This is a genomic window from Nonomuraea sp. PA05 (assembly GCF_008086045.1).
In the GTDB taxonomy this organism is placed as follows: domain Bacteria; phylum Actinomycetota; class Actinomycetes; order Streptosporangiales; family Streptosporangiaceae; genus Nonomuraea; species Nonomuraea monospora.
The window spans coordinates 1-57,671 of the sequence record NZ_VSEY01000039.1; the positions used below are offsets into that span (position 1 = coordinate 1).

At 72.7% G+C, this 57,671-nt stretch carries 46 protein-coding genes and 2 riboswitches (1 of these 48 running past the window's edge); of the genes, 28 read left to right on the top strand and 18 right to left on the bottom strand.

Going from position 1 to position 57,671, the window contains the following annotated elements; genetic code table 11:
* The 3 genes from FXF51_RS44835 to FXF51_RS44845 all read right to left on the bottom strand — a co-directional run.
* The coding region (locus FXF51_RS44835; protein ID WP_222871749.1) for a hypothetical protein at positions 1-399 on the bottom strand (399 nt) is incomplete at its 3' end.
* 440 nt (positions 400-839) lie between these two features.
* Positions 840-1,661 carry a procyclic acidic repetitive family protein gene (locus FXF51_RS63125; protein ID WP_262380253.1) on the bottom strand — a complete coding sequence of 274 codons (822 nt, stop codon included), beginning with the start codon at positions 1,659-1,661 and terminating at the stop codon, positions 840-842.
* A gap of 100 nt (positions 1,662-1,761) precedes the next feature.
* A complete protein-coding gene (locus FXF51_RS44845; protein WP_262380254.1) occupies positions 1,762-3,636 on the bottom strand; it encodes a glycoside hydrolase family 35 protein in 1,875 nt (624 codons plus the stop codon).
* 74 nt (positions 3,637-3,710) lie between these two features.
* Between FXF51_RS44845 and FXF51_RS44850 the strand changes: the two genes are divergently transcribed.
* The 8 genes from FXF51_RS44850 to FXF51_RS44885 all read left to right on the top strand — a co-directional run bounded on the left by FXF51_RS44850 (position 3,711) and on the right by FXF51_RS44885 (position 12,863).
* The gene (locus FXF51_RS44850; protein WP_148440906.1) at positions 3,711-4,730 is read left to right on the top strand and encodes a LacI family DNA-binding transcriptional regulator; all 1,020 of its coding nucleotides are present in this window, start codon (positions 3,711-3,713) and stop codon (positions 4,728-4,730) included.
* A gap of 113 nt (positions 4,731-4,843) precedes the next feature.
* Positions 4,844-6,175, top strand: coding sequence for a carbohydrate ABC transporter substrate-binding protein (locus FXF51_RS44855; RefSeq protein ID WP_148440907.1), 1,332 nt, complete (start codon positions 4,844-4,846; stop codon positions 6,173-6,175).
* 2 nt (positions 6,176-6,177) lie between these two features.
* Positions 6,178-7,083, top strand: a complete 906-nt coding sequence (locus FXF51_RS44860) for a carbohydrate ABC transporter permease (protein ID WP_262380255.1) — start codon at positions 6,178-6,180, stop codon at positions 7,081-7,083.
* A gap of 10 nt (positions 7,084-7,093) precedes the next feature.
* Positions 7,094-7,960, top strand: a complete 867-nt coding sequence (locus FXF51_RS44865; RefSeq protein ID WP_148440908.1) for a carbohydrate ABC transporter permease — start codon at positions 7,094-7,096, stop codon at positions 7,958-7,960.
* Positions 7,961-7,967: 7 nt separating this feature from the next.
* Positions 7,968-8,147, top strand: a complete 180-nt coding sequence (locus FXF51_RS44870; protein ID WP_148440909.1) for a DUF6903 family protein — start codon at positions 7,968-7,970, stop codon at positions 8,145-8,147.
* Entirely contained in the window at positions 8,144-9,487 is a 1,344-nt protein-coding gene (locus FXF51_RS44875; protein ID WP_222871750.1) for an alpha-L-fucosidase, read from the top strand. Before FXF51_RS44870 ends, FXF51_RS44875 begins: the two co-directional genes overlap by 4 nt.
* A complete protein-coding gene (locus tag FXF51_RS44880) occupies positions 9,484-10,560 on the top strand; it encodes a hypothetical protein (protein ID WP_148440910.1) in 1,077 nt (358 codons plus the stop codon). The genes FXF51_RS44875 and FXF51_RS44880 overlap by 4 nt, the downstream gene beginning before the upstream one ends.
* On the top strand, positions 10,557-12,863 hold the full coding sequence (locus FXF51_RS44885) for a discoidin domain-containing protein (RefSeq protein ID WP_148440911.1): 2,307 nt from the start codon (positions 10,557-10,559) through the stop codon (positions 12,861-12,863). The genes FXF51_RS44880 and FXF51_RS44885 overlap by 4 nt, the downstream gene beginning before the upstream one ends.
* Before the next feature lie 81 nt (positions 12,864-12,944).
* Here FXF51_RS44885 and FXF51_RS44890 read toward each other — a convergent pair whose 3' ends face one another.
* The 3 genes from FXF51_RS44890 to FXF51_RS44900 form a co-directional block, all read right to left on the bottom strand.
* Positions 12,945-14,585: a peroxidase family protein gene (locus FXF51_RS44890; protein WP_148440912.1), complete on the bottom strand. Its 1,641-nt coding sequence runs from the start codon at positions 14,583-14,585 to the stop codon at positions 12,945-12,947.
* Between the two features lie 6 nt (positions 14,586-14,591).
* A complete protein-coding gene (locus tag FXF51_RS44895) occupies positions 14,592-17,414 on the bottom strand; it encodes a patatin-like protein (RefSeq protein ID WP_148440913.1) in 2,823 nt (940 codons plus the stop codon).
* 74 nt (positions 17,415-17,488) lie between these two features.
* A complete protein-coding gene (locus FXF51_RS44900; protein WP_187414928.1) occupies positions 17,489-20,185 on the bottom strand; it encodes a CHAT domain-containing protein in 2,697 nt (898 codons plus the stop codon).
* A gap of 103 nt (positions 20,186-20,288) precedes the next feature.
* Between FXF51_RS44900 and FXF51_RS44905 the strand changes: the two genes are divergently transcribed.
* From FXF51_RS44905 to FXF51_RS44915, 3 genes are read left to right on the top strand one after another with little or no spacing between them, the layout of a single operon-like run.
* Positions 20,289-21,623: a S8/S53 family peptidase gene (locus FXF51_RS44905; RefSeq protein ID WP_187414929.1), complete on the top strand. Its 1,335-nt coding sequence runs from the start codon at positions 20,289-20,291 to the stop codon at positions 21,621-21,623.
* Between the two features lie 31 nt (positions 21,624-21,654).
* Positions 21,655-22,251: an RNA polymerase sigma factor gene (locus tag FXF51_RS44910; protein ID WP_148440916.1), complete on the top strand. Its 597-nt coding sequence runs from the start codon at positions 21,655-21,657 to the stop codon at positions 22,249-22,251.
* Positions 22,244-22,711: a hypothetical protein gene (locus tag FXF51_RS44915; protein ID WP_148440917.1), complete on the top strand. Its 468-nt coding sequence runs from the start codon at positions 22,244-22,246 to the stop codon at positions 22,709-22,711. Before FXF51_RS44910 ends, FXF51_RS44915 begins: the two co-directional genes overlap by 8 nt.
* Positions 22,712-22,725: 14 nt before the next feature.
* On the opposite strand, the gene FXF51_RS44920 is transcribed toward FXF51_RS44915, so the two are convergent.
* Entirely contained in the window at positions 22,726-23,334 is a 609-nt protein-coding gene (locus tag FXF51_RS44920) for a TetR/AcrR family transcriptional regulator (RefSeq protein WP_262380256.1), read from the bottom strand.
* A gap of 89 nt (positions 23,335-23,423) precedes the next feature.
* On the opposite strand from FXF51_RS44920, the gene FXF51_RS44925 reads away from it, so the two are divergent.
* Positions 23,424-24,632: a cytochrome P450 gene (locus FXF51_RS44925; RefSeq protein ID WP_148440918.1), complete on the top strand. Its 1,209-nt coding sequence runs from the start codon at positions 23,424-23,426 to the stop codon at positions 24,630-24,632.
* Here the strand turns inward: FXF51_RS44925 and FXF51_RS44930 are convergent.
* On the bottom strand, positions 24,622-25,590 hold the full coding sequence (locus FXF51_RS44930; RefSeq protein WP_148440919.1) for a hypothetical protein: 969 nt from the start codon (positions 25,588-25,590) through the stop codon (positions 24,622-24,624). The two genes, FXF51_RS44925 and FXF51_RS44930, sit on opposite strands and share 11 nt — an antisense overlap.
* A gap of 124 nt (positions 25,591-25,714) precedes the next feature.
* Positions 25,715-25,844, top strand: a riboswitch (cobalamin riboswitch).
* A 33-nt stretch (positions 25,845-25,877) separates the two neighbouring features.
* On the opposite strand from FXF51_RS44930, the gene FXF51_RS44935 reads away from it, so the two are divergent.
* The 6 genes from FXF51_RS44935 to FXF51_RS44960 are packed head-to-tail and all read left to right on the top strand — an operon-like array spanning position 25,878 to position 31,693.
* Positions 25,878-26,069 (top strand): CbtB domain-containing protein, encoded by a 192-nt coding sequence (locus FXF51_RS44935; protein WP_148440920.1) that lies wholly within the window; start codon positions 25,878-25,880, stop codon positions 26,067-26,069.
* Between the two features lie 11 nt (positions 26,070-26,080).
* The gene (locus tag FXF51_RS44940) at positions 26,081-26,857 is read left to right on the top strand and encodes a CbtA family protein (protein WP_148440921.1); all 777 of its coding nucleotides are present in this window, start codon (positions 26,081-26,083) and stop codon (positions 26,855-26,857) included.
* Positions 26,858-26,863: 6 nt separating this feature from the next.
* The gene (locus FXF51_RS44945; RefSeq protein WP_148440922.1) at positions 26,864-27,526 is read left to right on the top strand and encodes a histidine phosphatase family protein; all 663 of its coding nucleotides are present in this window, start codon (positions 26,864-26,866) and stop codon (positions 27,524-27,526) included.
* The gene (locus tag FXF51_RS44950; protein WP_411268428.1) at positions 27,523-29,679 is read left to right on the top strand and encodes a VWA domain-containing protein; all 2,157 of its coding nucleotides are present in this window, start codon (positions 27,523-27,525) and stop codon (positions 29,677-29,679) included. The genes FXF51_RS44945 and FXF51_RS44950 overlap by 4 nt, the downstream gene beginning before the upstream one ends.
* A gap of 2 nt (positions 29,680-29,681) precedes the next feature.
* Positions 29,682-30,284: a cob(I)yrinic acid a,c-diamide adenosyltransferase gene (gene cobO, locus FXF51_RS44955; RefSeq protein WP_148441002.1), complete on the top strand. Its 603-nt coding sequence runs from the start codon at positions 29,682-29,684 to the stop codon at positions 30,282-30,284.
* Positions 30,278-31,693, top strand: coding sequence for a cobyrinate a,c-diamide synthase (locus FXF51_RS44960; RefSeq protein WP_148440924.1), 1,416 nt, complete (start codon positions 30,278-30,280; stop codon positions 31,691-31,693). Before cobO ends, FXF51_RS44960 begins: the two co-directional genes overlap by 7 nt.
* Here FXF51_RS44960 and cobN read toward each other — a convergent pair.
* A complete protein-coding gene (cobN, locus tag FXF51_RS44965) occupies positions 31,648-35,436 on the bottom strand; it encodes a cobaltochelatase subunit CobN (protein ID WP_148440925.1) in 3,789 nt (1,262 codons plus the stop codon). The genes FXF51_RS44960 and cobN overlap by 46 nt on opposite strands.
* Before the next feature lie 30 nt (positions 35,437-35,466).
* A riboswitch (cobalamin riboswitch) is annotated at positions 35,467-35,669 on the bottom strand.
* A 16-nt stretch (positions 35,670-35,685) separates the two neighbouring features.
* On the opposite strand from cobN, the gene cobG reads away from it, so the two are divergent.
* From cobG to cobJ, 3 genes are all read left to right on the top strand, one after another.
* On the top strand, positions 35,686-37,008 hold the full coding sequence (gene cobG, locus FXF51_RS44970) for a precorrin-3B synthase (protein ID WP_148440926.1): 1,323 nt from the start codon (positions 35,686-35,688) through the stop codon (positions 37,006-37,008).
* Between the two features lie 318 nt (positions 37,009-37,326).
* A complete protein-coding gene (locus FXF51_RS44975) occupies positions 37,327-37,947 on the top strand; it encodes a precorrin-8X methylmutase (RefSeq protein ID WP_148440927.1) in 621 nt (206 codons plus the stop codon).
* A 2-nt stretch (positions 37,948-37,949) separates the two neighbouring features.
* Positions 37,950-39,515, top strand: a complete 1,566-nt coding sequence (gene cobJ, locus FXF51_RS44980) for a precorrin-3B C(17)-methyltransferase (protein WP_148440928.1) — start codon at positions 37,950-37,952, stop codon at positions 39,513-39,515.
* Here cobJ and FXF51_RS44985 read toward each other — a convergent pair.
* The 5 genes from FXF51_RS44985 to FXF51_RS45000 form a co-directional block, all read right to left on the bottom strand.
* A complete protein-coding gene (locus FXF51_RS44985) occupies positions 39,506-40,309 on the bottom strand; it encodes a cobalt-precorrin-6A reductase (protein WP_148440929.1) in 804 nt (267 codons plus the stop codon). The two genes, cobJ and FXF51_RS44985, sit on opposite strands and share 10 nt — an antisense overlap.
* Positions 40,310-40,387: 78 nt before the next feature.
* Complete coding sequence (gene cobM, locus FXF51_RS44990) at positions 40,388-41,143, bottom strand: precorrin-4 C(11)-methyltransferase (protein ID WP_148440930.1); 756 nt, start codon at positions 41,141-41,143, stop codon at positions 40,388-40,390.
* Positions 41,140-42,351: a precorrin-6y C5,15-methyltransferase (decarboxylating) subunit CbiE gene (gene cbiE / locus FXF51_RS44995; protein ID WP_187414930.1), complete on the bottom strand. Its 1,212-nt coding sequence runs from the start codon at positions 42,349-42,351 to the stop codon at positions 41,140-41,142. Before cbiE ends, cobM begins: the two co-directional genes overlap by 4 nt.
* Positions 42,348-42,737 carry a TIGR03618 family F420-dependent PPOX class oxidoreductase gene (locus FXF51_RS61305; protein WP_187414931.1) on the bottom strand — a complete coding sequence of 130 codons (390 nt, stop codon included), beginning with the start codon at positions 42,735-42,737 and terminating at the stop codon, positions 42,348-42,350. Before FXF51_RS61305 ends, cbiE begins: the two co-directional genes overlap by 4 nt.
* Positions 42,738-42,840: 103 nt before the next feature.
* Entirely contained in the window at positions 42,841-43,089 is a 249-nt protein-coding gene (locus FXF51_RS45000; protein WP_148440932.1) for a hypothetical protein, read from the bottom strand.
* Positions 43,090-43,207: 118 nt separating this feature from the next.
* On the opposite strand from FXF51_RS45000, the gene FXF51_RS45005 reads away from it, so the two are divergent.
* Positions 43,208-45,451 (top strand): arylsulfatase, encoded by a 2,244-nt coding sequence (locus FXF51_RS45005; protein WP_148440933.1) that lies wholly within the window; start codon positions 43,208-43,210, stop codon positions 45,449-45,451.
* 13 nt (positions 45,452-45,464) lie between these two features.
* On the opposite strand, the gene FXF51_RS45010 is transcribed toward FXF51_RS45005, so the two are convergent.
* A complete protein-coding gene (locus FXF51_RS45010) occupies positions 45,465-46,406 on the bottom strand; it encodes a ThuA domain-containing protein (RefSeq protein WP_148440934.1) in 942 nt (313 codons plus the stop codon).
* 177 nt (positions 46,407-46,583) lie between these two features.
* On the opposite strand from FXF51_RS45010, the gene FXF51_RS45015 reads away from it, so the two are divergent.
* Positions 46,584-48,710, top strand: coding sequence for a PQQ-binding-like beta-propeller repeat protein (locus FXF51_RS45015; protein WP_187414932.1), 2,127 nt, complete (start codon positions 46,584-46,586; stop codon positions 48,708-48,710).
* Between the two features lie 32 nt (positions 48,711-48,742).
* Here FXF51_RS45015 and FXF51_RS45020 read toward each other — a convergent pair whose 3' ends face one another.
* The 3 genes from FXF51_RS45020 to FXF51_RS45030 are packed head-to-tail and all read right to left on the bottom strand — an operon-like array spanning position 48,743 to position 51,429.
* Positions 48,743-49,489 (bottom strand): citryl-CoA lyase, encoded by a 747-nt coding sequence (locus FXF51_RS45020; RefSeq protein ID WP_148440936.1) that lies wholly within the window; start codon positions 49,487-49,489, stop codon positions 48,743-48,745.
* Positions 49,486-50,643 (bottom strand): CaiB/BaiF CoA transferase family protein, encoded by a 1,158-nt coding sequence (locus FXF51_RS45025; protein WP_148440937.1) that lies wholly within the window; start codon positions 50,641-50,643, stop codon positions 49,486-49,488. The genes FXF51_RS45020 and FXF51_RS45025 overlap by 4 nt, the downstream gene beginning before the upstream one ends.
* Before the next feature lie 15 nt (positions 50,644-50,658).
* Complete coding sequence (locus tag FXF51_RS45030) at positions 50,659-51,429, bottom strand: IclR family transcriptional regulator (RefSeq protein WP_148440938.1); 771 nt, start codon at positions 51,427-51,429, stop codon at positions 50,659-50,661.
* A gap of 154 nt (positions 51,430-51,583) precedes the next feature.
* Between FXF51_RS45030 and FXF51_RS45035 the strand changes: the two genes are divergently transcribed.
* From FXF51_RS45035 to FXF51_RS45055, 5 genes are all read left to right on the top strand, one after another.
* Positions 51,584-53,032 carry an aldehyde dehydrogenase family protein gene (locus tag FXF51_RS45035; RefSeq protein WP_148440939.1) on the top strand — a complete coding sequence of 483 codons (1,449 nt, stop codon included), beginning with the start codon at positions 51,584-51,586 and terminating at the stop codon, positions 53,030-53,032.
* The gene (locus FXF51_RS45040) at positions 53,029-54,744 is read left to right on the top strand and encodes a thiamine pyrophosphate-binding protein (protein WP_148440940.1); all 1,716 of its coding nucleotides are present in this window, start codon (positions 53,029-53,031) and stop codon (positions 54,742-54,744) included. Before FXF51_RS45035 ends, FXF51_RS45040 begins: the two co-directional genes overlap by 4 nt.
* Before the next feature lie 110 nt (positions 54,745-54,854).
* Positions 54,855-55,997, top strand: coding sequence for an ABC transporter substrate-binding protein (locus tag FXF51_RS45045; protein WP_148440941.1), 1,143 nt, complete (start codon positions 54,855-54,857; stop codon positions 55,995-55,997).
* Position 55,998: 1 nt separating this feature from the next.
* On the top strand, positions 55,999-56,868 hold the full coding sequence (locus tag FXF51_RS45050; protein ID WP_148440942.1) for a branched-chain amino acid ABC transporter permease: 870 nt from the start codon (positions 55,999-56,001) through the stop codon (positions 56,866-56,868).
* On the top strand, positions 56,865-57,671 hold the 5' end (the start) of the coding sequence (locus FXF51_RS45055) for an ABC transporter permease subunit (RefSeq protein ID WP_148440943.1). Its footprint extends 999 nt past the window's final position; 807 of the gene's 1,806 nt are visible here — the first part of the coding sequence; it begins with the start codon at positions 56,865-56,867; its stop codon lies beyond the right edge, outside the window. Before FXF51_RS45050 ends, FXF51_RS45055 begins: the two co-directional genes overlap by 4 nt.

Below are 57,671 nucleotides of genomic sequence, written 5' to 3' on the forward strand. Positions count from 1 at the left end.
AGGCCTCCCCCCGGCCGCCCCCGCGGCCGGCCGCGGCCCGGCGACCACCCGGGCGCAGGGCCCGGGCCCCAGGGGGGGGGGGGGGGGGGGCTCCCGCCAGCCCGTCCACATGACCGCCCCGATCATGCCCGCCATGCTCGCGCCGGAGACTCCGGGCGCACCGAAGACGACCATGCCCGCGGGCAGGCAGAGCGCCACGATCAGCGTGCCCGTCAGCGGGTACCGGGCCGCGAGCATCAGGCCCGCGCCCATCACCGCCCCCGGCACCCAGGTCGCGGTGGCGGTGGCGGTGGCGCCGAAGAAGTCGTCGAGCCGGACCTCGATCACGGCCAGCACGGCGATCAGAGGTCCGAACACCAGGGGTATGAGGCGTACGTCCCTCAGCCGCGTCCACGTCATGGCCACTGATCGTAAAGGCGGCCCCCACCTGCGCGACTCCGCCCAACGGGGGATCCTGACAGCTCATCGCCTCCCCCTGACAGCGGACCCGGCCGGTTCCCGTCCCGCCCCTCACCCTCGGGACCGGCCGGTTCCTGACCGAGCTGTCGGCGATGCTGCTGCATACGGCTCGGTCGCGGGCGCGGTCGGCCTGCTGCAGGCCGGCAAGGGCCGCGTTCTGGGTGGTGTGCGGGACGCTCGCGACCGCGGTGAGCCTCCTGAACGTGTCCGGCGCGGTGCGGGACGACGGAGGGCGGAGGGCGGAGGGCGGAGGGCGGATGGTCCTGGGGGGCGGCAGCTTCCGAACGACGTCGCGGCCCGGATCTCGACGGTGCTGTTCCCGCCGCTCGGGGTGTCGCAGCGCGAGCGCCTGCGTGCGGGAGGCGACCGGAGCGAGGGGATCAGCTCGTGACGGTGACGTCCCGCAGCAGGAAGTAGCTCATGGCGTCGGCCTGGAGGTACAGGTGGAACTTGGCCGCCTTGGGCTCGGCCGTCCTGTCGGCGGTGACGATGGTGGCGATCACGTACTGCTTGGCGACGTTGGCGCGGATCTGGCCGTACTCGAACCTCGCCAGGGTCATGTCGCTGCGGATGTTCAGCGCGTTCGCGTCGAGCTTGGCCAGCCGGGTCGCGGCGGTCTTGGCCGCCTTGCCGTTCGGGAACGCCATCGTCACCTGCACCGCTTTGAGGTGACCCCGGTAGGCCGAGTAGGCGACCTGGATGGCGCGTTCGCACTTGGTGTCGGCCAGCACGCCCTGGCCGTCCACGGGGTCGCAGGTGTCGTACGACCAGCCGCCGGCCTTGTTCGCGTCGAACCTGACCTTCTCGAAGCGGAAGTCCCAGTCGCCGAACTCGCGGTGCGTGATCGGCGAGCCCGGCGCGGCCTTCGTCGCGTCACCCGGCTCGTCAGCCGGTTCGTCGGCCGGTTCGTCGGCCGGTTCGTCGGCCGGTTCGTCGGCCGGTTCGTCGGCCGGTTCCGCAGGCTCCTGTGTCGAGGGCTCGGGAGCCGCCGTGGCCGGGGCGGGCCCGGCGCGGGAGGCGTTGTAGAAGATCACCGTGCCGGCCGTGCCGCCCAGGAGGAGCATGACGCCGAGGGCGGCGGACAGGCCGATGAGCAGGGTGTGGTTGTTCCTGGGGGGCAGGGCGGCGAACTCGTACTGGCGCGGTGGGGGGCCGTAGGGCGGTGGCGGACCCCACTGATCTTGCCGGGGTGGGTGGGTCATTGGCCCATTGTGGGATGGCTTTCGCCGCTCATCGTGGGTCCACGGGCAAGGGGCATGAGAGTGAACCGGGGGCCCGCGGCCGTACGTACCAGACAAGGCCTCAGGAGAACTCCTCGACGTACTCCTCCGCCGGGCCAAGCTCCGGGCGTTCCCGCAGCTCCAGGACGTCGCCCGCGCGTTCCAGCTCCAGGACGGTCACCGTGTTCGCGCCCGCGCGCAGCAGCGGGGCCGGGCAGTACAGCGTGACCTGCGGGCCTATCGCCCAGTGGCGGCCGAGCAGGAAGCCGTTGACCCAGACGAGGCCGCGGCCCGAGTCCGGGAGGGCGAGGAAGGTGTCGGCGGGCGTCTCGACGTGCACCGTCGCCACAGCGAAACCACCAGGGGCGAGGGCGGGGGCGGCGGTGGCGGTGGCGCGGGTGAGGTCGGCGTCCGTCCATTCCTGCAGCGCGATCGGCGTGCTGTCCCAGCCCTGCACCATGCGCCGGTCGATCAGGACGGGCCCGAGCAGCCCCTTGTGCCGCCCGACGCCGGGCCCGTAGTTGATCCGGCCGAGGCTCTCGACCAGCACCTCCAGCCGTACGATCGCCCCGGTGCCACGCACCGTCAGCTCGGGCCGGCCATCGCCGGCGACGCCGAGGAACGTGCCGTCGGCGAAGACGAGCGCCCGGTCGCGCACGTCGCTGAGGACGAGGCGGTGTTCCCCCGCCGGAATGCGCGGGTGCGCGGTGTGCAGCACCATGCCCGCCTCCAGCCCGAGCCGCTCGAACGAGGCGGGACGCGGCCCGTGCACGGTCGGCGCGGGCACGGCGCGCAGCCCGGGGAGCAGGCCGGCGCGCGGGGTGAGCGGGACGCGGGCGGGCGGCAGCACCGGCAGGCGTTCCGGCACGCGGAGGGGGCCGGACGCGCCGAGCACCTTGCGCATGGCGTGGAACTTGTCGGTCAGGGTGCCGTCCTCGGCGATGGGCGCGTCGGAGTCGTAGCTGGTCACGGTGGGTTGCAGGCGGCCGTCGTGCTCGTTGGCGCCCGCCCAGAGGCCGAAGTTGGTGCCACCGTGCGCCATGTAGAGGCTGACGCTGCCGCCGTCGGCGACGATGCCCTCCAGGGTGCGCACCGCGCTGTCCACCCCGCGCACGTGATGGCGCTCGCCCCAGTGGTCGAACCAGCCGTTCCAGAACTCGGCGACGACGAACGGCTCCTCCGGCCGGCGTGCGGCGAGCAGTTCGCGGGCGGCCTCGGGCTTGGAGCCGAGGGTGACGGCCGTCAGGGTGCCGGGCAGGGTGCCGCCGTCGAGCATCAGCTCGGTGGGGCCGTCGGCGGTGAACAGCAGCTCGGTGATGCCGCGGGAGGTGAGCGCGTCGCGGTTCCAGCGCAGGTAGGCGTGGTCGTCGCCGTAGCTGCCGAACTCGTTCTCCACCTGCACCGCCACGATCGGCCCGCCGTGGGCGGCCTGGAGGGCGGCCAGGCGCGGGACGAGCTCGTCGAACCAGCGGCCGGCCGGGCCGGCGAAGGCGGGGTCGGAGCTGCGGACGGCGACGTCGCGGCCGGTGAGCCAGCTCGGCAGGCCGCCGTTCGACCACTCGGCGCAGATGTACGGGCCCGGCCTGACGATGACGTCGAGCCCCTCCTCGCCCGCGAGGCCGATGAAGCGTTCCAGGTCGTGCCAGCCGTCGAAGCGGGGGGCGGCGTCCTCGCGGGGCTGGTGGAAGTTCCACGCGATGTAGGTGTCGACGGTGTTGAGCCCGAGGTCGGCCAGGCGGCGGATCCGGTCACGCCACAGGTCGGGGTGGACGCGGAAGTAGTGCAGCGCGCCGGACAGGATCTGGTGCGGTACGCCGCGCCGGTACAGGCGGCGTCCGGCCCACGTCAGCGCGGGGGCCGCCGCGCCGGACTCGGGCGCCAAAGGCCCGCCGGACTCGGGCGCATCGGAGCCGCTGGGCTGTGCCGGGGACGCGTCAGGCGCGGGGAGCTCGATCACGGAGGGAGAGCCTATGTTATCGATGCCATGTGTAACAAGCGCGCTATGATCCAGGTCAGAACGAGAGGAGCGCCATGACCAAAGCCACCGAGCGGCCCGCGAGACAGCCGAGCATGGCTGACGTGGCCAGGACCGCCGGGGTGTCGGCGCAGACCGTCTCGCGCGCCCTGCGCGACTCGCCCAACGTCAACCCTGAGACGAAGAAGCGCGTGCTCGCCGCCGTCGAGCAGCTCGGATACCGGTTCAACGCCGCGGCCAAGATGCTCTCCTCAGGCCGCAGCCACACCATCGGGCTCGTGCTGCTGCAGTCAGGCGGCTACTACTCGCGCTCGGCGGTGACCGCCGGCGTCGAGGCCGCCGCGGGCGAGGCGGGGTACGCGGTGAGCATCGCGACGATCGCCAGGCTCGACACGGGCCTGATGGAGCGGTCCCTGTCCAAGCTGGCCGACCAGGGCGTGGACGGCATCGTCATCGCGGTGCCGCTGATCTCCGTGACGCAGAAGATGGAGGACATCACCCGCGACATCCCCACCGTCACGCTCGACGGCTCCCGCACGGCCAGCGCCCGCGTGCTGGGCATCGACCAGAAGGAGGCGGGCAGGCTGGCCACGCAGCACCTGCTCGACCTGGGGCATCGCCAGGTGTGGCACGTCTCGGGCCCGGACGAGTGGATCGAGGCCCGCCAGCGCCGGCAGGGCTGGCAGGAGTGCCTGGCCGCGGCCGGGATCGCGGCTCCGCCGCCGCTGGAGGGCGACTGGTCGCCCGACTCCGGCTACCGGCAGGGCCAGGTCCTGGCGATGATCCCCGACGTCACGGCCGTCTTCGCCGCCAGCGACGAGATGGCCTTCGGGGTGATCCGCGCGCTGCGCGAGCGCGGCAGGTCGGTGCCGGGCGACGTGTCCATCGTGAGCGTGGACGACATCGAGCTGGCCGCCTACTGCAGCCCGCCGCTGACCACCGTCCGCCAGGACTTCTACCGCTCGGGCGCGGCGGCGGTCGCGCTGCTGCTCGAAGGGGCCGACCCCGCCGCCGGGGAGTCCCTGGTCAACGCGTCCCTGTCGGTACGCGACTCCACGGCGCCGCCGCGCCCATAGCTGAGACCCCTGTGACGGCCGTTTGGGAAGAGCCACTTGCGCCGCTCATGTTATCGGTGCCATCGTAACAACGCCCGCATTCAGGTGGGCAGTCGTCGGAAGGACCCAGAACCATGAGGAGATCACTCATCCTCGCGAGCGCCGCCGTGGCGGCCCTCGGACTGCTCACCGCCTGCGGGGCCGAGGGAGGCGACTCCGGCTCCGGCTCCGGCGGCAAGACCACGCTGAGCGTCGCCGCCCTCGAAGGCGGCTACGGCCGCGACATGTACACGCAGGTCATCGCGGCGTACGAGGCCAAGCACCCGAACGTGGACGTGCAGCTGCAGATCTCGAAGAGCATCGAGGACGAGATCACCCCGAACATGAAGGCCGGCCGCTTCCCCGACGTCGTGGTGCTCGGCCAGGGCCGCAAGGCCGCGCTCACCGAGACGCTGATCAAGGACAAGGCCCTGGAGGACCTCACTCCGGTGCTGCAGGCCAAGGTGCCCGGCGAGGACAAGACCGTGGGCGGCAAGCTCATCGACGGCATCGTGGGCAACCTCAACACCAACCCGTACGGCGACGGCAAGACGTACACGATGCCGATGTACTACGCGCCGACCGGCCTGTTCTACAACCAGGGCCTGTTCGACCAGAAGGGCTGGAAGGTCCCCGCGACCTGGGACGAGCTGTTCGAGCTGGGTGAGAAGGCCAAGAAGGACGGCATCTCGCTGTTCACGTACCCGACGGCCGGCTACCTCGACTCGTACTTCTTCGCGCTGCTGGCCGACGTGGGCGGTGAGCAGTTCTACACCGACGTCATGACGTACAAGCAGGGCGTCTGGAAGACGCCGCAGGCCCGGCAGGCGCTCGACCTGACGGCCAAGCTGCTGAAGTACGCCGCGCCGACCACCGTCGGGTACGCCAACGAGCAGGACTTCACCAAGAACCAGCAGTCGATTCTCGACAACAAGACGCTGTTCATGCCGAACGGCACCTGGATCGTCGGCGAGATGAAGGACGCGCCGCGCGCCGACGGCTTCAAGTGGGCCCTGACGCCGCTGCCGGCGGTCACGGCGGGCGGCAAGCGCTACATCACCACCTCGGTCGAGTCGGTCTGGGTGCCGAGCGCCGCCAAGAACAAGGACGCCGCCAAGGAGTTCGTCGCCTACCTGTACTCCGACGAGGCGGCGAAGATCTTCGCCAAGGCGAACGCGGTCCAGCCGATCCAGGGCATCGCGAGCAGCCTGACCGAGGAGAACGCCGAGTTCTACCAGGTCTACGACGACTCCTCGGTGACGGCGCTGGTCGGCGGCTTCGCCAGCACCGCGCCGGTCGAGGGCGTGGACATCAAGGCCGCCCTGTTCGACACCGCCAACAGCATCATCAGCGGCGACAAGACCGAGGACCAGTGGCAGGCCGCGCTCGACGACGCCAGCGAGAAGCTGCGTCAGGCGGGGAGCTGAGCGTGGCCCGACCAGCGGAGCGCGGCAGGCGCGGCAACGGGCTGTTCGTGCTCGCCTGCCTCCTGCCCGCGCTCGTGCTCTTCGTGGTGTTCATGATCGTGCCGACCGTGAACGTGTTCCGGATGTCGTTCTACACCTGGAGCGGCTTCTCCCCCGACATGCGGTTCGTGGGGCTGGACAACTTCACCCGGCTCCTCGACGACGCGCAGTTCGTGCGCGCGTTCCAGAACACGGTGGCGCTGCTCGTCGTCGTCACGGTCGTGACCATGGGCATGGCCCTGTTCCTGGCCGCGATCATGACGCGGCAGCGGATGCGGGGGCGGTCGCTGTACCGGTTCGTCCTGTACGTGCCGAGCGTGCTGTCCGTGGTCGTCATCGCGGCGGTCTTTTCCGCCCTGTACGACCAGGAGAACGGCCTGATCAACGGCACGCTGAAGGCGCTGTCGCTGGACGGCCTGCGGCAGGTGTGGCTGGGCGACCAGCAGCTCGTGCTCTGGTCAGTCGCGATCGCGATGGTCTGGCAGTCGCTCGGCTACTACATGGTGCTCTACATGTCCGGCATGTCGAGCATCCCGGAGTCGCTCTACGAGGCCTCCGCGCTCGACGGAGCCTCCGCCGGGCGGCAGTTCTTCGCCATCACGCTGCCGCTCATCTGGCAGAACCTGCGCACGACGCTGACGTTCTTCGTGATGAGCGCGGTCAACCTCAGCTTCGTCCTCGTCCGCGCGATGACCGGCGGCGGCCCCGACGGCTCCTCCGAGGTGCTGCTCAGCTACATGTACAAGCAGGCGTACACGAACTCGTCGTACGGCTACGGCATGGCCATCGGCGTCGTCATCTTCGCGTTCTCGTTCCTCGTGTCGCTGCTGGTCAGCCGGGCGACGCGGCGCGAGCCACTCCAGTTCTGAAGGCACTGCCATGACCAAGACACCGCGCGCCGGCCGGGCGCTGACCTACGTCCTCGTCACCGCGATCGCGCTGGCCATCGCGGTGCCGGTCGGCTGGGTGCTGCTGGCCTCGCTCAAGCGCAAGGGCGAGTTCTACGGCAGCCCATGGACGCTGCCCGAAGGACTGCACCTGCAGAACTACGTGGACGCCTTCGTCACCGCGCACATGGGGCAGTACTTCTTCACCTCGGTGCTGGTGACGGTGCTCGGGCTGGTGTTCGTGATCGCCGTCTCGGTGCCGGCGGCGTACGTGATCGCCCGGTACGAGTTCCGTGGGCGCGGCCTGGTCGAGGTCGCGCTGCTGGCCGGGCTGTTCGTCAACGTCAACTACATCGTGGTGCCGATCTTCCTGATGCTGGTCGGCTGGGACCGCGCGCTGGTGGACGTCTTCCCCGACGGCTTCTTCATCGACAACCCGGGCGTGCTGTCCCTGGTGTACGCGGCCACCTCGATCCCGTTCACGATCTACCTGCTGGCCGCGTACTTCCGTTCGATCCCCGCCGACTACGAGGAGGCGGCCGCGCTGGACGGCGCGTCCCGCTTCCAGGTGATGACCAGGGTCATGCTGCCGATGGCGCGGCCCGCGCTGACCACCGTGATCCTGTTCAACTTCCTGGCCTACTGGAACGACTTCATCATCGCCCTCACCCTGCTGCCGGGCGAGGGCAAGACGCTGCAGGTGGGCCTGCTCAACCTGATGACGGCGCAGAAGGCGGCGGCCGACTACGGGCGGCTGTACGCCGGCATGGTCATCGTCATCGTCCCCGTCCTGATCTTCTACGCGTTCATCCAGCGCCGGCTCATCGAGGGCATGGCGTCCGGCGGCGTGAAGGGCTGATGCACACATGAAGGACTCGACGCGCGGTGCGCTGGTCGTCACCGCCCGGACGCTGGTCGCGGCCGTCTGCGTGGCGGTCGTGATCTCGGCCCGCACCCCGATCGGGTGGGGCAACCTCGCGATCATGCTGGCCGGCCTGGCCGGGCTGCTGGCCGTGCTGGCCTCCTACAACCGGAGGTGGCGGTGAACGCGGCGGACCTGACGCTGGTACGGCCGAGCGCGCGGCAGCTCGCCTGGCAGGAGATGGAGTTCTACGGGTTCATCCACTTCGGCATGAACACGATGACGAACCGCGAGTGGGGTCCGGGGCACGACGACCCCGCCCTGTTCGACCCGGCCTCGCTCGACGCCGACCAGTGGGTGCGGGCGCTCAAGGCGGCCGGGATGACCGGGGTGATCCTCACCTGCAAGCATCACGACGGGTTCTGCCTGTGGCCGAGCGACGTCACCTCGTACACGGTGGCGGCCTCGCCGTGGCGCGGCGGCCAGGGCGACGTGGTCGCGGAGGTCGCGCGGGCGGCGCGGCGGCACGGGCTGAAGTTCGGCGTCTACCTGTCGCCGTGGGACCGCACCGAGGCCTCGTACGGCAGCGGCACCGGCTACGACGACTTCTACGTCGCCCAGCTCACCGAGCTGCTCACCCGCTACGGGCCGATCTTCTCCGTCTGGCTCGACGGCGCGAACGGCGAGGGCCCGAACGGCAAGCGGCAGACCTACGACTGGGAGCGCTACTACGCGGTGGTCCGCGAGCTGCAGCCGGACGCGGTCATCAGCGTGTGCGGGCCCGACGTGCGGTGGTGCGGCAACGAGGCCGGCGACACCCGGCCCGACGAGTGGAGCGTCGTGCCGCGCGCCCTCCAGGACGCCGAACGCGTCGCCGACCGCTCCCAGCAGGCCGACGACGGCGACTTCGCGCGGCAGGCGATCCGCAGCGACGAGCGCGACCTCGGCAGCCGGGCGGCGCTCGCCGGGCACGAGGACGACCTGGTCTGGTACCCGGCCGAGGTGAACACCTCGATCCGGCCCGGCTGGTTTCACCATCCGGCCGAGGACGGGGCGGTGCGGCCGGTGGAGGAGCTGTTCACCATCTACCTGCGGTCCGTCGGGGGGAACGCGTGTTTCCTGCTCAACGTGCCGCCCGCTCGTGACGGGCTGCTGGCGGACGCCGACGTCGCCGTGCTGGAAGGGCTGGGGCGGCGGATCTCGGACTTCCGGGGGCGGCGGCTGGAGGCCGCCGTGGAGGTCGCCGACGGTTCTCGGGTGACGCTCGAACTCGGGCGGTCGTGCCTGGTCGAGGCGGTGTGCGTCGGTGAGGACATCGCGCAGGGGCAGCGCGTCGAGCGGGTCGTGGTGCGGGGGCGGCTCGGGGACGGGCGGTGGGTGACGCTCGGGGAGGCGCACGCGGTGGGGTACCGGCGCATCCTGACGTTCGCGCCGGTGGAGGTGGACGCGGTGGTGGTGGAGGTGCCCGAGGCCCGGGACACGCCCGTCATCGCGGACGTGGCGGTGATCGAGGCGGCACCGTGAAGGCCGGCGCGCCTGTGCGGGCCGGACGCAAGGGCGCTGGGCGGCGGGGGCCGTCGCGGCGGGTCGTCCTGGTGATCGCGGGCGTGGTGACGGCCCTGGCCGCCCTGATCGGCACCGGCGTGGCACTCGCCGCCCGCCCCGGCCAGGTCGCCACCCTCGCCGGCCACCCCGTCACCCGCGACGAGCTGCTCTTCCACCTGCGCCGACTGGCCCCCACCGTCCAGAACGAGTTACACAACCGGTTCCACCTCCAGACCCCGATCACCTGGGCCGAGAAGACCGGCGACAGGACCGCGCTCCAGCGCCTCACCGAACGCGCCCTCGACGACATCCACCGGGACAAGACCACCCTGCTCCTGGCCCAGGAACAGGGCCTGATCGACTCCCCAGACCACGACGCCTTCCTCGCGGCCCTGGACGCCGAGAACGCCCGCCGCGCCGACGCCGTCACCAAGGGCGAGGTCGTCTACGGCCTGGCCGAGTTCTCCCCCGAGCAGTACTACTCGCACCACCTCACCGAGCTCACCACGGCACTCAAGCAACGCCTGGCCCCCGAGCTGGCCGTCACGGACGCCGAGGTCCGGCGGGCGTTCGACGCCGACCGTGACGCGTGGAGCGCGAACGCCACCACCTACACCTACGCCAAGCTCGTCGTGCCCATCCCCGACGACGCGCCCGCCGGGTACGCGCGGGACCTGCAGCGGCGGGTGGCCGCGGCGGACGACCTGAAGCAGGTCGCCGAGCGTGAGCCGGGCGCCACGCTCACGACCGCCACCCACCAGGGCGGCGGCACGGCGGCCGCCCACGACAGGGACCTCACGGCCGTGCTCGGCGGGCTCGACCCCGGCCAGGTCTCCGCCCCGGTTCCGGGCACCGGACAGATCACCTACTACGAGCTCGACGGCGAGACCGTCGACGCGGAGGCCGCGTTCGCCGCGTACGCGCGGCGGATCCGGCAGTCGCTCATCGAGGAGAAGTTCACCCAGTTCCTCCAGCGCCGCGTGGACAGCACCCCCATGCGGGTCGACGCGGCGGCGGTGGACGCCATCAACGCAGAGGACGCACGACTGTGACACCCACCCCACCCCCCGAACGGCGCCTGGCCATCCTGCTCACCGCCCTGCTCGCGGTGCTGCTCGCCGGCTCGCTCGCCCCGGCCGCCGCGGCGGAGACCCGCACCCCCGCCACCCTCAAGAAGGAGCTGCCGGGCAACGCGCCGAACAGGACCGGCGGCAAGGACTACTACCTCGACGCCACCAACGGCCGTGACGACGCGCCCGGCACCTCGCCGAGGACGGCCTGGCGCACCCTGGCCAAGGCGAACGCGACCACGTTCGCGCCGGGCGACCGCATCCTGCTCAAGGCCGGCGAGCAGTGGCACGACGAGCAGCTCTGGCCGAAGGGCTCGGGCAGCGCGGGCCGCCCGATCACGATCTCGGCGTACGGCGACGCGCGCGCCGGCCTGCCGTACATCGCCACGAACGGCAAGGTGCCGAGCCCGTTCAAGGCGGACGGCACGAAGAACCCCGACACGGTCGGCCTGACCGGCGCGATCGTGCTGCGCAACCAGCAGTACTTCGAGATCGACCACGTCGAGCTGTCCAACGACGACGACTTCGCCACGGACATCACCACGGGCGGCTACGTCCGCGACGGCATCGCCGTCTCCATCAACGCCGACCTCCTGGAGCCGGGCGCGGACAGCGTCATGGACCACTTCCGCATCACCGACGTGCACGTCCACGACCTGGACGGCCCGAGCACCTGGCAGAAGATCCACTACGGCGGCGTGAACTTCCAGGTCTTCGGCGCCAAGAGCTACAAGGAGTACGGCACCGGCGGCCACCACTTCAAGGACGTCAGGATCGAGGACAACACCTTCACGAAGGTGGAGCTGCACGCCGTGCAGTTCGCGTTCAACTGGTTCGCCGCCGACGGCAGGGACGCCGGCGAGTACGACGAGAGCGGCAAGTTCCACGAGGGCTGGGAGCAGCTCTGGGTCCGCACCCGCGACCTGTACAGCCGCGACGTCTACATCGGCCACAACTACGCGCAGAGCATCGGCCAGGGCGCGTTCCAGTTCGCCAACAGCAAGCACATGACGGCCGAGTACAACGAGGTCAACGGCTTCCTGGAGCGGTACGACGCGGTGTCGTGCGGGCTGTACCTGTGGGCGGGCGCCGACTCGGTCATGCAGTACAACGAGGTGTACGGCGGCCCGGACAACGAGTACGACGGCACGCCGTGGGACCTGGAGTACACCAACTTCAACGTCACCTACCAGTTCAACTACTCGCACGACAACGCGGCGGGCTGGATGGCGTACATGGGCAACAGCTCGAACTCGGTCGCCCGCTACAACCTGAGCGTCAACGACAACGGCGTGCTGGTGAAGAACATGTTGTCGACGAACTACTCGCCGACGTACTTCGTCAACAACACCTTCGTCTACGACGGCGCGGACCTGGACTACGTGCACGACGAGACGTTCCTGAGCAGGGTCTACTTCCTGAACAACATCTTCTACAACACCTCCAAGTCGGAGCCGACGCCGTGGTACCGCCGTACCGGGGCGCTGCGGCAGGCGGTGTTCGCCAGCAACGACTACTACGAGGCGGACGGCACGCACTCCGCGCAGGAGCCGGCCGACAAGGCCGGGCTGCGCGTGGACCCGAGGTTCGCCGGCGACCCGGCGGAGTACGTCACGGGCGCGGGCGTCAACCGGATCAGGAAGGCGGCGGCGCACTTCAGGCTGCGCGACGACTCGCCGCTCATCGACGCCGGCCGCTACAACCCCCACCTGGGCACCGAGGACTTCCTCGGCACCCACCTCTACTACGGTGACGCGCCGGACATCGGCATCGCCGAGAGCAAGACCGGCAAGAAGGTCAGGAACCCGGTGGACACCGACCCCATCGAGGAGGAGCAGGGCGACGGCCGGGCCAACCTGGCGCTCGGCAAGCCGGTCACCGCCAGCTCGACCCATCCGGGCGCGAACGGCACGCTCGGTGCGGTCAACCTGACCGACGGCGACCCGGCGACCCGCTGGGCGGCGGCCGACGACGCGGCGTACCCGATCACGCTGGACGTCGACTTCGGCGCGGACACCACGTTCGACGAGGTGTACCTCGACGAGTACACCGACTCGGGCACCAACCCGCGGGTGCGCACGTTCGAGCTGCAGCGGTGGGACGCCGGGGCCGGGGCGTGGGTGACGTTCGCGAGCGGCGCCGACGGCATCGGGCACGACCGGTCGGTGACCGGCTTCGGCACCGTGACGACCGCCAGGCTGCGGGTGGCGCTGACGGGGCAGCAGCCCACGGAGGTGTACACGCCGACGCTGACCGAGGTCGCCGTCCACCGCGCCGGCGCCTGACCGGCTGGAGGCGCGCGCCCCGGGCGCGCGGCTGAGGGCGGGCGTCGTCCCTTCGTGGCGACGCCCGCCCTCACGCCGTTCCTACTGGACGCGGTTCAGCAGGACGGGATCGTTGTCGAACGCGTGCAGCAGCAGATGCGCCATGGTGAACCGGCCCGACGGCGTACGCAGGTCCGGCTTCCACTCGGGCCGGCGCACGATCGAGTACCGGCTGCCCTCCATGCACCGGTGCATGACCTCGGCGACGATCCGCCCGCCGACGCCGGTCAGCAGCCCCTTGTTGACCTCCGCCTCACGCAGGATGTACAGCCACAGCGGCGTGTTCTCCGTGATCGGATGGGCGTCGCCGAGCGCGTTGAGGTCGGCGGCCGTCTTGTCGCCCACGAGGATCTGGTTGGCGTTCAGCTTGGGCAGGTCCATGAAGTCCGCCGCCTGCTGCCCGCTGGCGAGCTGCACCATCTCCGCCCTGACCAGGTTGCGGAAGGCCAGGTTGTGCTCCACCTCGTCGGGGATGCCGGGGGCGAGCCGGCCGCCGAACGTGCCGGGCGGGAGCTGGCCGAGGAAGTGGCCCACCAGCGTGTCGATGCGCTTGGCGCGGTTGAGGCCGGGTGCGGGCGGGGCGAACGCGGCGCCCGCGTCGCCGTCCGTCACCAGGTCGAACAGCCGCCGCCAGTCCGGGATCCAGTTGGACGGCAGCCGGTTGTCGGCGGTCAGCACGCCGGCGGTCCCGGAGAACCTGAACAGCAGGGCCAGGGTCGCCGGGATGGCCTGCGAGTTGAAGACGCTGTTCCACTCGTAGGAGTCGCGCACCATGCTGTGCCCGAGCCGGAACGCCGCGATCGAGAACTCCAGCGGCATCGTGGGCATCTGGCCCGGCACCACGGTGGCGTACCGGTCGCCGTTCTCGTGGCCGTCCTGGTAGGAGTCGCGGTACGGGTCGACCGGGACCTCGAAGTAGCGGCGGCCACGGGTGAAGACGTCCTCGACGATGGCGCGGTCGACGATCCTGGGCAGGAAGTCGTGCCGCAGCACCCACTGGTAGTGCAGGACGACCCGCTCCCTGGCCTTCTCGAACAGCAGCGCGCTGGGCACGCCGTTCGCGGCCAGCTCGTCCACGATGCGGTTGTGGAAGCGGATGAACGCCAGATGGATCTGCGCCACCGCGAGGTTCTCGTCGTTGCGCGGGTCGGGGATCAGCGTCCTGCCGGTCCCCTGCTCCCGCGCCAGGTCGAACCCGTCGAAGTCGCGCAGCTCGCCCACGCGGGCGGTGGAGCCGGTGCGCAGCCGCATGCTGCCCGGCTCGTAGAAGACGGCGCTGTCCGGGTGGTCGGGGCCGAAGCCGTAGAGGGAGTCCAGGTCGAGGGCCGGTGAGCGGCCTTGGATGAGCTGGTCGAGGGTGACCCGTTCGCCCAGCGTGGCGTCCGTCCTGTCCATGGTGAGGTCGTGGTCGACGAACTGCCCGAGGTAGGTGTAGCCGGCGGGGATCAGCGAGTCCGGCTGGTCGGTCTCGTTCGCGGGGACCATGGCCTCGGCGATCCGCTGGGACAGCGTCGTGTCCACGGTGCCGCCGATCGCCAGGGGCGCCTGCCTGGGCACGAGGCGGGAGAAGCGGAAGTGCCGCAGCTCCTCCCAGGTCGAGGGCCGCCGGCAGCCCGGGCCCTGCTCGGGGCAGTAGACGCCCTCGTCGGTGACGTAGTACTCACTGCGCTGGTGGCGGTTCATGTGCGGTCAGCTCTCCTTCTGACGGTCTGAACTGGTGAGCGCGTGAACGTGCTTGCGTCTCGGGGGACGTGCCTTGTCGATGAGGATCTTGATCGGGCGCAGGGGGAGGGCGAGCAGCACCGTCGCGCCCCACACGGGCACGGCGACGGGTCTCGGGAGTGAACGCAGACCGGGGACGGCCAGCAGCGCGTTCGCGACGCCGTACGCGGTGGCGGCGACGTACCTGGCGACGGCCGGCCACGGCCGGGTCCACGGCACGCCGGTGGCGAGGCCGGCGCCGACCGCGCCGACCGTCACCACGCCGGCCTTGGCGATGATCTTCGCGAGCGGCGGCGTCCACTGCCACGACATCCCGCGGACGATGGGCAGCGACGTCAGGTGCCCAGGCCGCTCCTCGCTCGGGGCGGCGCGATACTTGCGCAGCCACTGCGCGCAGGCCGGCTCGATGTACGGCTGTTCCCGCTCCAGCATGGCGGCGACGACGTCGAGCTCCTCGGCCACGATGTGCTCCTGGAGCCTGCTCGCGACCCACATCGACAGGTCGGGCAGGCTGGCGGGCAGCGGCAGGGCCGGGTCGTCGAGGAAGGCCAGCTCGTGCCGCAGGTCCGGTGGTTCGCTCAGGCCGAGCGCATCGTGCAGTCGCCGCAGCAGGGTTTCCGAGGGCCTCCGGCCCCGTTCGGGCGGGTTCGCGCGCATGACGGCGCGCAGGTGGCGTGGGTCGAGCAGCAGGTGCACGAACCAGCCCGCGCCGTCCACCCGGCCCCACATCCAGTCGTTGGCCCGCCACGACGCGCGGTAGAAGGCGGCGAACCTGTGCAGGGCCAGGCCGGTCAGCTTGTCGTCCGCCCTCCCGAGGCGGGGGGCGAGCAGGGTGCGGGTGTCCGCGCTGGTCTGGATGAGCTCGACGGGCTGCTCGACCTCGATGTCGTCGGGGAGGATCGCGCGTTCGGCGACCACCAGGTCCAGCAGGCGTCCTGCGCAGAGCTGGGCGTCGGGGCCGAGGTAGGCCAGGTAGGTGAGCAGGCGCTCGGCGACCGCGGCATCGCGCCCGTCCCGCTCCCCGCTTCCCCGCGCCGCACCTTCCCGCTCGGCCCCTCCCCACCCGGCCCCTTCCCTCTGCGCCGCTTCCCTCTGCGCCGCTTCCCTCTGCACCGCTTCGCCCTGCGCCGCGTCACCCTGCACCGCGTCACCCTGCACCGCGTCACCCTGCGCTGCCGTCCGCGTGGTCCCTGCTCGCTCTGCCTGTCCGGCGAGCGAGGCGAGCGCGGGGAAGGCGTCGGCGATGACCGCCCCCAGCTCGGCCCACGCCGACTCCAGCTCTCCCGGATCCGCGGCGACGTACTCCGCGGCGACCCGCCGTGCCACCTCCCGCAGCCGCTCCTCATCGGCATGGACGGCGGCGGCAGCACGCACGATCTCCGCCAGCTCCCGCCTCTCCCCTCTCCCGGACGCCGCGTGCACCCGATGGACGAGGCCCGGCAGCCCGTGAAGGCCCTCGGGGTCGAGCCCGTCACCGAGGTGAAGCAGCTCCAGCACGGTCGCCTTGGCCGCGTCGAAGGCGTCCCGCCCGAGCGTGGCCGCCTCCCGCGCCGCCCGCTCAGGCCCCGGCGTCGCCCGCGGCCAGTCACGCGTCACGGTCGCGACGGCCTCGTCCCGGACCTCCAGCTCGTGCGCCGTCCCCGGCTTCGGGTACTCGGAGACCCGGGCCGCCTCACCGGCCCGCTGCCGCATGATCTCGGCGACGACCGGCCGGGCCAGCCAGGCGCCCCGGCGGGACCGGTAGCCGGCCCAGGTGGCGGCGTCGGCCAGCGGGCCGGTGTCGCCCCTCCCGCGCAGCCGCAGCGCCAGCCGCATCAGCCGCAGCCGGGTGTCGGAGCCGGCGGCGGCGCGCTGGTTGTGCTCGCGCAGGGCGTTCAGCTCGGCGGCGATCGACTGGCTCAGGACCGCCTCGACGTTGCGCATCAGGGCGGTGTGCAGGCTGAGGGGCTGGTCCGCGCGGTCGTCCTGGCTGTGGGTGACGGCGTTGGTGGGGACGACGTGCAGCAGCACCCTGCGTACGCGCTGGTCGGCCGGGCGGTCGAAGATGACGCGGAGCAGCGGCGCGATGGGCCGGTTGACCAGCAGCCCGCCGTCCGACACCCAGTGTGCCCTGGTCGTGTCGGCGGACGTCTCGGGCAGGAACGCCGGTTCGAAGGCGCCGGGGAAGGAGGCGGTGCTGCGTCCGGCGAGCGCCAGCGCGTCGGCGAGGGGCGCGAGCTCGCCGGTGAGCTGCGCCGCGCCGAACCTGAACAGGGCGCGATGGTCCAGCTCGGTGGTGATGGTGCCGAACGTGTCGGTGAAGTACCGGTACTCGGGCGAGAGCAGCGTCGTGGTGATGAGCACGTCGGTGTCGCGCGGACGGTCCACGGTCGTCGGCAGCGCCCGCACGGCCCGCCGGATCGTGGTGCGGAGCTGCTCGTCCCCCTTGAGCAGCGACACGGGCATCGCGTCGGCGGGGTCGCGGAGCAGGTTGTCGAACCCGCCCTCGTCCATCCACAGCCCGCGCAGGTGCCCGAGGTCGCCGCGCCGCGCGTTCGCCGCGCCGAGCAGGGCCGCGTTGATGCCGCCCGCGCTGGTGCCGGAGACCAGGTCCATGCGGACCGTGACGCCGAGCAGCTCCAGCAGCGACCGGTAGAAGCCGGAGCGCTCCGGCGCGTCGTCCGCGTCCAGCAGCAGATTGAGCTCCCGTGCCAGGCCGCCCATCCAGACGGCGAGGCTCACCCCGCCCGCCAGCACCACCGCGAGACGGATCTCCTGACCGGGCGGGGGCTGCGCGTCGTCGGCACTCATACCGCACCTCTGGTGGTTGCGGGGACTTCTCTAACCCGCACCAGAGGGACCGGGCGCCACCTTGATACCGACGATCATGCGGGCACGGCGGAGTCCGCTCCCATGCAGACGAAGCCGGCGGCCACCGCGTACGCGGCGAGGTCCTCCCCCGCCACCTGCTGCTGCGCCTGCGCGAGCGCGGCGGCCGTGGAGTGGCCGGCGGCCAGCAGCTTGTGCAGGGCGATCATGAGCGTGGTGCTCTCGACGTCCAGGATGGACAGGACGGGGGCCACGATGGTGCGGGTGCCCAGGGCGAGGAAGGTGGCGCTGAGCCCGAGCAGCTCGTCGCCCGGGCGGACGACGAAGCGGCCGCTGTCGCAGGCGGCCAGGATCACGATCTCCGGGGGGTGGCGGAGGCGTTCCAGGTCGTAGACGGTGAGCGGCCCGTCGGCCAGGCGGAGGGAGGAGAACAGCGGGTTGGTGGGGTGGACGTGGCCGTGCGCGGCGATGTGCGCCAGCCCGGCGCCGTCCAGGGCGGCGAGCACCGCCTCGGTGCCGGCCGCCGCGTCCACCAGGGCGGGCACGGCGTGGATGGACGCGACCCCCTCGGCCTCCGCCCGCGCCCCGGGCAGCCCCGGCCCGGCCGCCGCCAGCACCCGCCCCACCCCCGGCATGTCTCCCGCCCCCAACGCGCCCCGAACCTCCGGCGTGCCTCCCGCCCCCGACGCGCCCGCCTGGTTCCCGGTGTGCCACAGGGTGGCCGACGGCGACAGACACACGGGCCGTCCCGCGCACGACGGCAGCACCGACCACGGCAGCGCCTGAACGGGCCCGCTCGGCACCACCACCAGCGGCCGGTCCCCCACCTCACCCGCCAACGGCCGCATCAGCAGCGCGTCGAGCCGCTCGGCGGTCCCCCGCAACAGCAGCTCGGCCGCGTCCTGGCTGCCCGGCAGCGACTGCCGCCGCGCCATCCGCCGCAACGCGAACGGCACCCGCTCGACGAGCCCCCTGATCGGTGCCAGCGGCCCCAGCTCCCACAGCCGCACCCGCCCGTCCACGACGGTGATCGCGTACATCACCTCGTCCACGTGCACGTACTCGACCAGCGCCCGCTCCCCCAGCGCCCGCCCCAGCTCGCGCGGCGGCACCGGCGCGGCGAGCGCGCCGCCTTCCGCGTGGTGGCGGCAGTAGTCGCGGATCTCCCGCTCCAGCGCGACCTGCCGCTCCGTCAGGACGGCGGCGTCCTCCCCCGCGCCGCGCCGCAGCCCGATCTCGGCGACCACGACCCGCAGCCGGTCGAGCGCGCCGGCCAGGCGCGGGTCGTTGGGCGGCCGGGCGGGCTTCATCAGCAGGTGCCTGGCCCGCCCCTGCTCGGCCCAGGCCAGCACGTCCTCGGGGCTGCCGTCGTGCAGCGCCATCCGCAGGCCCAGCTCGGCCGCCCCGACGCGGATCCCGGACGCGTGCGCGCGCAGGTCGGTCGCGCCGAGGGTGGCGCGGTGCTCGTCGTGCACGCGCAACGCGGTGCGCAGCGCGATCTTGGCGCCGCGCCGGTTGCCGCGCGCCAGCCGTACCAGGGCCTCGGCGTGCCAGGCGTGCACGCGCTGGATGGCGGGGCCGCGCAGCCGCCGCCGGGCCGCGAGTTCGAGCTGCCGCTGGGCGCGCGCGGTCCAGCCGCGCTCCATGGCCAGCGCGGCGGCCAGCATGCGGGCCTCCACCTCGGAGGACAGCCAGCGGGCCGCGGCCAGCTCGGCCGCGCACCGCTCCACCCGCGCCACGCTCACGCCGGCGGCGCCCGCCGCCGCGGCCGACCTGAGGGCCACGAACCTGGCCAGCACCGCCCATTCCGGCCGGCGTTGCCGGCCGAAGCCCAGTGCGGCGCGGCGGGCCTCGCGCACGGCCTGCTCGTGATCGCCTTCCAGGTACGCCGTCCGCGCGAGCAGCAGCCTGGCCTCGGGCACCCCCACGGTGCGCTTGCGGCGCCCGAACTCGGCCAGCGTCTCCTCGGCCGCATCCCTGGCCTCGGCGATGAGCCCCGCCGACAGCAGCAGCTCCGTCCTGTCGGCGAGCGTCCAGCAGAGCTGGTGCGTGTCGAGCACTCTGAAGCGTCCCTCGGCGAGGTCGAGGTAGCGCAGCGCGGCCGGCACGTCGCCGCGGTGGGCGCGCAGCCAGCCGAGGTTCTGCCACACGATGGCCAGGGACAGGTCCAGGCCGAGCCGGCGGCACAGCCGTTCCGCCTCGTTCAGGTCGTGCTCGGCGGCGGCGAACTCGTTGCGGAAGCCGTGCACGATCCCGCGGTTCGACAGCACCCGCTGCAGCCACAGGTGATCTCCGGCCTGCTGCAGGGCGGGCACGGCGACGCGGTAGCCGGCCAGGGCCTCGTCCGGCCTGCGCAGGTGGTTGAACATCACGGCGCGCTGGGCCTCGGCCCGCGCCCTGCCGACGCCGCGCAGGTCGGGCAGCGCCCGGTCCACCTCGCCGAGCGCCTGCTCCATGCGTCCCTGGACGCACCAGACGAACGCCAGGCGCAGGCGCGTCTCGGCGGCCAGCTCAGGCGACCCGGCCCGCTGGGCGAGCCGGATGGAGTCGCGCAGGTGCCGGGCGGCCACGTGCAGGTCCGTCGTGTGGAAGGACGCGATGCCGAGGGCGCGTGCCGCCACGGAGGCGAGCCGGAGGTCGCCCCCGTCCCGGGCGTGCCGCAGCACTCCGGCGGCCACGCCCATCAGGCGGGCAGGGTCGGACTCGGCGAGCCGCAGCAGCTCCGCGCCCGGATCGGAAGGGCTCAGACTCACTCACGGGAGTGTGCCGCGAAATCGGCCGCGTGTGATGTATCAGAGCGGAGACTGTCCTCTCTGTTTTTCGGCGCGCGCTACCCGCGAACCCAAGGAGGCAGCGATGGCCGACGACAAGGTGGTCAGGCGCCGTATCGAGGCGTTCTTCAGCGATCAGATCGTGATCGACCCGAAGGACGTGCGTCAGGTGGGCCAGGAGCTCGACGCGCTCAAGATCAAGATGGTGCCGCTGCAGTCCAGTTTGCGGCTCGGGCTGCACCTGTACCAGCTCGGCGATCTGGCGGACGGTGTCAGATTGCTCGACCACGGCCTGGTGGAGCGCGTCAAGCGGGCGGCCGTGGGGACGTACATGGAGGGCGAGGAGCCCTCCGCCCTGGACCTGGCGCTGTTCCACCTGCGTGAGAAGTCCGCCGCCGAGCACGCGGGCTACCGGCCGGTGGTCGCGAAGAACCGGGTGTACGAGAACATCGAGGGCTCCCCGTACAGCGGCGGAAGCGTCGGCGACCCCCGGCCCGCCCCCGCGTTCGCGCTGCCCGCGCGGTCGCACTCGACCCGCCGCCGGCCGCGCATCGGCATCCTGGACACGCCGATGCATGCGCATCCGAGGTTCGCCGGACGGTACGTGACCGACTCCGACGACGCGCTGCTGGAGGAGCGGCAGGACCGGGTGTCGTTCAGCGGGCACGCCATCTTCGTCGCCTCGGTGGCGGCGCAGCAGGCGCCGGACGCCGAGTTCGTCATCTATCCCGTGCTCAACCCCGACCGGCTGACGACCAGCTCGTGGCGGCTGGCCACCACGATGGCCGGGGCCATGGACGACGATCTGGACATGATGATCATGGCATTGGGCGGCGCGACGGCCGACGGGCGGGAACCGCTGGCCCTGGCCCGCGCCTGCGAGCGCACCAGCGGCGTCGTCAAGGTGGCCGCGCTGGGCAACAACGGCCGGAACGAGGCGGGGGCGCCTCCGGATGTCCAGGTCTCCGAGCTGCCCCCGAACATCCCGATGTGGCCGGCCGCCAGCTCCACCGTGATCGCCGTCGGCGCCCGGAACGCCCACGACGTCTTCCCCGCGTACTTCTCCCCGACGCAGGCGCAGGCGCCCTGGGTCGACTGCACGGCGCCCGGCCAGAACCTGCGCGGGCTGTTCCTGTCCGGCCACGTCTGGATGGCCGAGCTGAACGTGCTGGAGGGCGTGGTAGAGCGGACCGACCGCTCCGACTACTTCCCCTCCCCCGGCTACGCCACCTGGAGCGGCAGCTCGTTCTCGGCCGCGTACGCCGGCGGCGCCATGGCACAGCGGGCCTACACGCAGGGAATTTCCGTCCAGGAGGTGGCGGACAGGCTGTTCAGGGAGGAACCTGGGAGCACCCCGACCACCTACGACCACGCGCCATCCGCCGGCATCGACGGCATCGACGTCATCCGGTTCCAGTAGTGACGGCGGAGGCGCTCCCGAGGGACGTGCCATGCCGGACAGCTTCGAGGTCGAAGCCCTGGTCATCCGTGCCCGCACGGGTGACCAGGCGGCGTGGGACCGGCTCGTCGAGCGGTACGCCCCCATGCTCTGGTCGATCTGCAGAGCGTACGGCCTGGACCGCCGGGACATCGACGACGTCGCCCAGTTCGTGTGGATGCGCGCCGTCGAGCACCTGTCCCGCCTCCGCGACCCGGAGCGGCTGGGCTCCTGGCTGGCCACCACGACGAAACGCGAATGCGTCCGGGTGCGCAGGGCCAGGCACAAGCAGGACAGCGCCGAATCCCCGCTCGACGCCGCGACCGTCGCGGACGACCGGGGCGACGACGTCACGCGGACGCTGGAGGAGGCCGAGCTCAACGCCGTGCTCCGCGCCGCCTTTGCCGAGTTGTCGCCCGACTGTCAGCGGCTGCTGTCACTCCTTCTGCGAGAGGTTCCCTACACCGAGATCTCCTCTCGGCTCGGCATGGCCGTCGGCAGCATCGGCCCCACCCGATCGCGATGCCTGGCGCGGCTGCGTACCAACGCGGCGCTGGCCGCCCTGATGCGGGCGGACACGGAAGTGCGAGAGGGTGATAGTCATGTCTGAGGCGTGGGACGACCACGAGCTCCTGTCCAGGCTCCGCGCGGCCATGCGGGCCGCCGACGCCGTCCCACGCGAGTTCGTCGAGGCGGGCAAGGCGGCCTTCGCCTGGCGTGATCTCGACCTCGACGTGGAGCTGGCCGAGCTGACCTACGACTCGGCCATGCATGTGGAGGAGGAGGTGGCGGCGCTGCGCGCGGACTCTGCCGTCCTGCGCGCGCTCACGTTCGCCGCCACCCGGCTCACCATCGAGCTGGAGATCACCGAGAGCGCCCTGCTGGGCCAGGTGGTGCCGCCGCAGGCGGGCGAGGTTCGCGTGCAGGGCGGGTCGGGCAGCGGCGGGCCGCCGCTGGAGATCGACGACCTGGGGGTGTTCGTCATCCGCGGCAAGCCGCACGGCCCGTTCCGGCTCCACTGCCGCACCCAGACGGGGCTGGACGTTTCGACGAGCTGGTTCACGCTGTAGAGCGGAGTCGTCCCCTACTCGTCGCGGCCGGCATCCTCCCGGTAGAGCGTCAGGAGCAGCGGCAACGTCCGCGCGGCCATCTCGGCGGGCGGGCACGGGCAGCCGCGCCGCAGCCAGTCGGTGGCGACGCTGAGCAGCGCGCCCGCCGTGAAGGCGGCCGGCACGTCGTGCGGGATGTCCGCGGAAGGGTCGAGGACGGCACCGGCCCGGTGGGCGTAGACGGCCGCGGTGGCGCGGTGCCGGATGTGGTCCGTGACGCGGGCGCTGCCCTGCGGGCCCAGCACGCTGCGGTAGAGGCCGGCGTGCTCGGCGAGGTGGGCGAAGAACGTCAGCAGCGTGTCCGGCGGGTCCTCGGACGGGGCCGGGGCGCGGCCGGGGATGGCCTCGATGAGCTCGTCGATCATCACCGTGCAGGCGGACGCGGCCAGCTCGTGCACGTCGCGGTAGTGGTCGTAGAACGTGGACCGGCTGATCCCGGCCCGCTCGGCGACGTCGGCCACGCTGATCCTCGACAGGTCCCGGTGCTGGACGAGCTCGATCAGGGCGGCCCGCAGTGCCGCCTGCGTGCGACGCACCCTCGGATCGGCCTGTTCCTCGCCGCGGTCTCTGGTGGTCGTCGTCACGCACGTCAGTGTAGTGTCTCGGACAATTGAAGGTTAGGCTACACATGTAGGGAAGTTGTGCCGTAGGACACCATGTTGATGGGAGAGCCTTGACCACCGACTCCGCCGCGACGCTCGAGACGGCCCGCAGTTGCCCGTTCGCCCCGCCCGAGCAGCATCTGCGATTCCTGCGCGAGCAGCCCGTCGCCAAGGTCACGCTCGCCACGGGGCGGGAGGCCTGGGTGGCCTCCCGCTACGAGGACATCAGGACGATCCTGAGCGACCCGCGTTTCAGCGCCGACCGCCGCCATCCCAACGCGCCCAAGCTGAGCAGCGCCGACGGGCAGCTGTCCGAATCGCCGTTGCCGAAGATGATGCTGGAGATGGACCCGCCGGAGCACGGCCACGCCCGCCGCCAGGTGATCGGCGAGTTCACCGTGCGGCGCATGGCGGCGCTGCGTCCGCGCATCCAGCAGATCGTGGACGACCACCTCGACGCCATGCTCGACGGCCCGCGCCCCGCCGACCTGGTGACGGCGCTGGCGCTGCCGGTGCCGTCGCTGGTGATCTGCGAGCTGCTCGGCGTGCCGTACTCCGATCACGACTTCTTCCAGGAGCACTCGGCGCAGCTCCTCAACCGCGCGGCCACCGAGCAGGAGCGCCAGCACGCCGTGCTGGAGCTGGCCGTCTACCTCGACAAGCTGATCACCTCCAAGGAGGAGCAGCCCACCGACGACCTGCTGGGCCGCCAGATCGTCAAGCAGCGCGAGAGCGACGGCGAGAGTGACCACCTGGGGCTGCTCAGCCTGGCGTTTCTGCTGCTGATCGCCGGCCACGAGACCACGGCGAACATGATCTCGCTGGGCACGTACATGCTGCTGGAGCACCCCGAGTCGCTCGACGCGCTGCGCGCCGACCCCGACAAGATCGGGAACGCGGTGGAGGAGATGCTGCGCTACTTCACCATCGCCGAGCTGGCCATGGCCCGGGTGGCGCTGGAGGACGTCGAGCTCAGCGGCACCGTCATCCCCGCCGGGTCCGGCGTGCTCATGCTCGCCAACGCCGGCGACCGCGACCCGGCGGCGTTCGAGGAGCCCGAGCGGTTCGACATCGACCGCGACGCCCGCAGCCACCTCGCCTTCGGCTTCGGCCCGCACCAGTGCCTGGGGCAGAGCCTGGCCAGGGTGGAGCTGGAGATCGTGTTCAACACGCTGCTGCGGCGCGTTCCCGGGCTGCGGCTGGCCGTGCCGGCCGAGCAGCTCTCGTTCAAGGACGACTCCACCGTGTACGGGATGCACGAGCTGCCCGTCACCTGGTAGGAGTCTCTACCGCGGCTGAGAGCACGGCGCCGCACGCCACGGCGGTGCAGCCCGCCAGCAGGGCGGCGGCGCCGAGCGTCAGGAGGTCGGGGCCGGTGAGCGGCTGGCCGCGCAAGGCCTGCCAGGTGACCAGGGCGACGAGACCGGCGTACCCGGTGGCGGCGACGCCGACCAGGCGGGCGCGGACGCGTTCGTCACGCAGGATCGGGTGGCGGGCGGCCAGCCAGGCCAGCAGAAGGGCGAGCAGCAGCATCACCTGAAGCCCGTGCAGGGCGACGAAGTGGGGCACCCGCAGGTCGCCGCCCGTGGTGCTCCACTGGGTGATCGGCAGGCCGGGGCCGCCGTCCGGCACGCCCACGCTGTGGCCGCTGGTCAGGGGCACCGGCGCCCCGTCCGTCGTCAGCCCGGTGTGGGGTTCGCCCTGGAACGGGATGAGGAAGCCGAGCACCATGCCGGTGATCGCCAGCCCGAGCCCCGTGGGGATGGCGCGGCTCGCCGCCCGGTCCGGCCCGACCCGCTGGACGGTCAGCAGGATCGCGAGCACCAGGTTGGCCAGCATCATGCTCATCACGCCCATGCCGAAGACGCGCTGGATCGTCTCCTCGAACGGCTCCGGCGAGTCGTTGAAGTGGCTGAACGTGCCGCGCGCCACCTGGACCGCGACGATCCCGACGTCCACGAAGGCGGCGGCGGCGAAGACGGTGGCCATCGCCGAGGTCCACCTCCGCCCCCGGTGCGGCAGCGACAACATCCAGGCGAGGGTGGTCCCGTAGACGGCCAGCGACACCGCGAACTTCAGCGGCTTGAGCCAGACGGGCGCGCCCTGCAGAACCCGGCCGTCGAACACCAGCCCGGCCACCGAGACGGCGAGCAGGACCAGCATCGAGGCGACCATGAGCAGCAACGGCCTGTGCCACCGCGTCACCCGGCGGCGCGGCTCGTGCGGTGCGGCGGACATGGGCCCTCCCTGGGGGGTGAGGTGACGTCCGCTCCAGGGTCCGGCCTGGGCCGCCGCGGCCACATTCCCGCGCGCACCCCAGGTTCTGCGGGGGTCAGCACCACCATGATGTTGACGTGAACCGGATGAAAGGATACGTTCCGGTAGATTTCACGGTTGTCCAAGGGAAATCCGGTGAGATGCCGGTGCGGACGCGCCACTGTATCCGGGACGTAGATCCCGGGAGCCAGGTCGCTTGGTGGCCGTGACCTCGCTGAACGGGACGCGTCTACCCTGAGGAGGATCAAATGAGTGGACCTTCCACTCCTTCCGCCGCCATTCCCTTCCCGCGCCTGCGCCCCTGGCTGCCGGCCGTGCCCGTACTGCTGCTCGTCGCGTACCTCGTCCTGATGGACAACGGCGCCGTCTCCCAGGCGGGGGCGCTGCTGCACGAGCTGATGCACGACGGGCGTCATCTGCTCGGCGTGCCCTGCCACTAGAGGGCGCGCGGATGGTACGCATTCTGCTGGTCAGGGGCCTGCTGGTGGGGTTGCTGGCCGGATTGCTCGCGGGCGGCTTCGCTTTCGTGTTCGGGGAGCCGCATGTGGACGGGGCCATCGCTCTCGAGGAGGGCGCGGCGGCTTCTGGGCACTCGCACAGTGCTGATGAGGCGGCGGCGGGGCATGATCATGGCGAGGAGGCCGTGATCTCCAGGCCGGTGCAGAAGGCTGGGCTCTTCCTCGCCACCGGCCTCTACGGGCTGGCCGTCGGCGGCGTCTTCGCGCTCGTGTTCGCCGGGCTGCGAGGACGGGTCGGGCCGCGCTCGGACGGACGCCTGGCCCTGGCCGCCGCCGGCACCGCCTGCACCGCCCTCGTCCTCGTCCCCTTCCTGAAATATCCCGCCAACCCACCCGCCGTGGGCGACCCCGACACCATCAACGGCCGCACCCTCCTGTACGTGGTGATCGTCCTGGTCGGCCTGGCCGCCACGGCGATCGCAGTCGCGACGGCCCGGCGGACCGTCTCGGCGGACCCCTGGGTGCGGTGGGTGTCGGCCGCCGGGGGCTTCCTCGTTCCGGTCGTCGCGGCGTGGGTGCTGCTGCCGGCGGTCGACGAGGTGCCCGACGGGTTCCCCGCGACGCTGCTGTGGGAGTTCCGGCTCGCCTCGCTCGGGACGCAGCTCGTTTTCTGGGCGGCGTTCGGGGTGCTGTTCGGCTGGGTGAGCGATCGGGCGGCGGCACGGGGCGCGGCGTCGGCCGCACGCGTGGTCCAGGCGTCGTCGAGCTGAGCCCGGGTGTTGTTCATCCGGCACGCGACCACGCCTGGCATGCGCGCGGCCCGCTTCCCGCGCGCCGGGGCGGCCTCCTTCCCATGCGCCGGAGCGGCCTGCTCTACCGGCGGAGGGGCCAGCTCCTCCGGCGGAGGGGAGGCCGACCCGGCGAGTCTTGCCAAGGCGGCCTCCGCCGCCGCTCTGCTCCCCCTGGTCGCGGGGCGGCCCGCGTGGGTCTCCCCCGCCAGGGCGGCGTGGCAGACCGCTCACGCCCTGGGGCTGGAGCCGCACGTGTGCGCCGCACTCGGGGAGGCGGACTGCGGGCGGTGGGGCGGCCTGCCGTACGAGCAGGTCGCGCGGGAGGAGCCGGAAGCGCTGGCACGCTGGCTGTCCGACCCGCACGCCGCACCCCACGGCGGTGAGAGCCTGGCCACGCTCGCGCGCCGGGTGGCGACCTGGCTCGACACCGCCCGAGCCCCTGCCCGGCGCACCCCCTCCGCCACGCCACCCCCGGCGGCGGACGGGATCGTGGTCTGCGACGCCGGCGTCATCAGAGCAGCCCTCGCCCACGCCCTCGGCCTCACCCCCACAGCCACCGCCCGCTTCGACCTGTCCCCCCTGTCCACCACCGAGCTGCTCCCCACCCGCGACGGCTGGCGGGTCGCGCACGTCAACCGAAAGGCCTGACCTTGATCGTCACCTACCCGTTCAGCGCCGTGGTCGGCCTCCACGACCTGAAGCTCGCGCTGGTGCTCAACGCCGTCTCCCCCCGGGTGGGCGGGGTGCTGGTACGCGGCGAGAAGGGAACCGCCAAGTCCACGATCGTCCGCGCCCTGTCGGCCCAGCTGCCCGCCGTGGACGTGGTGCCGGGCTGCCGGTTCGCCTGCGACCCCGCGGCGCCCGCCCCGGACTGCCCCGACGGCCCGCACGACGCCGGAGCCGAGGGGGTCAGCCGTGCGGCCGCGCTGGTGGAGCTGCCTGTCGGCGCGTCGGAGGACCGGCTGGTCGGCTCGCTCGACGTGGAACGGGCGCTGACGGAGGGGGTGAAGGCGTTCGAGCCTGGCCTGCTGGCCGCCGCGCACCGCGGCGTCCTGTACGTGGACGAGGTGAACCTCCTCCACGACCACCTCGTCGACCTCCTCCTGGACGCCGCCGCCCTGGGCACCTGCTACGTCGAACGCGAGTCCGTGTCCGTCCGCCATGCCGCCCGTTTCCTGCTGGTGGGCACCATGAACCCGGAGGAGGGCGAGCTACGCCCCCAGCTCCTCGACCGGTTCGGGCTGACCGTCGAGGTGAAGGCGTCCCGCGACCCCGCCGAACGCGCCGAGGTGGTGCGGCGGCGGCTCGCCTTCGACGCCGACGCGAAGGGGTTCGCGGCGCGGTGGGCCGATGAGGAGGCGCTGCTCGCCCGGCGGATCGCCGACGCCAGGGCGCGGGTGGCCGGGGTGCGGCTGCCGGACGCGCGGCTGCGGCAGATCGCGACCGTGTGCGCGGCGTTCGAGGTGGACGGGCTGCGGGCCGACCTCGTCACCGCGAACGCCGCCATCGCCCACGCCGCCTGGCAGGGCCGCGACAGCGTGACGACCGAGGACGTGCGCGCCGCCGCCCGGCTGTCGTTGCCGCACCGGAGGCGGCGTGACCCGTTCGACGCGCCGGGGCTGGATGAGGAACCGCTGGAGGAGATGCTGGAGCGGACGTCCGGTGACGACGACCCGTCCGACGACGACCCGTCCGACGACGACCCGGACGGCGGCCCCTCCGACGGCGGCCCCTCCGACGGCGGCCCTGACCGGCCCTTCGGGGCTGACGACGGCGGGCCGTCCGCCGGTGGCGAGGCGGGGCAGAGCGGCGCGGCGGGGCAGAGCGGCGCGGCGGAGGGGGCGGCCGGTGGTGACCGCGGTGACTCCCCCGCAGCAGGTGGCCGCCCGGCGGACCCGGCTGACGGCTCAGCGGACGCGGGCGACGGCGACGGCGCCCTGCGGGTGGCCGCGGTGGCGCGCCCGTACCGGGTCCCGTTGCTGGAGGTGCCGGGCGTCGGCGAAGGAGCGGCCGGGCGCAGGTCCAGGTCACGCACGTCGCAGGGCCGGGCCACCGGCGCACGCCGCCCATCGGGCCAGGTACGCGACCTGCACGTGGCGGCCACGATGCGAGCCGCGGCACCGTACCAAAGGGAACGCGGACGAAGCGGCCCAGGGCTGGTGCTGCGCGGCGACGACCTGCGCGAGGTGGTGCGGGAGGGCAGGGAGGGCAACCTCGTCCTGTTCGTGGTGGACGCGAGCGGCTCGATGGCGGCCCGCAAACGGATGACCGCGGTCAAGACGGCCGTGCTGAGCCTGCTGCTCGACGCCTACCAGCGGCGCGACAAGGTGGGGCTGGTCACGTTCAGGGGAGCGGGGGCCGAGGTGGCGCTGCCGCCGACGTCGTCGGTGGAGGTGGGGGCGGCGCGGCTGCGTACGCTGGCCACCGGCGGGCGCACGCCCCTGGCGGCGGGGCTGGCGCGGGCGGCGGAGGTGCTGCGCGTCGAACGGCTGCGCGACCCCGCCAGGCGGCCGCTGCTCGTCCTGGTGACGGATGGGCGCGCCACGGCGGGCGGCGACGTGGAGCGGGCGGCGGCTCTCCTGGACGGCACGGCCGCGGTCGTCGTGGACTGCGAGAGCGGGCCGGTGCGGCTCGGCCTGGCGGTGCGGCTGGCGGCGCGGTTGCGGGCGCGGCTCGTACCTCTCGACTCGCTGACCGACCTCGGGTCGGTCGTCCACGACCACAGGACGCATGGCCACAGGACGCACGACCACAGGACACAGAACCTCACCAGGCCCCAAAGCCGCAGGAAGGCGGGTTGATCGTGCCGCAGGGAAAACCGGCCGTGGTCCCCGACGACGGCCTCACCACCCGGCAGCGCCGCACCAGGCCGCTGCTGATCGTGCACACCGGCCCGGGCAAGGGCAAGTCCACGGCCGCGTTCGGCATGGCGTTGCGGGCCTGGAACCAGGGCTGGCCGGTCGGGGTGTTCCAGTTCGTGAAGTCGGCGAAGTGGCGCATCGGCGAGGAGCGGGCGCTCAAGGTGCTCGGGGACAGCGGCGAGGGCGGCCCGGTGACCTGGCACAAGATGGGCGAGGGCTGGTCGTGGATCCAGCGGCCCGGCGCCGAGGAGGATCACGCGGCCGACGCGAGGGAGGGCTGGGAGCAGATCAAGCGGGATCTGGCGGCGCAGACGTACCGGTTCTACGTGCTGGACGAGTTCACGTACCCGCTGAAGTGGGGCTGGCTGGACGTCGACGACGTGCTGGCGGCGCTCACGGGCCGGCCGGGGAACCAGCATGTCGTGATCACCGGCAGGGACGCGCCCGAGCGGCTGGTCGAGGCGGCGGATCTGGTGACGGAGATGGGCAAGGTACGCCATCCCATGGACGCCGGGCAGAAGGGCCAGAAGGGCATCGAGTGGTGACGATCCCGCGGCTGGTCGTCGCCGCGCCCTCGTCCGGGAGCGGCAAGACGACGCTCGCCACCGGGCTGATGGCGGCGCTGCGGGCGCGCGGCCTGCGGGTCTCGCCGCACAAGGTGGGCCCGGACTACATCGACCCCGGCTACCACGCGCTGGCCACCGGGCGGCCAGGGCGGAACCTGGATCCGTGGCTGCAGGGCGAGGAGCGGGTGGTGCCGCTGTTCCTGCACGGGGCGGCCGGGTGCGAGGTGGCCGTGGTCGAGGGCGTGATGGGGCTGTTCGACGGCCGGGGCGACACGGACTTCGCCTCGACGGCGCACGTCGCCCGGCTGCTGGACGCGCCGGTGGTGCTGGTGGTGGACGCGGCGCGGCAGAGCCGGTCGGTGGCGGCGGTGGTGCACGGGTTCGCGACGTTCGACCCGCGGGTGCGGGTGGGCGGGGTGGTGCTCAACCGGGTGGGGTCGGATCGGCACGCGGAGTTGTGCCGGTCGGCGCTGGCCGGGGTGGGGGTGCCGGTGCTGGGGGCGGTGCGGCGGGACGACGCGGTGTTCACGCCGTCGCGGCATCTGGGGCTGGTGCCCGCGGCTGAGCGGCGGGACGAGGCGGTGGACGCGGTGGAGCGGCTGGCCGCGCTGATCGCCCGGTCGTGCGACCTTGACGCGCTGATGCGGCTGGCCAGGTCGGCGGCGCCGCTGGACGCGTCCGCGTGGGATCCGGTCAGCGCCGCGACGGGTGACGACGGCGCGCGACAGGGCCGCACGATGGTCGCGGGCGGTCGCGCCAGCGGGCCATCCGGTCGCGTCGGCGACCTGGCGCGGGCGCGGCCCGTGGTGGCGGTGGCCGGTGGGGCGGCGTTCACGTTCGGCTACGCCGAGCACGTCGAGCTGCTGCGCGCGGCGGGCGCGGACGCCGTCACCTTCGACCCGCTGCGCGACGAACGCCTCCCCCCAGGCACGGCCGCCCTGGTGATCGGCGGCGGCTTCCCCGAGGTGTACGCCGCCGAACTGGCCGCCAACACCCCTCTGCGCACGCAGGTCGCCGCCTTCGACGGCCCGATCGTCGCCGAGTGCGCGGGGCTGCTGTACCTGTGCGACGAGCTGGACGGCCGCCGCATGTGCGGGCGCGTCCCCGGCCGCGCCTCGATGACGTCCCGGCTCACGCTCGGCTACCGGGAGGCCGTCGCGCTCGCCCGCACCCCGCTGACGAGGCCCGGCGAACGCCTGCGCGGCCACGAGTTCCACCGCACCACCGTCGAGTACGCGGCCGGCCCGCTGTTCCGCCACGAGGGCGGCGCCGACGGGTACGGCGATCCTGGCGTGACCGCGTCCTACCTGCATCTGCACTGGGCGGGCACGCCGTGGACGGCTCAGCGGCTGGTGTCGTCCTCCAGGTCGCCTTCCGTCTTGAGGTAGACCTCCTGCAGCCCGCGCAGCACGCCGGGATCCGGGTGCTCCCACATGCCGCGCTCGGCGGCCTCCAGGAGGCGTTCGGCGATGCCGTGCAGGGCCCACGGGTTCGACTCGGCCATGAACGCCTGGTTCTCGGGGTCGAGCACGTACGTCTCGGTCAGTTTGTCGTACATCCAGTCGGCGACCACCCCCGTGGTGGCGTCGTAGCCGAACAGGTAGTCGACGGTGGCGGCCAGCTCGAACGCGCCCTTGTAGCCGTGCCGCCGCATCGCCGCCAGCCAGCGCGGGTTGACGACCCTGGCGCGGAAGATCCGCGAGGTCTCCTCGGAGAGCGTTCTGGTGCGGACGGCGTCGGGCCGGGTGCTGTCGCCCACGTAGGCGGCCGGAGCCTTGCCGGTGAGGGCGCGGACGGTGGCGACCATGCCCCCGTGGTACTGGAAGTAGTCGTCGGAGTCGGCGATGTCGTGCTCGCGGCTGTCGACGTTCTTGGCGGCCACGGCGATGCGGCGGTAGGCGTCCTCCATCTGCGGGCGGGCGGCCACGCCGTCGAGGCCGCGGCCGTAGGCGTAGCCGCCCCACACCGCGTACACCTCGGCCAGGTCCGCGTCGTCGCGCCAGTTGCGGCTGTCGATCAGCGGCAGCAGCCCCGCCCCGTACGCGCCGGGCGCCGACCCGAAGATCCGCATCGTGGCCTGGCGCTCATCGGCCGGGGTCTGCGCCACGTGGGCGCGCACGTAGTTGTGCTCGTGCGGCTCGTCCAGGGCCGCCACCAGCCGTACGGCGTCGTCGAGCATCGCCACCACGTGCGGGAACGCGTCCCGGAAGAAGCCGCTGATGCGGACCGTCACGTCGATCCTGGGCCGGGCCAGCTCGGCGAGCGGGATCGGCTCCAGGCGGGTGACGCGGCGGGACGCCTCGTCCCACTCGGGACGGACGCCGAGCAGCGCCAGCACCTCCGCCACGTCGTCGCCCGCCGTCCGCATGGCGGAGGTGCCCCACACGGACAGGCCCACGGAACGCGGCCAGTCCCCCGTGTCGGCGCGGTAGCGCTCCAGCAGCGACTCCGCCATCGCCTGGCCGGTCTCCCAGGCCAGCTTGCTGGGCACCGCCCTGGGGTCGACCGAGTAGAAGTTACGGCCGGTCGGCAGGACGTTGACCAGGCCGCGCAGGGGTGAGCCGCTGGGGCCTGCCGGGACGTAGCCGCCGTTCAGGGCGTGCAGGACGTGGTCGAGCTCGTCGGTGGTGCGGGCCAGGCGGGGGATCAGCTCGGTGGCGGCGAAGGTGAGGATGCGGGTGACCAGGCGGGGGTCGGGTGCGGGGGTGCGGGACGGGGGCACGGGCACGCCCTCCGCGCCCGCCTCCCCGAGCACGGCGCGGACGACCTCCGCGCCCGCCTCCCCGAGCACGGCGCGGACGACCTCCGCGCCCGCCTCCCCGAGCACGGCGCGGCTGACCTCCGGGGCCGCCTCCACCGCCCAGCCCCGCGCCTCCATCCCTTCCACCAGCGCCCGGGCGACCCCCTCGGCCCGATCCACGGCCCCCAGCCCGGCCGTACCGTCCTCCACCAGCCCGAGCGCCTCACGCAGCCCCGGCAACGTCTCCCGCCCGGCCCACAACTGCCGCGCCCGCAACATGGCCAGCACCAGATCGACCCGCGCCGCGCCCTCCGGCGCCTGCCCGAGCACGTGCAGCCCATCGCGGATCTGCGCGTCCTTCACCTCGCACAGCCACCCGTCCACGTGCAGCAGGAAGTCGTCGAACTCGCTGTCGTGCGGCCGATCCGCCAGCCCCAGGTCGTGGTCGAGCCGGGCGGCCTGGATCAGCGTCCAGATCTGCGCCCGGATGGCGGGCAGCTTGGCGGGGTCCATGGCGGCGATCGTGGCGTGCTCGTCGAGGAGCTGCTCCAGGCGGGCGATGTCCCCGTACGTGTCCGCCCTGGCCATCGGCGGCACCAGGTGGTCCACCAGCACGGCGTGCGCCCGCCGCTTGGCCTGGGTGCCTTCGCCGGGGTCGTTCACCAGGAAGGGGTAGACCAGCGGCAGGTCGCCGATCGCCGCGTCGGTGGCGCACGCCGCGGACATGCCCGCCGACTTGCCCGGCAGCCACTCCAGGTTGCCGTGCTTGCCCACGTGCACCATGGCGTGCGCGCCGAACTCGTCCGACAGCCACCGGTACGCGGCCAGGTAGTGGTGGCTGGGCGGCAGGTCGGGGTCGTGGTAGATGGCGATCGGGTTCTCGCCGAAGCCGCGCGGCGGCTGGACCATGACGACGAGGTTCCCGGCGCGCAGCGCGGCGAGCACGATGTCGCCCTCGTGCACGAACAGCTCGCCGGGCGGCGGCCCCCAGTGGCGTTCCATCGCGTGCCGCAGGTCCTCGGGCAGCGTCCGGTACCACCGCTCGTAGGAGGCGGCGGAGATCCGTACCGGATTGCCCGCCAGATGCTCCTCGGTCAGCCAGTCCTGGTCCTGGCCGCCGGCGGCGATCAGCGCGTGGATGAGCGCGTCGCCGTCCTGCTCGGCCACGCCGGGGAAGCCGTCGCCCAGGTCGTATCCGGCCTCGGCGAGCCTGGACAGCAGCCGCACGGTGCTGGCGGGCGTGTCGAGTCCGACGGCGTTGCCGACGCGGGAGTGCTTGGTCGGGTACGCCGACAGCATCACGACCAGCCGCCGCCCGGCGGGCGGGACGTGGCGCAGCAGGCCGTGCCGCACCGCGATCCCGGCCACCCGGGCGGCCCGCTCGGGGTCGGCCTCGTAGACGGTCAGCCCGTCCTCGTCGATCTCCTTGAACGAGAACGGCACCGTGATGATCCGTCCGTCGAACTCGGGTATCGCCACCTGCGAGGCGGCGTCCAGCGGCGACAGGCCGTCGTCGTTCTCCTCCCACGCCTGCTTGCTCGTGGTCAGGCAGAGCCCTTGCAGGATGGGCACGTCGAGTGCGGCCAGCGCGCCGACGTCCCACGCCTCGTCGTCGCCGCCCGCGCCCGCGGTGGCGGGCCGGGCGCCGCCGGCCGCCAGCACCGTCACCACCAGCGCGTCGGCGGCTCGGAGCGCTTCGAGCAGGCCGGGTTCGGCGGTGCGCAGGGACGAGCAGTAGATCGGCATGGCCTGGCCGCCGGCGTCCTCGATCGCCGAGCAGAGCGCTTCGACGAACGCGGTGTTGCCCGCCAGGTGGTGCGCCCGGTAGTAGAGCACCCCGATCACGGGCCCGCCCCGCACCCCGGCCTCCCGCTCCAGCCTCCCCGTCCCGGCCTCCCGCTCCAGCCTCCCCGTCCCGGCCTCCCGCTCCAGCCTCCCCGTCCCGGCCTCACGCTCCAGCCTCCCCCAGGACGGCGTCGGTGCGGGCGGCGCGAAACCGTGGCCGGTCAGCAGCACGGTGTCGGACAGGAACGCGTGCAGCTCCGCCAGGTTCGCCGGCCCACCGTGGGCAAGGTAGGCGTGCGCCTGCGCACAGACGCCGCCACTCACCGTGGACAGCTCCATCAACTCGGCGTCGGGCGCCTGCTCACCACCCAGCACCACCACCGGCACGGGTCCGGCCAGCAGCGCGTCCAGCCCCTCCGCCCAGGCCCGCCGCCCGCCGAGCAGGCGCACCACGACCAGCTCCACGCCCTCCAGCAGCGCGGGCAGATCGCCGGGGACGAGCCTGGCCGGGTTGCCCAGCCGGTAGGGGACGGTGCTCGCGCGTGCGCTGAGCAGGTCGGTGTCCGAAGTCGAGAGCAGCAGGACGGTACGGCTGTCGCCAGGCACGGCGCAATCCTCCCTCGGGGTCCTCGCCCCGGTCGCGGGTGATGCGACGGCAGGAGTCTCCTGGCTCCCGGATCAGCGCTCACCCCGGCCTTCCCGCCCGTCGCCGGGCAGTGGCCTGCGGTGGGGTTCGCTCCCCGGTCACAGTGGCGGGACCGCGCCGGTTTCGCACCGGCTTCCTCCCATGCCATCGCCTACCAGGAGACTACGGCAAGACCGGCCTCCACAAGAACTGGCGTTACCATCCTCTTCGTGTCCATAGCCGACTTTTCCGGACGGATTCGTCCTGACGCCTGTCCGGGCGCGCTACAGGTACACGAGGCCGCGGACGGCCCGCTGGCCCGAGTCCGCCTGCCCGGCGGCGCCGCCACCCCTGCCCAGCTCCACGCGCTCGCGGACTGCTCCGAAGAGTTCGGGTCGGGGGTGATCGAGCTCACCTCGCGGGCCAACGTCCAGGTGCGCGGGCTCCACTCACCCGCCGCCTTCGCCGAACATCTCGCCGCTGCCGGGCTGCTGCCGTCCGTCGCGCACGAACGCGTCCGCAACATCGTCGCCTCACCGATGAGCGGGCGGGGGGCGCGGGGGGTGGTGGACGTGCTCGCGGTCGTGCGGGCCCTCGACCTGGCGTTGTGCGGGCGGAAGCGGCTGGCGGGATTGCCTGGGCGGTTTCTGTTCGCGGTTGATGATGGGACCGGCGATGTGAGTGGGCTTGGGGCGGATGTGACGTGGGTCCCCGGAGGACGGCTGCTGCTGGCGGGCTGGGACACGGGCCTGGTCTGCAGCCCGGAAGCCGCCGTCCCGCTCATGCTCGCCGCCGCGGAGGCGTTCCTCGACGAACGCCCCGACGGCGCGCCCCTCGCCTGGCGCATCCAGGAGCTGGAGAACGGCCCAGCTCGCATCACCGCCCGCCTGACCGCCGACCCGGCCGTGCGCGCGCTGATGACCGTGCCGGCCACCGGATCAACGGGCCAGGACCCGACCAACGATCCGGTGCCCGGCCCGACGATCGATTCAGCCTCCGGCCCGACGATCGATTCAGCCTCCGGCCCCACGATCCACCACCCGACCAACGATCCAGCCACCAGACCGCCGGCCGACCGGCAGGTGGCGCCGCTGGAGCGCGCTGACGCGGAGCGGCGGGCCGGGCGTCTCACGCAGCGCGACGGGCGGGTGGCGCTGAAGGTGCTGGTGCCGCTGGGCAGGCTGACCCCCGCCCAGCTCCGGGCCCTCGCCGACAGCGGCCCCGCCGTACGGCTCACGCCGTGGCGGACCGCCGTGTCGCTGGACCTCTCCCCCGAGGCGGCGGACCGCGCGGAGCGGGCGCTCGCCGAGGCAGGCCTCGTCACCGACCCGGCCTCGCCGTGGGCCGGGGTCACGGCTTGTACTGGCCGGCCCGGTTGCGGGAAGGCGCTGGCGGACGTGCAGGCGGACGCGCGGCGGTGGGTGGAGGGGCAAGCCGCCGCGCCTGGGACGCCCGTTCACTGGGCTGGTTGCGAGCGGCGCTGCGGCGTCCCTCGCGGCCAGGTCGTGGAGCTGATCGCCACAGCTGACGGCTACCGACGGCAGCCGCAGTGATGACCGCCACCGACGCCACACACGCGGTGGCTCCCGGCGGAAGCCTCGGAACCCGACCACGGCAGGCAGCCGCGACCAGGCAAGGCGACCGTGCTCGCACAACCACCGGCCGACCGCCAGCCGACCACCGGCAGACCGCCAGCCAGCCAGCCACCGGCCGACCACCAGCTGACCACCGGCAGACCGCCAGCCGACCACCAGCTGACCACCGGCAGACCGCCAGCCAGCCACCGGCCGACCACCGGCCGGCCGTCGGCGCAACCGTGCGTGCCCGTACGCCCAGCACCCCTGACGACACAGCCCCCGAGAAAGGCACTCGTGACCGACTACATCCGCGACGGCGCCGAGATCTACCGCCGCTCGTTCGCGACCATCCGCGCCGAAACCGACCTCACAGGCATCCCGCCCGAGGTCGCGCAGGTGGCGGTGCGGATGATCCACGCCTGCGGCATGACGGACCTCGTCACCGACCTGGCCTGGTCCCACGGGGTGGTGGCGCGGGCCAGGGAGGCGCTGCGGGCGGGCGCGCCGGTGTTGTGTGACGCCATGATGGTGGCGTCCGGCGTGACGAGGCGCAGGTTGCCCGCCGGCAACGAGGTGGTGTGCACGCTGCCCGACCCGCGCGTGCCGGAGCTGGCGGAGCGGCTGGGCACCACGCGCAGTGCCGCCGCGCTGGAGTTGTGGCGGGGGCGGCTGGACGGCGCGGTGGTGGCGATCGGGAACGCGCCGACCGCCCTGTTCCGGCTGCTGGAGCTGGTCGAGGAGGGTGCGGGCCGGCCGGCGGCGGTGCTGGGCGTCCCGGTGGGGTTCATCGGCGCGGCGGAGTCGAAGCAGGCGCTGGCCGCGAGCGACCTGGAGCATCTGGTGGTGCACGGCCGCCGCGGCGGCAGTGCGATGACGGCGGCGGCGGTCAACGCCATCGCGAACGAGACGGAGTGATCATGGTGAAGGGACGCCTGTACGGGGTCGGCCTCGGTCCCGGTGACCCGGAGCTGGTGACGGTGAAGACGGCCAGGCTGATCGGCGAGGCGGACGTGATCGCGTACCACGCCGCCAGGCACGGCCGCAGCATCGCCCGTTCGATCGCGCTGCCGTACATGCGGGAAGGCCAGATCGAGGAGCTGCTGCTGTACCCGCTGACCACGGAGACCACCGACCATCCCGGCGGCTACCAGGGCGCGCTGGACGACTTCTACGCCGACTGCGCCGAGCGGCTGGCCGCCCACCTGGACGCGGGCCGCACCGTGGTGGTGCTGGCCGAGGGTGATCCGCTGTTCTACGGGTCGTACATGCACATGCACAAGCGGCTCGCCCGCCGTTACGAGACCGAGGTGGTGCCCGGGGTGACGTCGGTCAGCGCCGCGTCCGCGGTGCTCGGCCGTCCGCTGGTGGAGCGGGACGAGGTGCTGACGGTGCTGCCCGGCACGCTGCCGGCGGACGTGCTGGCCGACCGGTTGCGCGGGACGGACTCGGCGGCGGTGCTGAAGCTGGGCCGGACGTTCGGGAAGGTGCGCGAGGCGCTGGCCGAGGCCGGGCGGCTGGACGACGCCTGGTACGTCGAGCGCGCCACGATGGGCGCGGAACGGGTCGCGCCGCTCAAGGACGTGGACGCCGACGGCGTGCCGTACTTCTCGCTGGCCCTGCTGACCAGCCCCGCCGAGCGCACGTTCGTGCCCGAGCCGCAGCAGGTTGCGGTGGCGGGCGAGGCGGCGGGCAAGGCGGGCGGCAAGGTGCCGGGCGAGGCGGCGGGCCAGGCGGGAGGGGAGGCGGGCGGCAAGGTGACGGGCGAGGTGGCCGTGGTGGGGCTGGGCCCGGCCGGGCGGCCGTGGCTGACGCCCGAGGCGCAGGAGGCGCTGGCCGCCGCCACCGACCTCGTCGGCTACGGCCCGTACGTGGACCGGGTGGCGCCGAACCCGCGCCAGCGCCGCCACCGTACCGACAACCGGGTGGAGGCCGAACGCGCCAGGCACGCGCTGGAGCTGGCCCGCGACGGCGCCCGCGTGGCGGTGGTGTCGTCCGGGGACCCTGGGGTGTTCGCCATGGCCAGCGCGGTCATGGAGGCGGCGGCCGGCTTTCCTGACGTGCCGGTGCGGATCGTGCCAGGGCTGACGGCGGCGCAGGCGGTGGCGAGCCGGGTCGGGGCGCCGCTGGGGCACGACTACTGCGTGGTGTCGCTGTCGGACCTGCTCAAGCCGTGGGAGGTGGTGGCCGGCCGGCTCGCGGCCGCCGCCGCGGCCGACATGGTGCTGGCGATCTACAACCCTGCTTCACGCAGCCGTACGTGGCAGCTCGCGGCGGCTCGTGACCTGCTGCTGGAGCACCGGGACGCGGCCACTCCCGTGGTGGTCGGGCGTGATGTGGGGGGTGAGCGGGAGAGCGTCACCGTCACGACGCTGGGTGAGCTGGATCCGGGGCAGGTGGACATGCGCTGCCTGCTGATCGTCGGGTCCTCGACGACTCGGGTCACTGAGCGCGGGCTGGTCTACACGCCTCGTCGTTATCCCTGAGGCTCTGCGGCCCAGGACGTCGCCGCCGCCACGGTGTCCACCAGGTGGACGCCGGGTGGGAGGGGTGGGCGGTTCACCATGATGACGGGGAGGGCGAGGTCGCGGGCGGCGGTGAGTTTGGCGGAGGTCAGGTCGCCGCCGCTGTCCTTGGTGATGAGGACGTTCAGGTGGTGTCGCCGGATGAGGGTGCGTTCGCCTTCGGGGGTGTAGGGGCCGCGGGCGAGCAGGATGTGCACGTTGGGAGGGATGGGGGGTTCCGGGGGGTCCACGGATCTGGCCAGGAGCCATACGCCGGGGAGGCCGGTGAAGAGGGGGAGGCTGCGGCGGCCGGTCGTGAGGAAGACCCGGGTGGGGGCGGCGGCCTCGCGGTCGGCGATGGTGGCGGGCGCGGCGAGGGCAGGGGTTCGCCAGGCGCCTGTGGCGAGCAGTGCGGCGGCGTCGTGGAGGCTGTTCACTCGCTGCCAGGCATCGCCGTCCGACTCCTGCCAGCCCGGCCGCCGAAGCACCAGCAACGGCACCCCGGTGGCGGCCGAGGCGGCGGCGGCCGAGGCGGTCATGCGTGAGGCGAACGGGTGGGTGGCGTCCACCAGTGCGTCGATGCGCTCCTCCGTCAGAAAGGCGGCCAGCCCCTCGGCCCCGCCGAACCCGCCTTCCCGCACCTCCCCCACCGGCAGCCGCGGGTTGCTCACCCGCCCGGCCAGCGACGACACGACGTGCAGGCCAGGGCGGGAGGCGAGCGAGGCGGCCAGGGCGCGGGCCTCCGCCGTGCCGCCCAGGATCAGGACCCGCCGCACACGCCACCCCGATCCACGCGACCACCCGGCATCAGAACCCACCGCACACGCCACCCCGATCCACGCGACCACCCGGCATCAGAAGGCACCGCCCGGCCGTTCCCGCGCCACGCTGTAGAGGTGGCTGTCGGGGAACTGCGTGGCCGACAACACCCGCCCCACCACGATCACCGCTGTACGCCGGATCCCCGCCGCGTGCACCTGTCCCGCGATGTCCGCCAGCGTCCCCCGCAACACCACCTCGTCCTCCCTGCTGGCCCGCGCCACCACAGCCACCGGGCAATCACCCCCATAGGACGGCAGCAGCTCCGCCACCACCTCGTCGATCCGCTGCACCGCCAGATGCAGCACCATGGTGGCCTTGCTGGCGCCCAGGGTGGTGAGGTCCTCGCCCGAAGGCATCGGGGTGGCGCGCGCGGAGGTGCGGGTGAGGATGACGGTCTGGCCGACGCCGGGCACGGTGAGCTCCCGGCGCAGCGCGGCGGCGGCCGCCGCGAAGGCGGGGACGCCCGGCACCACCTCGTACGGCACGCCGAGCGCGTCGAGCCGCCGCATCTGTTCGGCGACGGCGCTGAAGACGGACGGGTCGCCGGAGTGCAGCCGGGCGACGTCGAGCCCGTCGCGGTGGGCGGCGAGCACTTCGGCGACGATCTCGTCGAGGTTGAGGCCGGCGGTGTCGACGAGCCTGGTGCCGGGCGGGCAGGAGTCGAGGAGCTCGCGGGGCACCAGCGATCCGGCGTACAGGCACACCGGTGAGGTCTGGAGGCGGCGCAGGCCGCGCAGGGTGATCAGGTCGGCGGCGCCGGGGCCGGCACCGATGAAGTACACGGTCACGTGTCGTCCTTCCTGGTCAGGGACCATACGGTGACGGGCATCGCGGGACGCCAGCCGGTGAAGCCGCCCACGGGCGAGGCCCGCTGGACGGCGAGGCGGACGAGGTCGCCGCCGAGCCTGCCGTACCACTGGCCGACGAGGGCCTCGGATTCGAGGGTGACGGCGTTCACGACGAGCCTGCCGCCGGGCCGCAGCCGCGACCAGCAGTGGTCGAGCAGGCCGGGAGCGGTGACGCCGCCGCCGACGAACACCGCGCCGGGCTCGGGCAGGCCGTCCAGGGCCGCCGGGGCCTTGCCCTCGACGACGCGCAGCGACGGCACGCCGAGCCGGTCGGCGTTGCGGCGGATGGCGGCGGCGCGGTCGGGCCGGCTCTCCACGGCCACGGCGGCGCACGCCGGGTGACTGCGCATCCATTCGACGGCGATGCTGCCGGCGCCCGCACCGACGTCCCACAGCAGCTCGCCCGGTCGCGGGGCGAGCCGCGACAGGGTGACCGCGCGGACCTCCCGCTTGGTGAGCTGCCCGTCATGCTCGTACGCGGTGTCGGGCAGCCCCGGCACGAGGCCCAGCGGCTCGGTCTCCCGGCTCGCCACGCACTCGACGGCGATCACGTTGAGCGAGGACGCGGCGGGCCCTGCCCAGGTCTCGGCGGTGCCCTGCCGGGCCGTCTCGGTGGCGGCGCCCAGGTCGGACAGCGCCGTCATGGGGCTGGGTCCGTACCCGCGGGCGGTCAGCAGCGCGGCGACCTGGGACGGGGCTTCGCGTCCCGCGCCGAGGACGACGAGCCTGCGGCCGGGCAGCGCGGCGGCGTTGAGCGTCTCGGGCGGGCGGCCGACGAGGCTGACCGTCTCGACCTGTTCGACCGGCCAGCCGAGGCGGGCGCAGGCGAGCGACAGCGACGACACGTGCGGCAGGACGCGGACGTCCGCCGCGCCCAGAAGCCGCACCAGCGTGGAGCCGATGCCGTAGAACATGGGATCGCCGCTGGCCAGCACGCACACCTCGCGCCCGGCGTGCCGTGCCAGGAGCGCGGGCAGCGCGGGCAGCAGCGGCGACGGCCACCGCACACGCTCCGCGCCGGCGGACTCGGGCAGCAGCTCCAGTTGCCGGGGGCCGCCCATGACGACCTCGGCGGCCTCCAGCGCGCGCCGCGAGGTGGGGGGCAGTCCGTCCCAGCCGTCCGCGCCGACGCCGACGACGGTGATCACACGTTGCCCAGGACGCGGGTCACCTGGATCTCGATGACCACCCGGGCGGGGTTGGCGCGGGGCGGTTTGTAGCGGGCCGCGTACCGGCGCTCGGCGTCGGCGATCTCGTCCGGCGAGGTGCGGACGACGGCCCGCCCCTCCAGCGTGGACCAGCGCCGGCCGTCCACCTGGCACAGCGCGACGGGGACGCCGCCGGTCGCGGCGATGAGCCGGGCCTTGGCCGAGGTGCCCGACGTGATCACGCGGGCGACGCCGGTCTCCACGTCCAGCGTCGCGCCCACCGGCACCACGTGCGGCGGGCCGTCGGGGCGCGCGGTGGACAGCGTGCACAGGTGCCGCTCCTGCCAGAAGGCGGCGAACGCGCTGCCCTGCTCGACCAGGTTCACGATCCTCCTCGGGTGAATGGCGAGGCATATCGTATATCGCGCCCTTCCAACGGCTTGGGCCAGCCGCGTCGCGTCCAGCGCGGACGGCCGCGCCTCCGCAGGCTCATCCGGGCGCGGCGAGGACGGCCAGAGCGGTCCTCCGCAGGTCGGCCATGGCCGCGGCGGCCTCGGCCTCCTCGAACCCGGGCGCGTCGAGCCGCTGCTCGACGTCGGCCAGCACCACGACGATGTGCAGGCTGAGCACCGTTCCAGGCCGTGCGCGCAGGCCCTCGATCAGTTCGCCGCACCGCCGGTTGAGCGGGGTCATCCGGTACTCGTACAGCGCGTCGATGAGCGCCGCCTTGCCAGGCATCCACGGCCTCACCATCATGATCGTCGCAGCGGGCTCCGGCCTCCTGCTCAACCGTGTCCCCGCCCCGCGGGCCGGAGCCACCACGCCGGCCGCGACCTGATCCACCGGAGTGACCACCATGACCGCAGAACCCGTCTTCCGCAGCGCCGCCCGCCCGCCGGCCACGGCTCCGAACGTCCTGGCCATCGTCCTGGACGACACCGGCTTCGCCCAGCTCGGCTGCTTCGGCTCCGACATCGCCACCCCCCACATCGACAGGCTGGCCGCCTGCGGCCTGCGCTACAACCGCTTCCACGTCACCGCCCTGTGCTCCCCGTCGCGGGCCTCGTTCCTCACCGGCCGCAACCACCACGCCGTCGGCATGGGATTCCTCGCCGACATCCCCCTCGACCACCACGGGTACACCGCCCGCATCCCCCGCTCGGCCGCCACCCTGCCACGGATCCTGCGCGACCACGGCTACTCCACCCTGGCCGTGGGCAAATGGCATCTCACGCCGCGCTTCGAGCGCTCGGCGGCGGGCCCGTTCAGCCACTGGCCGCTCGGCCTCGGCTTCGAGCGCTACTACGGCTTCCTCCAGGGCGACGCCAACCACTACGCGCCCAACCTCGTCGAGGACAACCACTACGTCGAGCCGCCCGCCACCCCCGAGGAGGGCTACCACCTCACCGAGGACCTGACCGACCGCGCCATCCGCTACCTGGACGACCAGCGCCACGCCGCGCCGGGCAAGCCGTTCTTCCTGTATTACGGCCTCGGCGCCATGCACTCCCCGCACCACGTGACACCCGAGTGGGTCGAGCCCTACCGGGGCCGCTTCGACCACGGCTGGGACGCCTGGCGCGAGGAGATCTTCCAGCGCCAGCTCGACGCGGGCGTCGTCCCGCCCGGCACCACCCTCACGCCCCGCCCCGGCTATGTGCGGGCCTGGGACGACCTCAGCGCCGACGAGCGCCGCCTGTACGCCCGCCAGCAGGAGGTCTTCGCCGGCTTCCTGACCCACACCGACGCCCAGATCGGCCGCCTGCTCGACCACCTGGAGGAGACCGGACGGCTCGACGACACGATCGTCGTGCTGTTCTCCGACAACGGGGCCAGCGCCGAGGGCGGCGTGCACGGCAGCGTCAACGAGCACCGCTTCTCCTCGGCCATCCCCGAGTCCCTGCCGGACAACCTCGCCCACTACGACGACTGGGGCGGCCCCGCCACCTACAACCACTACGCCTGGGGCTGGGCGTGGGCCGGCAACACCCCGTTCCGCCTGTGGAAGCGCTACACGTGGCTCGGCGGCACCCGTACGCCGCTGATCGTGCACTGGCCCGCGGGGATCCACGCGCGCGGCGCGGTCCGCGACCCGGTCCTGCACGTCAACGACCTGTTCCCGACGCTGCTGGACGCGATCGGCATCGAGGCGCCGGACGTCGTGGACGGGATCGAGCAGCAGCGGATCAACGGCGCCAGCTTCCGCGCCGGGTTCGACGACGCCGGGGCGCCCGCGCCGCGCGACACCCAGTACTTCGAGATGCTGGGCTCCCGCTCGCTCATCCACGGCCGCTGGAAGACCACCACCGACCACGTCTCCACCGGCATCCTCGACGAGCAGGAGCTGCTGGCCGGCAGCCGCGACTTCGACGCCGACCACTGGGCGCTGTTCGACCTGTCCGCCGACTTCTCCGAGGCCGCCGACGTGTCGGCCGGCCATCCGGAGGTGGTCGCCGAGCTGCGGCGGCTGTGGGACGAGGAGGCGGAGCGCAACCATGTCCTGCCGCTCTACGACAACCTCGTGGACCGCATCGGCGCCCTCATCGGCCCCGTCTGGCCGCTCGGCGACGACCGCACCTACCGGCCCGGCGCCTCGCCGATCTGCGACGAGTCGCTGCCGATCCTGTTCGGCGGCTTCCGCTTCACCGCCGAGGTGGAGGCGGCGGACGAGCCCGACGGGGTGCTGTTCGCGCTGGGGGACCTGCACGGCGGGCTGGCGCTGTACGTCGCGGAGGGGCGGCTGGTCTTCACCTTCTCGCGTGCCGGGGAGATCCTGGAGGTGGCCGGGGACCGGCCCGTCCCGCCCGGTCGTCAGGCCCTGGGGATCGCCCACGTCACAGGGCCCGACGGCGCGGCCTTCCACCTGCTGCACGGCGCGACCGTGGTGGGGTCGCTGGCCTTCGGCGGCCTCCTGCCCGTCGCCCTCCAGCACGGCGGGGCCGGGTTGCGGCTGGGGCACGACTCGGGGCTGGCCGTGTCGGACCGGTACCGCGTTCCGGCCGCGTGGAACGGGCGGCTGGTCTCCGTGCGCGTCCAGACGCCGGGCCGCGCCAAGCCCGACCCCCTCGCCGACCTGAGGACCGCCCTGCACGCCGATTGACGGCGCCGGGTGCTCAGCGGCAGAAGGGGGCCATGCCGAGCACGGACTTGACCCCGCCCAGCAGGTGCTGGACGAAGTACTGGTCACCCTCCATGGGCGCGTCGGTCCACGCCTTGACGTCGTGCCCGAGGGTGGTCAGCCAGGCCTTGCCGCCGTCGTAGTACTGGCACCAGCTCACCGGGTGGTGCTCGCCGTGCCCGGGGTGGCCGAGGTTGCCGCGCACCCCTTGCGGCAGGGTGCTCTCGTCCACTTCGGCGAGCACGCGGACGCGGGTGGGCGCGGGGATGAGGTTGTACCACTCGTCGGAGAAGGCCCAGGTGCGGGGCAGGCCCTGGGTGGAGGCGTCGCGGCGGTTCACCGTCTCGACGGTGCCGGGCTGGTTGGCGCCGTGGTCGTAGAAGTTGGCGTTGCCGAGCAGGCCTTCGTACCAGGGCCAGTTGTACTCGGTGCCGAAGGCGTTGTGCACGCCGATGAAGCCGCCGCCGGCGCGGACGTACTGGCGCAGCGCGGTCTGGGCGGCGTCGTCGAGGGTGTCGCGGGTGGTGCTCAGGAACATCACCGCGTTGTAGCCGAGCAGGCGGCCGGCGGAGGAGAGCTGGGTGACGTCCTCGGTGTAGTCGACCGCGAAGCCGTTCTCCTGCCCGAGCTTCACCACGGCCTTGACGGCCACGTTGTCGTCGTTGAGCGGCGGGTTGAGGCCGGGGCCGAGCGGGGTGCCGAGGTGGGCGTGGCGGGGGCCGGCGGTGCGGCTGTAGACGAGCAGCTTGTAGCCCTTGGCCGGGTCGAAGTTGCCCCAGTCGTGGTAGCAGCGGGGGTCGGTGCCCCGGCAGACGCCGTAGTCGGGGTCCCCGAGGTTCTGCGCCGGCGAAGGCGAGGCAGCGGAGCTGGGAGCGGTGGTGGTGAGCAGGAGGGCCGCGGCTCCGGTGGCGGCGGCGATGGAGAGTTTGCTGCGCATGGGGGCACCTCGCAGGAGGATCCACTAGGTGGATCGTTTGGTCCACTCAGAGGCTTGAGCGTAACTGCGGATCTTAGCGGCGACAAGCTCTTGCCTTCACTCACGGCTGGGACTTATGGTGCGTCCGTCTTACGGATCTAGTGGTCCACCAAGCGGACCACCGAAAGTTTGGTGCCAGTGGAACGACGAAACTTCCTCCTCGGTGCGGCAGCCACGCTGACCGCTTCAGCCGCGATCACGGAGCCCGCCCAGGCGCAAGAGGCGCTGGAACGGCAGCCCGCGTCCCTGGGCGTGACGGGCAAGGACTTCCCCAAGGTCTGCGGGAACCTGGCCAACACCAACTACTCCCCGCTCAAACAGATCAACGCCCGCACGTTGCGGCGGCTCGGCGGCGCCTGGCACGTCAACCTGGAGGGCGGCAGCACGTCGGCCGCCCAGCAGAGCACCTGCGTCGTGGAGAACGGCGTCCTGTACGTCCAGACCACGCAGCAGAACGTCTTCGCCGTGGACGGGAAGACCGGCGCGCTCAAGTGGAAGACGAACCTGGGCACGAAGCAGACGAACATGCGCGGCGTCGCGCTCGGCGAGGGCCTGGTCTTCTCCACCTCCGGCGCCAACATCGTGTACGCGCTGAAGAAGGGCACCGGCGAGATCGCCTGGCAGCGGCAGCTCATCACCGAGGACGAGGGCGGCGGCGACACCGGCGGCTGCGACCCGCAGAACGGCCAGTGCGGCGGCCTGACCGGCACGCTGGCCGGTGCCGTCGTCTACTGGGACGGGCTCATCTATGTCGGCATGCAGGGCAGCACCGGCGGCGCGCGCGGCCGGGCGTACGCGCTGAAGGCGGCCACCGGCGAGGTCGCCTGGACGTTCTGGTCGTGCCCCGGCGAGGGCCAGTTCGGCAACGACACCTGGGAGGGCGAATCCTGGAAGACGGGCGGCGCCGTCCCGTGGATCCACCCGGCGGTGGACCCGGACCTCGGGCTGGTCTACTGGACGTTCGGCGGCTCCTACCCGCGCCTGGACGGCGCCACCAGGGGCGGCGACAACCTGTTCGCCAACTCGATCGTGGCCATCGACGCCAAGACCGGCACCCGCAAGTGGCACTTCCAGTCGGTGCACCACGACATCTGGGACCTCGACAACGTCATGGCCCCGGTGCTGGTGGACGTCAAGGTCAAGGGCCGGCTACGCAAGGCCGTCGTGTACGGCAGCAAGGTCGGCATGTTCTACATCCTCGACCGCACCAGCGGCGAGCCGCTGCACGGCATGGAGGAGCGGCCGGTCCCGCAGAACGACCAGCAGAAGACGGCGGCCACGCAGCCGTTCCCCGGCGGGAAGCCGTTCATCACGCAGGCGCCGGAGTTCGGCAAGGCCACCAGGCCGGTGCCGTTCTACGCCTGGGGCGGCCTCTACACGCCGCACTGGGACCGGGCGACGATCATCTTCCCGGGCGCGGGCGGCGGCGCGGACTGGGCGCACCTGTCGTACAACCCGCACACAGGCTGGATCTACGTCGGCTACGGCCTGATCAACTCCGGCTTCTCCAACAGCCGCGAGGGCCGGGTCAACACTTCCCGCCCGCTCGGGGAGTACTTCGCGGGCGGCATCGCGGCGGTCGATCCGCGCACCAACACGCCCGTGTGGACGCTGGACCGGGAGTGGTCGCTCGCGCACGGCAACGGCATCCTGACGACGGCGGGACGGGTGATGTTCCAGGGCGGCCCCGACGGGGTGCTGCACGCCATGGACGACACCGACGGCAGCGTCCTGTGGAGCTTCCAGTGCGGCGCCGGGGTGCACACCAGCCCGATCAGCTACGAGATCGACGGCGAGCAGTACGTCGCGGTGCTGGCGGGCGGCAACGGCCTGCCGTACCCGGACATCCCCAGGGGCGACCACCTGTGGGCCTTCAAGCTCGGCGGCAAGGTCGCGCCCGCCGCCGCGCCGACGCCGCCCAAGCAGCGCAACGACATCAGGGCGGCGGCCGTCACCGGCACCACGGTCACGCTCGGCCGAGTCTGGGACGCGGCGAACCAGCGGCCCGGCGCGACGGAGAACACGGTGGCGCAGAACGCCATGTCGCCGCAGCACCTGCGGGTGCCCAAGGGCACCACCGTGACCTTCGTCAACCCGGCGGACAACGCCTCCGCGCACGCCGCCGTCTCGTTCTTCGAGTACGAGTTCGACACCGGTGTGCTGATGCCCGGCCAGTCGTTCACTCACACCTTCGACACCCCGGGCGAGTACTTCTACAACGACGCGATCTACCCGCAGAACACCGGCAAGATCGTCGTCTTCTGAGAGCGGGGCCCCGCCGGACGGCGGGGCTCCCCTCACAGCCAGGTCGGCAGGATGGACGGCGGGATCGGCCCCTTGTTGCGCCGCCCCTGCCCGCTCTCCTCCCACGCGTGGGCCAGGATCCCCACGGAGCGGCTGAGCACGAACAGCCCGCGCGCCAGCGGCGCCGGGAAGCCCAGCTCGGCGTAGACCACGGCGGTCGCCCCGTCGATGTTCATCGGCACCGGCGCGATCAGCCGTTCGACCTCCAGCGCGGCCCGCAGGTGCGCACCCGCCACCACCCCGGCCCCCGCCGCCTCCGAGACCAGCCCGAGCAGCGGGTCGCGGCGCGGGTCGCGGCGGTGGAAGCGGTGGCCGAAGCCGGGCAGGTACTTGTCGCGGGCGCGCCATCGCGCCACCACGGCTGCGGCGTCCCCGTCGGCCACCACCTCCTCCAGCAGCCCGACGCACTGCTCGCCCGCGCCGCCGTGCACGTCGCCGAGCAGGTTGACCCCGGTGGCGACGGCGTTGTTCAGCCCCACCCCGCAGGTGACGGCCATCCGGGCGACGGCGATGGACGGCGCGTGCGGGCCGTGATCGACGGACGAGACCAGCGCCGCCTCCAGCAGCGCCGCCTGCCGCGGATCGGGGCGCTCGCCGCGCAGCATGAGCCAGATCATCTCGGCGAAGCCGATCCGCCCGATGAGGTCCTGCACCGGGTGCCCGCGCAGCTCGATGAGGTCGGGCTCGATCCGCGACACGGCGGTGGCCCACCAGTCCGCGGCGGTGTCACGCTCGTTCATGAGGCCGCCTCGAACTCGGCGTTGTGCTCCCCGAGCAGCGGCGCGGGCCCGTGCGGGCGCAACGCGACCCCGTCGATGACCACCCCGTTCCCCGTGACGGTCACCGGCCGCTCTCCCGGCCCGGCGAACGGCACCTCGGTCAGGAAGCCGCGATGACGTACCTGATCGAGCGCCAGCGCCTGCGGGACGGTGAGGATCCGGGCGGCGGGCACGCCCTCGGCGGAGAGTATCTCCTCCCACTCCAGCGCCGTCTTGGCCCGCAACGCCTGGTTCAGCTCCTGGTTGAGCGCCCCCCGATGGGTCTTGCGCGACTCGCGCTCGGCGAAGCGCGGGTCGGCGGGCAGGTCGGGCCGCCCGACGAGCCGGCACAGCGTCTCGAACTGGGCCTGCTGGTTGGCGGCGATGTTGAGCGGCCCGTCGGCGGTCTCGAACGTGCCGGAGGGGGCGGCGGTGGCGTTCTGGTCGCCCATCGGCTCCGGCTCGACGCCGCTGACCAGGTAGTTGGAGACCGTCCAGCCCATCGCGGAGAGCGACGCCTCCAGCATGGACAGGTCCAGGAAGCAGCCGCGCCCGGTGCGGTGCCGCCCGGCCAGCGCGGCGGAGATCGCCAGTGCGGCCATCAGCCCGCCGACGGTGTCGGCGATGGGGAAGCCCACCCGCAGCGGCGCCGTGTCGGGGGTGCCGGTGACGCTCATCATGCCGGACAGCCCCTGGACGATCTGGTCGTAGGCGGGGGCGCCGCTCATCGGGCCGCTCTGCCCGAAGCCGGAGATGGCGCAGTAGACGAGGGCGGGGTTCAGCTCGCGCAGCCGGTCCCAGCCGTAGCCGAGCCTGGCCATCACCCCGGCTCTGAAGTTCTCCAGCAGGACGTCGGCGCCGGCGAGCATCGACTCGAACGCGGCCCGCCCGTCAGGGCTCTTCAGGTCGAGCTCGACGGACTTCTTGCCGGCGTTCTGGGCCAGGAAGGACGTGCCCATCCCGGCCCGGTTGAGCTCGGGGTCGGGGCCGAGCCGCCGGGCGAGGTCGCCGGTGCCCGGCAGCTCGACCTTGACCACCTGCGCGCCGAACAACATCAGCTGATAACTGCAGTACGGCCCGGCCAGAACGTTGGTCAGGTCCACGACCTTGACGCCGTCCAGTGGCAACTGCTGCATGCACGCTCCATTGAGTCAAGTCAGAGGATGGTCGAACCCGCGCTCCGACATCCGCTTGGCCGCCTCGCGCAGATCCGCGGCGAACTCCCGGACCCGCTCCTCGGTGAAGCGGACGGTGGGGCCGCTCAGCGTCAGCGCCGCCACGGGCCCCGTACCACGGGCGACCGGGACGGCGACCGCGGACAGGCCGGGCTCGCGCTCGCCGTGGCTGGCCGCGTACCCGTCGTGCGCCGCCTGCCCGATCCACGCCCGCAGCGTCGGCACGTGGGCCTCGCCGTACGGGGAGGAGCGGGCCACCCGGACGAGCAGGCGTTCGGGCGCCTCGATGAGCAGCACCTTCGAGGACGCGCCCGCCCACAGGGGCAGCTCGTCGCCGACGCGCACCACGTGGCGCAGCGGCTGCGGGCTCTCCTGCTGGGCGATGCAGACCCGGTGGGTGTCGCGCGGCACGTAGAGGTTGACGGTCTCCCGGTGCCGCGCCCCCAGCTCGCGCATGAGCTGGACGGTCTCCGGCGGCAGCTCCCACGCCGTACGGGCCAGGTGCGCCCAGCGCCACAGCGCGGGGCCGGCCGCGAACCCGTTGGGCGTGGCCCACAGCAGGCCCAGGTGCTCCAGGGTCTGCAGCAGGCGCAGCGCCGTGGTCTTGGCCAGGCCCGTCTCGTCGACGACCTCGCGGATCGTCAACGACCGCCGGTCCTCGGTGAGCAGCGAGAGGATGTCGAACGCGCGCTGGACGCTGCGTACGCCCCCGCCCTCTCCCGACGCCGCGGGGATGTTCGAAGGCATGGCCGTACGCTAACACCGAGTCCGCATAGCGGTCCATACGCTCCACCAAGTGGATTGCCTGATGCTCTTGCCATAACCTTCGCCTGGCTCATACCGTGAGGCAATCCACAGTGCGGATTACCAGAACCGCTGAGCGGATTCAGTGGGAGTCATCATGAACACCATCCACGAAGCCGGTTGCTTAGTCGCCGGGCAGTGGCTGACCGAAGGCCCGCATGCCGAACGCATCGGCCCCTACCTCCGCGAGCCCGTCAGCAGGGCCCGCACCGCTCAACCCGAGGACGTCGCCGCGGCCCTGGACCACGCCCGGCGCTCCGCCAGGCGGGTCGCCCGGCTGGCGCCCGCCACCAGGGCCGACATCCTGGAGCGGGCCGCCGCCGCGGTCACCGCGCAGGGCGACAGGCTGGCCCGGCTGCTGGCGCTGGAGCTGGGCAAGCCGCTCAAGGACGGGCGCGGCGAGGTGCTGCGCGTCGCCGACACGCTGTCCGTCGCCGCCGCCGAGGCCCGCATGATCGGCGGTGAGGTGCTGCCGGTGGCGGGCTGGGGCCGGGGCGTCGGCAACACCGCGATCACCCAGCGCGCCCCGGCCGGCCCCGTGCTGGCGATCACGCCGTTCAACGCGCCCGCCAACCTCCTCGCCCACAAGCTCGCCGCCTCCTTCGCGGCGGGCAACCCCACGATCGTCAAGCCGCCGCCGCAGGCGCCCGCCGTCTCCACCGCCCTGGTGGAGCTGCTGCTGGAGGCCGGGATGCCGGTGGAGGCCGTACAGGTCCTGCACGGGGGCGGCGACGTGGGCGCGCGGCTGTGCGCCGCGCCGGAGATCGCCGTCGTCAGCTTCACCGGCGGCGTCGCGGCCGGTCACGCCGTCGCCCACGCCGCCGGGCCGAAGCGGGTGATGCTGGAGCTCGGCGGCAACGCCGCCACCATCGTCTGCGAGGACGCCGGCATCGCCGAGGCCGCGCTGGCGTGCGCGCGCACCGGCTACAGCAACTCCGGGCAGAGCTGCATCTCGGTGCAGCGCGTCTACGTGCACCGCAGCCGCTTCGAGGAGTTCGCCGAGGAGCTGACCGCGCAGGTGAAGGGCCTGGCCGTGGGCGACCCGCTCGACCCGGGCACCGACGTGGGCTCCATGGTGGACGACGACGCGGCCGAGCGGGTGGTCCGCTGGACGGCCGAGGCCGCCGCCCAGGGCGCCCGGGTGACGGCCGGCGGCACCCGCGACGGCTCGGTGATGGCGCCGACCGTCGTCGTCGCCCCGCCCGCCGAGGCGAAGGTGGTGCGCGAGGAGGTGTTCGGAGCGCTGGTGGCCGTGCTCCCCTACGACGGCTTCGACGAGGTGATCGAGGAGTGCAACCGCAGCTCGTACGGGCTGCAGGCCGGGCTGTTCACCCACGACGTGCGCCGCATCGTCACCGCCTGGCGGGAGCTGGAGGTCGGCGGCCTGATCGTGAACGGCTCGTCCAACTTCCGCCTCGACCACGTGCCGTTCGGCGGCGTGAAGGACTCCGGCATCGGCCGCGAGTCGCCGCGCTGGATGATCGAGGACTTCACCGTGACCAAGACCCTCATGCTCAAGGGCCTGACCATCTGGGGAGACGAGTGACCACCACAGCCGCCCACGCGCTCGTCGCGCAACTGGAGGAGCTGGGCGTCGAGTACGTCTTCGGCACCTGCGGCCACACCAACATCGCCGTCCTGGACGCGCTGGCCGACAGCTCCGTCCGGTTCGTCATCGCCCGCCACGAGCAGGCCGCCGCACACGCCGCCGACGGCTACGCCCGCGCCTCCGGCAAGCCCGGCGTGCTGCTCGTGCACGTCGGGCCCGGCCTGACCAACGCCGCGACCGGCGTCATGACGGCCGCGCTGGACTCGGTGCCGCTGGTGGTGATCTCCGGCGACATCCCGTCGTACTACCACGGGCGGCATCCGCACCAGGAGATCAACCTGCACGCCGACGACGACCAGGCGAGCGTGTTCCGGCCGTTCGTCAAGCGGGCCTGGAACGTGCACCGGGCACAGGACCTGGGCCGCTTCGTCGAGCGCGCCTTCTTCACGGCCACCTCGGGCCGTCCCGGCGCGGTGCTGGTCAACGTGCCGATGGACGTCTTCTCCCGGCCCGCCGCGCCGTACCCGCCGATCAGCCACGTGGCGCGGCCCGGCCTGCCGCAGGAAACCGCGAAGCTGATCGCCGCGAAGCTGGCCGGCGCCGAACGCCCGCTGATCTACGTGGGCGGCGGCCTGCGCGAGGATCCGGGGCCGCTGATCCGGCTGGCCGAGCACCTCGACATCCCGATCGCGCACTCGCTGATGGCCAAGGGCACGGTGCCCGACGCGCATCCGCTGGTCGTCGGGATGCCGGGCTTCTGGGGGCTGGAGCTCACCAACGCCTATGCCCGTGAGGCGGACGTGGTGCTGGCGCTGGCCACCCGGTTCGCCGAGACCGACGCCAGCTCCTGGGATCCCCGCTTCACCTGGGACTTCTCCGGCAGCACGCTGATCCAGATCGACATCGACCCGGCCGAGATCGGCCGCAACTACCCGGCGGAGATCGGCGCCGTCGCCGACGTGCGGCTCGCGGTGGAGGCGATCGCGGACGCCGCCGCCTCGCACCCCGCCCGCTCCCGGCACGAGCTGCGCAAGCAGATCCTGGAGGCGCGGACGGAGCTGTTCGCGGCCAGCCGGGAGCGGGGCCGCAGCGAGGACTTCCCGCTGCGTCCCGAGCGGATCCTCGCGGACCTGCGGGACACCCTGCCGCCGGACACGATCCTGGTCACCGACGTGGGCTGGAACAAGAACGGCGTCGCCCAGTGCTACGAGCTGCCCGCCGAGGGCCGTTTCGTCACCCCCGGCGGGGCGTCCACGATGGGGTTCGGGCCGGCCGCCGCCGTCGGCGTGCAGCTCGCGCAGCCCGGCAGGACGGTGGTGGCGCTCATCGGCGACGGCGGGATGAGCGCGCAGCTGCCCGCCCTGCCGCTCGCGGTCGAGCAGGGCGCCCCCGTGGTGTTCGTGGTGATGAACAACCGGGCCCACGGCACGATCTCCGACCTGCAGTCGGCGCACTTCGGCCGCAGCCACGGCTGCGACTTCACCGACCCGGCGGGGCAGCCGTACAGCCCGGACTTCGCCGCGCTCGCCAGGGCGTGCGGCGCCGGCGGCCACACCGTCGCCGCGCCCGGCGACCTGGGCGCGGCGCTGCGCGAGGCGGTCGCGAACCGGCGGCCCGCCGTGATCGACGTGCCGATGGTGAACGAACCGGTGCCGACGCCGGGCCACTGGAACATCAAGGACATCTACCAGGGTCTGTTCACCGACTGACCTGTCCGGGAAACCGTTGCACGTTCGAGATTCCCTCAGCGTTTCCCGTCGCTTATAACGAACGTACTAGTCCGTGAATTAACTCTCACCCACCCCCCTAGAGGTGAACCGTGCGTTTCACGAGATTCTCCATCGCAGCCGCGGCCCTGATAGCGCTCGCCGCCTGCGCCCCGCCCGGCCAGCAGGCCGAGACCGGGGCCACCGCCACCGGCCCCATCAAGATCGCCAACGCCAACGCGCAGAGCGGCCAGCTCAGCTCGCTCGGCCAGTGGGAGCACAAGGGCGTCAAGCTCGCCATCGACGAGGCCAACAAGGCCGGCGGCATCAACGGCCGGCAGATCAAGCTCGACCTGTTCGACAGCCAGGGCGACCCCACCGTCGGCACCAACGTGGCCAGGAAGATCTCCGCCGAGGGCTACATCGCGATGCTCGGCACCGCCGAGAGCGCGGTCACCCTCGCCATGGCGCCCATTCTCAAGGACGCCAAGATCCCCAACATCACCTCGGGCCAGTCGCCCAAGCTGGCCGAGCTGGGCAGCCCGTTCCTCTTCCTCAACGCGCCCACCAGCGTCACCTTCGACGAGACGCTCGCCAAGCACCTGGTGGACGACAAGGGCTACAAGAAGATCGCCCTGATCAGCAACAACGGCGCCTACGGCTCCGGCGAGCACGACGCGTTCCTCAACTCGCTCAAGACCAGGAACGTCACCCCGTCCGCCGACGAGGTCGTCACCCCCGACCAGAAGGACTTCAACTCCAACCTCGCCAAGATCCGCGAGCAGAACCCCGAGGTGCTGTTCATCGGCGCCGAGGAGGTGCAGTCGGGGCTGATCGCCAAGCAGGCCCGCGAGCTCGGCATCAAGGCGATCTTCGCCGGTGGCGCCCCCGTCGGCACCGACGTCTACGCCGACACCGCCGGGCTGGAGAACGCCGAGGGCACCATCGTCAGCTCCCCCTACCTGAGCAACGACGCCACCCCCGAGATCAAGGCGTTCGCCGAGAAGTACAAGGCCGCCTACAACGAGGACGCCCGCATGCACGTCGCCAAGGCCTACGACGGCGCGTCCATCCTCATCGAGGCGCTCAAGCAGACCAACGGCGAGGGCGGCCAGAAGCTCGCCGACGCCATCCGCGGCGTCAAGCGCGCCGGGCTGCTGGGGAACTACAACTACGACGCCAACGGCGTCGGCATCCACGAAACCAAGATCGGCCTGGTCAAGGACGGCAAGGTCGAGCCCGAGGCCGCGAGCTGACGTGCAGGTCTTCCTTCAGACCCTGATCGGCGGGGTCACATTCGGAGCGGTGTACGCGCTGGTGGCGATGGGCTTCTCGATCGTCTACCGGACGATGGGCCTGGTCAACTTCGCCCACGGCAGCGTCGTCATGATCGGCGCGTACGCCGCCTCCACCTTCTACCTGGCCACCCAGCTCCCGTTCGCGGTCGCGATCGTCGTCGCCATCGCGGTCACGGGCCTGATCGGCCTGGTCATCGAGCGATTCCTGCGCCCGCTGGAGAACAAGGACTTCACGCTGATGCTGATCGGCACGATCGGCTTCGGCGCGGTGCTGGAGGCGGGCGCGGTCCTCATCTGGGGCGCGACCGGGCACGCCGTGCCGTCCCCGGTCGCGACGGGACCGCTCGACGTGGCCGGGATCCGCATCCCCACCTACAGCCTGCTGGTGATCGCGGTGGCCGCCGCCGCGACCGGCCTGCTGGCCCTGTTCCTGCAGCGCACCAAGCGGGGCGCGGCCATGCAGGCGGTCGCCATGGACCACCAGGCCGCCACCGCGGTCGGCATCCACGTCGGCCGCAGCAACGCGATGGCCTTCGCCATCGGCGCCGGCCTCGCCGCGCTGGCCGGCAGCCTGATCGGGCCCATGCTGTACGTGAACCCGACCATGGGCGGCACCCTCGGCATCAAGGGCTTCGCCGCGGCCATGCTCGGCGGCTTCGGCAGCATGCCCGGCGCGATCGTCGGCGGCCTGGCCTTCGGCCTGCTCGACGCGTTCGCCGCGGGCAACTTCCAGGAGTACTCCGAACTGGTCACGTTCCTGGTCTTCGCCGTCATCGTGATGATCCGCCCCACCGGCATCTTCGGAGAGGCAACGGTGAACCGAGCATGAAACGAGTGGCGCTCATCGCCATCGCCGCCGTCGCGGCCTGGCTGCTGCCCTACGGCCTGGGCGGCTACGCGATCCACGTCGCCGACGTCGCGATCATCTTCGCGATCCTGGCCATCGGGCTCGGCCTGACCATGGGCGTGGCCGGGCAGATCAACCTGGCCCAGGTCGCGTTCTTCGGCGTCGGCGCGTACGCGGTGGCCATCCTGACCACGCAGGCGGGCCTCGGCTTCTGGACCGCCGCCGTGCTGGCCATCCTCACCGCCGTGGTGTTCGGCGTGCTGACCGGCATCCCGGCGCTGCGCATGCAGTCGCACTACCTGGGCATCGTCACGCTCGGGCTGGCGCTGGCGTTCACGAACTGGGTCACCAACTCCACGATCGCGGGACGCGCCGAGGGCATCAGCGACATCCCGGTGCCGCCGATGTTCGGCGTCGACCTGTCCAGCGGCTACCTGTTCTACTACGTGGAGCTGGTGGTCTTCGCGATCGCGCTGGCCTTCGCGCTGTTCGTCACGCACTCCCCGCTCGGCCGCCGCCTGCGCGCCATGCGGGACGACGACCTCGCGGCGGGCGCGCTCGGCGCGGAGATCCCGCTGCTGCGGATGACGGCGTTCGTGCTGTCCGGCCTGTACGGCGGCCTGGCCGGCGTGCTGTACGCCGGGCTGATCCGCTTCGTCGCGCCCGAGACGTTCAACATCGCCAACATGTTCCTGCTGCTCGCCATGGTGATCATCGGCGGGCGGAGCAGCATCCTGGGCTGCGTCGTCGGCGCGGTCGCGCTGTCGCTGGTCAGGGAGGCGCTG

Bases quoted from the DNA above. Each gene is read 5' to 3' on its own strand.
- FXF51_RS63125 (WP_262380253.1), bottom strand. From the start codon at position 1,661: ATGACCCACCCACCCCGGCAAGATCAGTGGGGTCCGCCACCGCCCTAC.
- FXF51_RS44850 (WP_148440906.1), top strand. From the start codon at position 3,711: ATGACCAAAGCCACCGAGCGGCCCGCGAGACAGCCGAGCATGGCTGAC.
- FXF51_RS44855 (WP_148440907.1), top strand. From the start codon at position 4,844: ATGAGGAGATCACTCATCCTCGCGAGCGCCGCCGTGGCGGCCCTCGGA.
- FXF51_RS44865 (WP_148440908.1), top strand. From the start codon at position 7,094: ATGACCAAGACACCGCGCGCCGGCCGGGCGCTGACCTACGTCCTCGTC.
- FXF51_RS44870 (WP_148440909.1), top strand. From the start codon at position 7,968: ATGAAGGACTCGACGCGCGGTGCGCTGGTCGTCACCGCCCGGACGCTG.
- FXF51_RS44890 (WP_148440912.1), bottom strand. From the start codon at position 14,585: ATGAACCGCCACCAGCGCAGTGAGTACTACGTCACCGACGAGGGCGTC.
- FXF51_RS44895 (WP_148440913.1), bottom strand. From the start codon at position 17,414: ATGAGTGCCGACGACGCGCAGCCCCCGCCCGGTCAGGAGATCCGTCTC.
- FXF51_RS44905 (WP_187414929.1), top strand. From the start codon at position 20,289: ATGGCCGACGACAAGGTGGTCAGGCGCCGTATCGAGGCGTTCTTCAGC.
- FXF51_RS44910 (WP_148440916.1), top strand. From the start codon at position 21,655: ATGCCGGACAGCTTCGAGGTCGAAGCCCTGGTCATCCGTGCCCGCACG.
- FXF51_RS44915 (WP_148440917.1), top strand. From the start codon at position 22,244: ATGTCTGAGGCGTGGGACGACCACGAGCTCCTGTCCAGGCTCCGCGCG.
- FXF51_RS44930 (WP_148440919.1), bottom strand. From the start codon at position 25,590: ATGTCCGCCGCACCGCACGAGCCGCGCCGCCGGGTGACGCGGTGGCAC.
- FXF51_RS44935 (WP_148440920.1), top strand. From the start codon at position 25,878: ATGAGTGGACCTTCCACTCCTTCCGCCGCCATTCCCTTCCCGCGCCTG.
- FXF51_RS44940 (WP_148440921.1), top strand. From the start codon at position 26,081: ATGGTACGCATTCTGCTGGTCAGGGGCCTGCTGGTGGGGTTGCTGGCC.
- cobJ (WP_148440928.1), top strand. From the start codon at position 37,950: ATGGTGAAGGGACGCCTGTACGGGGTCGGCCTCGGTCCCGGTGACCCG.
- FXF51_RS45000 (WP_148440932.1), bottom strand. From the start codon at position 43,089: ATGCCTGGCAAGGCGGCGCTCATCGACGCGCTGTACGAGTACCGGATG.
- FXF51_RS45005 (WP_148440933.1), top strand. From the start codon at position 43,208: ATGACCGCAGAACCCGTCTTCCGCAGCGCCGCCCGCCCGCCGGCCACG.
- FXF51_RS45010 (WP_148440934.1), bottom strand. From the start codon at position 46,406: ATGCGCAGCAAACTCTCCATCGCCGCCGCCACCGGAGCCGCGGCCCTC.
- FXF51_RS45020 (WP_148440936.1), bottom strand. From the start codon at position 49,489: ATGAACGAGCGTGACACCGCCGCGGACTGGTGGGCCACCGCCGTGTCG.
- FXF51_RS45025 (WP_148440937.1), bottom strand. From the start codon at position 50,643: ATGCAGCAGTTGCCACTGGACGGCGTCAAGGTCGTGGACCTGACCAAC.
- FXF51_RS45030 (WP_148440938.1), bottom strand. From the start codon at position 51,429: ATGCCTTCGAACATCCCCGCGGCGTCGGGAGAGGGCGGGGGCGTACGC.
- FXF51_RS45035 (WP_148440939.1), top strand. From the start codon at position 51,584: ATGAACACCATCCACGAAGCCGGTTGCTTAGTCGCCGGGCAGTGGCTG.